Genomic DNA, 57,671 nt, shown 5'->3' on the forward strand with positions numbered 1-57,671 from the left:
GGTGTCTTTATTCCTGTTTACTAAATGTAAAATGCGGTGTATGTCGCTGATATATAGTATATTGAATGAATGGAATAATGCCGCTTCATAATAATATCTGTAATGCCATCCTTTGGATGCTTGCTGAATATATTGTATCTTTGCATAAGCAAAGCTTCACCTCAGCATAGCGTTCAATCAAGCTTGACGCTCTGCATTCGGTTTGCATTATTTTTGCATATTAATCATTAACACAACATCAGATTTTATGAATAGAAATCTTTTATTATTGATAGTCTTGTTCCTGACATTTTCAAATGGTGTCAGATCGCAGAATATTTCTCAAGTAGTTTCAGATTCAATTCTTTTGCATTGTAGCTATGTTGACCAGTCGCACTCTGCAAAACCAGTAAAACGTTCTCCATCAAATAATGTTATTGTTGTATGTTATGAGAATGGAGTGTTGTCGATGCCTTATTGTCCTTGTTCGGGAATAATGACTTTAATGAATATGTCGACAGGTGAAGTTGTCTTGTCTCAGAGTGTTGAATCAGGTGACGTCTGTCTTCAACTACCAATTTTGTATTGCGGTTGCTACAAATTGTCATATTATACGCAGGGATATTGTTATGAAGGGTATTGGGACGTTTAGTAATGCTTTATCCCAAAACGGTCATCAGACCGTTTATAAAATTATTTAATGACTGCTTGCAGCCTTTTGTTTTTTATAAGGCGTCTTTTGTCTGTTTTTAATTCGCAATAGCTCGCTATTACTCATTAAAAGCCAAACAAAATCCACTCTTCTAAAAAAGCAAAATACAAGCAAGCCCTAATGACCGATTTGGGTTTATGAAGAAATTATCTTATTTTATTTTTGCGTTACTTTTGTTGTCTTGTTCTTTTTCCGATAAACCTTTTGTTCTGAAGAAGGCTGAGGCATTGGTAGATAGTTTGCCCGATGCCGCCTTGAAGATTCTTGAAGAGAATAAATCTGCAGCGGATGGTTTTCCCACAAGATACAGGATGGATTATCTGCTTCTTTATGCTATGGCTATGAATAAGTCATACGTGTCTATGGATACGGTTGGCTTTATGCCCCAAGTAATTCGGTATTATGAGGATCATGGCAGTACAGGAGATTTGGTTAAGGCAAATTATATGATGGGATGTGTCTTTCGGGATAAGGGAGACTCTCCAATGGCTTTGCGCTATTTTCTGAATGCCACCAGATTGTCGGATGTCAATAACTCAGATTGTGACGTTAACGAACTTGCTGCCATCTATGGTCAGATAGGGTATGTATTTTATAATCAACGTATTCTCACCAAGGCTATTGAGGCATGGCATAAATGTCAAAAGTATGCCCTATTGGCGGGGGATACCATCAGGGCTATACAGAGCATTGAGTATTGTGGGTATTCTTATCGTGGACTGAATAAATTGGATAGTGCTATTTCCATAGCTAAGAGAGTATATGCTTCTTATAAAAGAATCGGCGATAATGAAAGGGCGGCTTCGTCTTTGGGCTCGCTTATCCTTTATTGTCTTGACACAGATAGTCTTGACGCAGCGAAGAAATATATGGATGATTATATCATGCATTCTGGATACTTTGACAAAGAAGGGAATTTGCAGCCAGGGCATGAGTCTTTCTATTATTATTTGGCTGATTATTATGAACGCTTGGACAGGTTAGACTCAGCAGAATATTTTTATCGCCGGTTATTATGCAATGCCACAAATTATAACAGTTCAGAAAATGGAAGCCGTGGATTGATGCGTATTTATTCTCGTAAGGGTGAAGCGGATTCTGTGATGAAATATTCAAATATGTTTGTCGATTCAAACGATTCTTCCAGTTTTCACCGATCGGCAGCAGAAGTCAGCAAGATGCAAGCCTTATATGATTATTCAGAAAACAAGGCTTTGGCAATAAGGGAGTCAAACAGGGCTGATAGATACCAATATCTGGTAATTGTCTTGCTGTTGTTTCTTCTGTTTTTTTCTTTGGGCATATATTTCTTCCTTACAAAGCTCAGAAAAAGAAAAATGAGGGCATTGCAGGAAATAAATGAGAGATATTCAGATACGTTATTGAAATATTATGATGCTATAGCCGAAAGAGATAAACTGAAAAGTGGCATAGAGAAACAGAAGAATAGTATGGAGGAGGAAATAATGTATTTGAAGAACAAACTTTCTTCGTTCTCAGACGAAACCGACTGGGCGAAATGGGACTCCGAGCAGTCTTTGTTGTCTCATGAGGTCGTGATGAGAATTCATAAGCATGCTTCGAGGGGCAAGATGCCATCGGCAAGCGAGTTGAACAGTCTTATAGAAGTGGTAAAGCAATCGCTTCCTGGCTTTTATGAGTTCTTGAGCAACCCCAAATACGCAGTGTCTGATAATGAGATGCTGGTTTGCATCTTTACACGCCTTCATTTTATACCATCAGAGATTGCTACATTGCTTAACTTGACAAAGCAGAGAATTTCAAATATGAGGTCTGGATTGAACAAGAAATTGTTCAAAACAAAAGGTACGAAATCTTTCACAGCGAATATATACCGATTGTGATGAGTTGTGTACTATGTTTATAATTTTGTCTAATTGCTAGATATAATGTGGCTTAGGATTGTTCTTATTGATGTGGTGTTTACTTTGTTTACTCGCTTCTTGTCATAAGTGATTTATAATATGCGTATCTTTGCCTTCGTCAAATGTATTTGTTTAGACCATACTAATAAAAAGGAGCAGAATCCGAAAAGCTTCAAGAGTAGGATAGTTTTTTAATTCTTATAGAAATGAAGGAAATATGATTAAGTGCGATTTTCGCACTATTGGTTTGTTGCTCTGTCTCAGCACATCCAATCAAGGTGACTTTATCTAATGGACAAGTTGTTATTTTGGAGTCAGATGATTATGAGACGATGGAGGATCTAATGGCTGCTATAAAAGCAATGGAGCGAAAAATTTCCTCCTCTACTGATTCGTCAAATCCTCCAACTACAGCTCCTAAGAACCCTTGATATATGTATATAATAATGGTGGTGACTCTAATTGTATTTTTGAGTCGCCACTATTTCTAATTATTGTCTTTATATGTCAAATTGATACTTTCTTTTGTTCCATTTCATAAATTTTCCCTATTTTTGCAATAATCTTATATTCCCAATCAGAGAAAAATTAGAACTGACAGATATGCAAATCAAGAAGATAACGGCTTTATTCATGATGCTGGCAGCAGTGGCGAGTACGGCATTCTCGCAGTCTGTGCATGGCGGCACATTGCCACCGCTGAAACCGGTGGAGAAAACGGTGTATGACACGGCATACGTGAAGGTGTATTATGAATTCTCATACAGACCAGACTCACTCAGCAAGGGGAGGAAGGACGGTCAGACGATACTGCTCGTGGGCGACAAGGCACAGAGCTTCGTCGACTATTTTGACGACAGGACAGATTTCATCAACGACTCGCTCGCCGCTGCCAAACGCCCACCGATGGAAGCCTTCACGATGAATATGGGAATGATGAAAAGAATGGCATACACATATCCATTGGTGATAGACCGCAGTCGCAATGTGGCAATCATACAAGTGGACAACGTGAACACATACCAGTACACCCAACCAGTTCCGGAAATCAGTTGGCAGACCGTAGAAGGCGACACCACAATATGCGATGTGGCATGCAGGAAAGCCGTGTGCAGTTTCGGCGGTAGAGACTGGACGGCATGGTATGCCCCTACGTTTGATTTGCGTACAGGACCATACCTCTTCGGAGGATTGCCAGGGTTGATATTCAGTATCTGCGACACAAAAGACAACTACCGCTTCACGCTGAATGGACTGGAAAACCTCGGCAAGGGAGTGCCCGTATATCTCAAGTCGAGCAACAAGATCCTGCATACTACGCGTGACAAAGTGCGCAAGGCAGTGGAAAACGAACAGGCAGACATATACAAAGCTTTCCAGTTGCAGAACCCGGGTGCGGTGTTCACTCCGCAGGCAGGTGACACCGGCAGACGCCCCTATAACCCTATAGAACTCGAATAGATGAAAAGAATACCCACTCTGCTGTGTGCTTCACTCTGTGTAATCATCGCTGAAGCCCAGAATGAAGGAGACGGAATACGCCGTACGACGAAACTGCCGGAAGTCACCGTCAGGCTGAAACCTGTGGAGCAGGTTGGCGACACAATTAAATACAACGTGTCTGCCTTTCAGGGCAAGGACGACCATTATCTGGAGGATGTGCTGAAAAAGATGCCCGGGATACAGGTGTCGCCAAACGGTACGATACTCTATAAGGGCGAAACAATAAACCAGTTTAATATAGAAGGACAGAACCTCCTCGGCAACAGATACAGTCAGGCAACGCGCAACCTCCCCGTAGAGGCGATATCACAGGTGCAGGTGATGGAGAACGACCAGCCCATCCGTGCACTGAAGTCTACGGTTCCGTCAGACAGGGCAACGCTCAACATCAAACTGAAAAGCGGCTACAAGATGCGCCCCTTTGGAGAACTGGAAGGTGGAGTGGGATATGGCGAGGATGCCACATGGAACAACCACCTGTCGGTGATAAACATCGCCGCCAAGAACCAGCTGCTCCTCACGGCAAAGATGAACAACACAGGCGAAGACCTCAGTGGCAATGCCGTATCAAACAATATCAATGTGAGCGACCTGGAAGGCTACGTGGCATTGCCGCGCAACAGCGTGAACGCTATGGAAACCATCTTCTCGCCGATACCGCAGCAGCGCTATCTCAAAAACAGAGCGTATTCCGTCGGATTCAACCACATGCATAGGGTGGGGCGGTATGGCGGACTGCGCACTAACATCGACCTCTATTCCACTGCCGACAACCTTGCCGACAGTACCTATTATCTCTATGGCGGAGCACATACCGCCACTCTCTCGCAGAGCAACCGCATAAAGGTGGGCGAGAAGACCATCGCCCCAAAGTTCAGATACGAACTGAACGCCCCCAAAGTGTATCTCCTCGACCAGCTGTCGGCATCCCTCTCTTATCATACGGGTCAGAACGACATCTATAGCAACGGCAGACAGGTGGGGCAGCAGGTGACACGCCATCCGTCATACGTCCAAAACAAGTTGGCGATGACGATAAGTTCCGGTCTGCATACCTACAACATCGGTTCCACGCTCTTCTACTTCCGCCGAAGCGAGACGTTGGCGGCGACTGATGCCGGGGGAGTCTATGACATCCGTGAGCGCATCGGTTTCAACCGCTTCAAGACAGCCAACAGTATTTCCACGTCATTCCCCCTGTTCGGCAATATCCTCGACCTGAGATACGAATTTTCATATCTCTCAGACAGGGTGAGGATAGACGCTGCCGACGACAACGACAACAGCAGTCTGCTCAACACCATTGCCCCTTCATACACCATGCGCTATTCCAAGGACATACTGGTGCTGGATTGTCCCATAAACCATTATGCCGCAAAGATACCATGGCGGTCAGGTGGAAGACATGTCAACCGGACATACCTCTCGCCATCCGTGCGCTGGAACCACAATTTCTCACCCCAATGGCGACTCACCATCGCCGGGGCAATGCTCCAAGGCGCTGACGACGATGTCATAACGCCGCAGGCCTACCGCTCCGACTACCGAACTCTCACCGCTACCCCAGACCGCATGGGGTGGGCACGGTCGTCGAATGCGTCGCTGAAGATAAACTATGGCGATTTCGTGAATATGTTCACATGGAACCTCCTTGCCACAATGTCGTGGCGCCATTCCGACTGGCGTTTTGCCTATGATATCAGCAACGACCTCACCAAGTTGACTCCTCTGTGGCAGTCTGCCACCACACGCTATCTCATGGCGCAGACACGGGTGGAGAAGACTTTCACACAGGTACATGTCGCCATACAAGGCACCGTGAGCTACAGTCGCAATGAGTTGCCGGTGGTACAGAACGGACTGCAGCAGCGTGTGGTGTCGAATGTCGCCACGTCGTGTCTGTTGGTAAGATGGTATGACTTGTCGTGGCTGCAGGTCACCAACGAGTCAACCTTCAACCTCTCCTGGCAAGACCGTTATGCTAACAGCAACAGTCAGACGCTGAAAAGCCTTTTCAACGATTTCAGTCTTGTGCTTTCGCCCCTCAGCCGTCTCTCTCTTACTGTGTCATGCGATTACTCTTTGTTGGAGACATCCAAGGGTGAGTATAACTCCATCCTGTTTGCCGATGCCAAGCTGCTCTATACTCCATCCAAGAGATGGGAACTGGGTCTGCGTATCGACAATGCCCTGAACCGCAAGCAATATGTAGACGCTTCCTTCACCGGTTTCAACTACCGTTATTTCTCACTTCCTTTGCGGGGCAGAGAAGCAATGGTCACGGTGAAGTACAAGTTTTAGAATAGATGGTTGTGGGATTCAACCCCACGACCTTCAGGACTTTTTCTTTCCAGATATCAGCTATTGATGGTGATAATGGCTATTGATGGAATAATGATTATTGATGGGATAATGTCTATTGATGAATAATGTTGAAATTGCTTGTCGCATATATATAAACAAGTGACTCCGGTGGGATTCAAACCCACGACCTTCAGAACTTTTTCTTTCCAGATATCAGCTATTGATGGTGATAATGGCTATTGATGGAATAATGATTATTGATGGGATAATGTCTATTGATGAATAATGTTGAAATTGTTTGTCGCATATATATAAACAAGTGACTCCGGTGGGATTCAAACCCACGACCTTCAGAACCGGAATCTGACGCTCTATTCAGCTAAGCTACGGAGCCATAAAATAATAGTCACAATATATATATATATGCACTGACACTCAATTTCAGGCTGCAAAGATAATGTATTTTTTTGATATGAAGAAATGATTGGCCGATAGTTTTAACCCAAATTGGTTATCAGGGCTGCTTGACACATGCGATGAGGTGATGACAACAACTGCTCCCAGCCAGTGTGTTCCCTCGCTGCAAAAGTAGAGAAAACGGCAGCAGGCAGGATGAATGTTGTTAATATACACCTTGACGAGTAGTATCTCGACTATTTGTAAACTTGATTTTACATTGTTGAATAACGTTCCCCTCCAAGGTCGATAAATTGTATTAAAATGCAGTTGGAAAGCAGTTTTTTCGTTCAGAATTTAGTTTATTCCCAAAAAACGATTACATTTGCAAAATAAAAACACACGCAACAGACTCAGTTCGGTGGGACATGAATAGTAGTTGTGATTTTGAATGTCCGCTAAGAATAGCCTGTTACGCTTTAAATCGAAGACGAAATGAAAAAGAAAATCCAGTTCAGTCTCGTATACCGAGACATGTGGCAATCTTCTGGCAAGTTCCAGCCGCGCAAAGATCAGTTGGAGCGCATCGCTCCTGTGATAATCAAGATGGGATGCTTCTCTCGTGTGGAGACCAACGGAGGAGCTTTTGAACAAGTCAACCTTCTCGCCGGCGAAAATCCTAATGCGGCAGTAAGAGCATTCTGTAAGCCATTCAATGAGGTGGGTATAAAGACTCACATGCTCGACCGCGGTCTTAACGCTCTGCGTATGTATCCGGTGCCTGACGATGTGAGAGCACTTCAATATAAGGTAAAGCACGCCCAGGGCGTTGACATCACCCGTATCTTCTGCGGACTCAACGACGTGAGAAACATCATCCCGAGCATCAAGTGGGCTCTTGAGGCAGGAATGACACCACAGGCCACACTCTGTATCACCACTTCGCCTGTACACACCGTGGAATATTATTCGGCAATCGCCGACAAGCTCATCGCGGCAGGCGCCACCGAAATCTGTCTCAAGGATATGGCTGGTATCGGTCAGCCGGCATTGCTCGGAAAGCTCACCAAGTCTATCAAGGACAAACATCCTGAAATCATCATACAGTATCACGGCCACTCTGGTCCTGGTCTCTCTATGGCATCAATCCTCGAAGTCTGCAACAACGGTTGCGACGTTATCGATACAGCCATCGAGCCATTGTCTTGGGGTAAGGTTCATCCAGACATCATCTCAGTGCAGAGCATGTTGAAGAACGAGGGCTTCGACGTTCCGGAAATCGACATGAACGCATATATGGAGGCACGCCGTCTCACACAGGAGTTTATCGACGACTGGTTGGGATGCTTCATCAACCCAGGCAACAAGATCATGAGCTCACTGCTCCTCGGCTGCGGTCTGCCAGGCGGTATGATGGGAAGTATGATGGCCGACCTCGCAGGTATCCATCGCTCCATCAACTCTATCCTCCGCTCTAAGGGCAAGGAGGAATATTCTACCGACGAGATGCTCGTGAAGCTCTTCGACGAGGTGGCATACGTATGGCCACGTGTCGGCTTCCCGCCACTCGTAACCCCATTCTCACAGTATGTCAAGAACATCGCCCTGATGAACCTGCTCACCATGGCACAGGGCAAGGGCCGCTTCGTGATGATGGACGACGCCATGTGGGGTATGATCCTCGGCAAGAGCGGTACGCTCCCTGGCAAACTCGACGACGAGATTGTGGCTCTGGCAAAGAAGAACGGCAAGGAATTCACCGATGCAGATCCTCACACTCTCATTCCTAATGCTCTCGATGGCTTCAGAAAAGAGATGGACGAGAACGGATGGGAATATGGTCAGGACGACGAAGAGCTCTTCGAGTTGGCTATGCACCCAGAGCAGTATCGCGACTTCAAGAACGGTATGGCAAAGAAGCGTTTCCTCGCCGACCTTCAGAAGGCAAGAGACGCCAAGCTCGGAAGCAACCTCACACCAGAGAAGATTGCAGAGTTCAAGCATGCCAAGGCAGACGCCGTTGTCTCTCCGGTTAAGGGACAGGTGTTCTTCGAGTTCCAGGGCTCAAGCGAGTGCACACCATGCATCGAGCCGTTCATCGGCCAGCACTATGATGAGGGACAGACCTTCTGCTATGTGCAGGCACCATGGGGACAGTTCGTTGAAGTTCCTGCTTGTCTCGGTGGCAAACTCGTGGAGATTGCCACACGCCAGGGCGGCAAGGTGAACCGCGGCGACGTGATAGGATATATAGAGCGCGACCATGATTGATTGGGAAGCGATAATAGACAAATACTGCGGTGAGGATGATGGCGAGCTGCGCCACATCCTCATCGTTCACTCACGATCTGTGGCGCAGAAAGCGCTGCAGATTGTTTCTTTGCACCCCGAACTGAATCTCGACCGCGACTTCATCGAAGAGGCGGCGATGCTCCACGACATCGGCATCATAAAGACCGATGCTCCCGGCATTCACTGTCATGGCACGGAACCATACATCCGCCACGGCATTCTCGGAGCAGAGATGCTGCGCAGCGAGGGACTGCCTCGTCATGCCCGTGTGTGTGAACGCCATACCGGAGCAGGACTCAGCAAGAGGGAGATAGAGACGCAAGACCTGCCTCTGCCCCATAGGGATTTCCTGCCTGAGACCCTCGAAGAGCAGGTGATATGCTATGCCGACAAGTTCTTTTCAAAGACGCATCTCGACAGGGAGAAGACGGTGGAGAAGGCAGAACGCAGCATAGCAAAATTCGGTGACGAAGGTTTGGAACGTTTCAAACATTGGGAAGAGATTTTCGGTTGACAGACACCGGGAATCTTTTTTTATGTATGCTCGGCATGAGCATTGTCTAACGGGTGGAAGTCCCGAGTAAGCCCTAATAGCGGGAATTACATAGCCAAAGGCAAGGGTGTCCATCGTGAGTTGGAGTCTGAAAGAAGCCGGAGGCAAACATCTGACTTAACGAACAGAAACTTCATACAATGCATATTACCATGGGTAAGGTTGCCAAACAAATCAAAGCCCGATAGCTATTCGGAACGGTCGGTGGAGTTTCCTTGAGCTTGCGAAAAAATGAAGTGGGTATAAGATGGAAAGACAATGCCCTTATCCGAGGAGATTTCACGGACGCATGGTGAAGATGAGGTATTCGATGTACCATGACGGAGTAAACTCTATTCACACGATAGGACGGAATCCGACAATAGAATAGAAGTGACGTATCTCGAAGGGATGGCTGAAAACAACTTGCCACACACCGCAAGGCGTAAAAGCACGAAACCGCCGTATGCGGAACCGCACGTACGGTGGTGTGGGAGGTCGGTAAATGTGAAAGTAGGAGGTAAATGCCTTTTATGAATAACATTTACCTCCTACCCGATTGGTTTCTGCGTAAACAATGCGTAAACAAACCATATCTTAATCGTGTCAATTAGTAAGATTCGTGCTCCCAATAGCCTACATCAACCACTTCCAAACCGGCACCACGGGTATTCCATCTTCCGTGCCCTCCTCATCATACGTAATCAGCAGGCACTTCCAATCCTCGTGCGCCTTGGCATATTTCGCCAATGGTGGCACCTCCCTGTTGTATGTGGTCTCATCCTTGATGCTATAGGACACCTGTATGGCCAACTTCTCTTCAGACACTATGAAGTCTATTTCCTTCTCAGCGTTTAGGAAAAACACATTCTCCTTGCCAAATCGTCTGCACAACTCCACCGCTACCATGTTCTCCAGTAATGATGTCTCTGAGTTCATCAGAAACAGGTTCAGCAAGCCGTTATCGATAAAGTAATACTTCTTCTGAGTCTCTTTCTCCGTCAGCTTTCCAACCTCATTCTCCATGGGCAATATAAGCCAACTGTCAGCGGCATACCCCGCATAGTCAATCGCAGTAGGCACACTAATGGGCGACCCCGTTGCCACAATCACATTCTTCAGCCTGTTATACGACAGCGGTTGCTTCACGCTCTCTGCCATCTTCTTAATCAAGATGTTCAGCACCCTGTCGTTCTTAATGTTGTTTCGCGCACAGATGTCACCCAAGTAGATTTTCTGGTAAAGACTTGAAAGCATTGCCCTTTTGTTCTTAAACGACAGGATTTCTGGCAGACCGCCGTAATAGAAGTATTCATTCAAATGCCGCTTCACCTCACTTCTTTGGATAGTGTCATACTCCCAATGCTCCTTCAGTTCTACCTGCTGTGCTGCCAGATACTCTTTGAATGAATATGGGTATACATCATAGATAAAGAACCGTCCGCCCAGCGTAGTTGCCACCTCTTTGCTCAGCATCTTCGCATTGCTGCCCGTCACATACACCCTGTATTTCGCATCAGCCAATCTCCGCACGAACTTATCCCAGTGAGGAATGTTCTGCACCTCGTCCAGAAACACCACCGGCTTCTTACCATACAGTTCCAGGTGGGCTTCCAGCAGACTGTTGAAGTCCTCCGTCTGGAATTCCGCCAGACGCTCATCCTCAAAGTCCACAAACAGAATCTCGTCCCATCCCTTTCCTGCTGCCTGCAACTGACGCACACGCTGATACAGCAGGTACGACTTACCCGCATGTCTCACGCCAACTATCACATAATTGCCATTCTCTTCAAAGTCAGTGGGACGGTTCACAATCACTGCCTCATCCACTTCGCGCTGCTTACTAATTAGGCACTGTTTGATGACATCTTTACTGATACTCATATAAATTATATTTAATAAGAGTTGTATGATTTTATAAAGTTTGGTTTACAAAGTAAGGTATTTTCTATAAAACAGAATTAATAAACTCTGATTTTTTACTATATTTTCACACTTTTTTATCACAATCCATGAGTTTTTGCCATTCTTGGTCAGGGTTTACCTATTGTATTGTGTCAAATATGTCTGTCAGATACGAAACGATTCTTCTTCCACGTTGCCACTTTGAACTCTTGGATGTCTGAAACTCTTTCTCATTATGATAGATGAAGGAGTCAACGCGTTGGGCTGGGTCATATTTTTTTGTGTCTTTAATATGCCTTTTGAGGGATGGACAAGTAATAGGTCTGCCAAGACGTTTGCATCATTCACCACCATCTTTTGCATTTATAAGGTCAAGAAGTTTTGGCTCTACACCTCCGCCAAGCACAACCAGATACCGATGTGCCGTATCGCTGGCAAGATTATTGGAGGAAGGGCAAGAAAAGACTGTATCCGACCAGAAGCGACCAGAAAACGACCAGATAAGCGACCAGATAAAAATGATTTTAGAACTAATCAAGGAAAAACCACATATAAGTAGAAGCGAAATTTCACACAAAATGGGACTTCATGAAAGTAGTGTAAAGCGTCGTCTGAAGATGATGGTTGATAAAGGTATTATTCAACGCATAGGTTCCGACAAAGGTGTTGTTGGCAAATTAAATAATTCTATTCTGATTATGAAATGTAAAATTGAAACATCAAATGGTATCATGTTTTTGAAAGGAATAGATGGAGATAAACGATTGGAAATTGCTGATTTCATATTAATGGAACATGTCGCAAAGTTACAGGAAATACGGGATTACGACAACTTTGAGCAAGAAATCTGTCGTAATCTCACTTTTTTATTGAGATTACGACAGATTATTTAAATCCAGGTTTTACTGCCTTACCATTACGATACCAAGTATTTCCTCGTTTTGTTAATTTTGGTTTTGCCATGTTCTTATATCCATTGGTGTTTGAAATTTATATCCATTAATCTGTATAATTGTTTTCCCTATTATAGGAATATAATTATCTATAGTTTCCCCTCCTGTACTTGTTCCCGTAACTATTTCTATATCTTGTGCAGGAATCCAACTATTAGCAAAAAGATAATAATCTACACCGTTTTTTTTCTTTTTATCGATTATTATCACTACATGCCCAGGATAACCACCAAGCACAAGCAAATCACCTATCTTAGGGTAATTACTGTGAGGCAAATCTCTTGATAATGAAGCAGAACCTGCATAAGTCATAATCACCTTCAGATATTCTTCAAAGTTACTTCTGCTGTAATCATTTGTGGTTTGTGTTTTAGCAAGAATTGCTTTATTACCATTAATTTTTACTCTATAACCTAAAGCCCATTTAGAAAATGGAACTTCCAAGCCACATGTAAGTTTAAACTTTATTTTATCATATTCTTTTCTATAATAGAAAAACTCAGCTCTTAAGCGTATTGCAGCATCTGCACATTGCTGTACTGATGTTACTTTTGTATTTAAAACTCCAAGTGATTGCTCTTTTATTACATTACCTGCATAATCTTTTACCACGGTGGATTTTTTTCTTGGAAAATGCTTTATAAACAATTCCCAATCTGATAATCCTTCATCTGATATTGTGTCAAGAGATTCTGTTACGACTATATTTGCAACAGTTTTGGTATCTGTATTACAGCTTATAACTATAGAAGCCATTATAAAAATTACTAATTTTTTCATTGTTTACCCGTTGGCGGAATTAATTTAAGTCGATAAATATGAGTAAAAAGTTGTACATATCGCTGATTTTTAAGTAACTTAGTGGTGATCAAAAAATTAAGTTCAAACCATCGTATGTACAACCTTTATACAAAATTCGTCAAAATACTTGAGATATACAAGCAATTCTCTGGAAATCTCGTCAATGAATCTGGTAATGGCTCGCTGTATCCCTGAAGCGACTGACAAGATGGAAACCATGCTCTTTGATTCCGTTCACAAACGGACGGATAGAGAAGAAAGGTTTAAAGGTTTCTTATCCCGAATTGAGATATCTTTTGAGAAGCACGGAAAGTTAAATCCTCGATAAAACAAGAAAGGAGGCCAACATTAAAGGCATCCTTTCTCGTTTTATCAAGATTATTTCTTCAAGAAGCCATAGTCGTACACTTTAGGCTCTATGTGAGCAGCAAGTAGTTTCATGGACTGTTTGAGGTCGGCAAGCAAGGCATTATAGGTTGCATCCTCGCTGGTGGAGTTCATCTGCACCTTTCCATTCTTCGTGGTCTTTGTACCTTGGAAGTGCATTTTTATGTCATAGTAAGAAGCATTAGGGTTGGCTCCTGCTTGTTTGTGATAGTAACGCCATAGCTCTCTTCCGGCATCCAATACAGCTTGTGCTTCTTCTGAAAACTCCAGAGGTTCTGTTGGAGTGAATGAATTGCCATCTGACGTCTGAGCTTTTTGCTCTGTAAATAGGTCTTGTATTGTTCCTTCTTGATGAGGCTTTTCCTCTTTCACTTTGCCCATGATGAAGTCGTGCATAAAATGACTCTCGAAGTTGTCTTGTGCACCTACCTCTTCCTCGCTGAATGGAATCCAATGGTTAGTGCCATGCAGGCTTTGGATGTTGTTTTTCTCATTGAATAACGTGAAGACTAAGCAGTCGGATAAAAAATGATCGTTGCCATTCCATTCCTTATTTGGATATAGAAATTGGTCTCGGTCATTTACCCATGTTGCTTCGGTACAAAGTCTGACACTGAAATAAACACATGATGGTATGACATTCTTTCTTGTTATCCAAGTACCTTTTACCTGTTTTAGGTCATTGGTAGATGGTGCTAAAGTCAAGAACACACCTCTGTTATTTTGAAAGTCAGTTCCTAAGAATCGCAGGTATCCAAGATGGTCTCCTTGTTTGTCGTAAAACTTTCTGAACCAGTCTATGATTAGTTCGCCTCCCTTACAAGAATAGATGTTCTTGCTGCCAATCGGATTGCCTTTGCTGTCGTAAACATCAGCAATGCAAGATACGAACTCTTCCTTCTCTGCCAGGTGAAATATTTGGAAACCATATGGGAAATGCCCTGTTACATTATCGAATGTATTTGCAGGAACGATAAACATCCTACTGAGCTTTGCTAGGTATTTAGCTCGAAATCCAGAAAAGTTTGGACCTTGTAGTGCTTTCAGTGTAGAGAACAAGGCAAGTGTGCAATCAGGAATATCATTTGCTATTCTTGCAAAGAATTGTGCGAATATCTCATTGCCTGCTCTTCCAAGTTCTTTCTTGTACTTGTCTTTTATAGAGGTGTAGGCTAATCCCTTTCGGTTGCTACCTGTTCCTGTAACTGTTCTTGCATTGCTGGCTTCTGCACAAGGTGGATTGATATAAATAATAAGTTTCTTGCGTCTTTCTTCATTTGTTATGATGTCTTTTAGACCAGGAGGTAATTTGTCGAAAGAGTCATTGAGAAAGTCAAATTGAAATACATGACTATCCAAAAGGTTGGCAGTACCGACCTTTTCCATATTAGCAATTCTGTCGTGTATAACATCAACGTCTGCTTGGTCTAATGTGCTTGCCCAAATTTGATATTTGTTAGTAAGGCCAGCAAGAAGATTCCCTGTGCCAGCACAACAATCCCAAATGTAATATTCATCTTGCCAGTCTTCTCCCAAATCTTTAGCGATGTATTCTTGTGAGAGTTCTACCCAGCATTGAGGTGTGAAGAATGAACCTTTGCGCTCTCTGATGTCTTGCGGAACAAGTAAGTCTCTACGATTAGCAATATATTCCCAGTATTCTTTACGTGGAGGGCGGACGTAGAGATTCCAAAATTGGTTGTGTGCAATCTGGTTGTCGTTGAACTGTGCTTTCTTAGAATCGAAAAGCCCTGCGGAGTCTATCTTACGCTCAAGTTCATAATGATTCTTCTTCAGCAATACATATAGCCTATCTCTAAGGGTTGTGTTTTCCTTAGAGAAGATGTCTGCAAGAAAGAAATCTGCATCAATAATGCCACTTTGTTTAGCTTTTTCCCAATCAAGTGTGATAGAAGGTTTGACCTTTTCCACCCATTTTCTGTAGATATAAGTGAAATTATTCTTTGTTATATTGATACCGTTAGTACGCTGCTTCCCCAACTTGAAATTAGAGCGAATGAACTTTCTTAGCTCCTTTTCATCTTTATGTAGGTAGAAGAGCCTAATCTCCTTTTTGAGTTTCTCTTTCAGCAAGTCGGAGAGCATGTGAAACTCTTTGGTGCTATGGTTGGAGGGAGTGACATTCCAGTTGAAGTCATTCTGATAGAATACACTTACAATGTGGTGATATTCGATAAAGGCAATCTTTTCTTCATCGAAGGCTCCAAGATAGCGAGGTGGTAAGTATGATTCATGTGTATGGGCTTTACCTATGGTAATGATGAGTTGCACGAAAGATGCATAGATATCTTCTGTGTTTCCTGCTTTAGCTTCTGCCCATAAAAAATATTCTTGGTCGGATAGCTCGTCCTCACTTGATTTTTTTGTTGTTACAGCAAAGTCTATGTCGCCCAAGATAGGTGTCGCATCATAGTCTTGAAAGAATTCTTGGCGAATTTTATTCTTTACTTCCTCTTCACGTATTTTATTTGTTGCCATAATTATTTGTCCTTAAGTTATTCGAATAGTTTTCTTAGATCCATGTTCAAGAAAACTTCTGGGGAGATACCTTTCTCGCCTACGATAAATATTGCCGACGGATGTAATAGATTGCGGAAACGCTCTAAGCCCGTGGTATAAGCCTCTCCATTACTTTTTGCTTCTATAGCTATGAATTTCTGATTCTTCTTGAGGATGAAGTCAACCTCGTCGTTGCCTTCTCGCCAGTAGAACACTTCAAAACGATGGATAAAAGCTTCGCTTAATATGTAGGCTCCTATGGCGGATTCAAAGAATTGTCCCCATTGTTTACTATCAGAAACGGCTTCTTGAAATGTTAAACCTAATTGAGAACTCAATAAGGCATTGTTGTACACTTGGTATTTAGGAATGCTGGCACGTTTGCGGGCTACATCTATAGAGAATTTCTGTAGTCCTGTGACAAGTCCGCTATCGCTCAAAAGATTTAGATAGCCTGCCAATGTAACTGTGTTGCCAGCATCTTGCAATATTCCCAGCATTTTTGTTAGTGAAAGTATCTTACCCGAATAAGCTACGCTCAATTCGAAAGTTTGACGAAGCAGAGCAGGCTTTCCTATTGGAGAATCCATCAAGATGTCCTTGTTTATAGTAGCATCAATGATGGCTCCGCTAACATAGTTCTTCCAACGTTCTTCGTCACCAATAAGCATGGCAGCTCCCGGGTAGCCTCCAAAATAGATGTATTGTTCAATAGTCATTCCAAAGGCTTCTTTCATTTCTGGATAGCTCCAATGGCTCATTCTGATTTCCTCATATCGTCCCATGAGAGATTCTGCCAATCCTTTTTCTAATAACACCCTTGACGAGCCTAATAATGCCACTTTGATGTTGATGTGATTTATACTATCAGCGTCCCATTCTTTCTTTACATATTCACTCCAGTTTTTAAGTTTTTGTATCTCGTCAATAACCAAGATCATTTCTTCAAGTCCTTGTGTGCGCATTTGAAGACGCGCATTATTCCAGCAATCGCTAATCCAAGTGGAAGATGTTGAAGGAATGGTGTCGGCAGAATAGAAAAGAAACGGTTTACTTAAATCATCCAATACTTGCTTGATAACGGTAGATTTTCCAATCTGTCGTGGTCCCATGATTACTTGGATGAACATTCTTTGTTCACCTAATCTCTTGATGATGGTATCATATATCTTTCTTTTGTACATGGTCTGTTGTTTATAGATGATGATGTGATATGTATAGTCTTGCTATATTTAATGGGGGCTTTCAAGTTGTTTTACTCAGCAAAATGAATAATTTTACTCAGTCGACTGAGTAATTTTACTCAACGGACTGAGTAAAATCCCATCTTCCGATGGCAAATATAGGACTTTTATCTGAAATAACCGCATCTGGTATGTATATTTTACCTGTTGGCGGAATTAATTTAGTGCATACTTAATTCTGCCAATGGGCTTGTCGTTAATGAAGTTTACGTATTAGTTCTCTTATTACAAATATTGCAGAAGAGTATTGTAACTTTCGCCATCATCTATAAGTTTGGTGGCTACAAAGAAAAAGGAAGTAAAAGAGGTAGAAACCTCAAGAATGGGACACTAAGAATAAGTCGTTTCCTATTACTTGCCTATTTATCTTTCTTGCATACATATTATTATATAGCCCATATGGCGTAATGAAGGTTGGAATGAGAGTTTTGGTCGTCTTCGTCACCTTCTTAAACACATTTAAACGGTGTGCCAGGTGGGTATCGTATGCCTTGCTGATTTCATATTCCCCATTACAATACTTCATTTCGCAGACAGAAATCGATCTGTCAGAACGGTCTATCAGTAAGTCTATTTGCGTTCCATGTTTCAAATCTTCGTCAGTCTCCTCATCTGCCATGACTTTTGCAGTAGGACGATAAGACCATGAACAAGGAGTGTTGATGCTACCGTCTATGCCCAAAGCCTTGACTATTTCGTTGATGTGGTGAAGACATACGATTTCAAAGGCATGACCACACCATGACTCATACTCAGCAGTGGTCTGCATCTTGACCCAATAGTTATCGAGGAATGAACCCTTGTTGTGCATGAATTTGAAATAAAACAGGCAGAATGGGTCTGTCAGCTGATACATCATATCTTTCTTCGACTTGCCGAATGGGGTATAGCTTCGGATGAAATCACATTGCTCTAACTCCTTAAGTATCAGACTAAACCTTCCATTGTTAGCCAATCCTGTAGCATCTAACAAGTCAAGTCGAGTCATACCCTTTCCCTTATTTTTTAGGGCAGTAACTATGGCAAGATGATTGTTGGCTTTCTTAAAAAGCGAATTGAACAGACGGTCAAACTCTTCGGAGAGTTCTCCGCCACGTGTGAAACAAAGTTGCTGAATATTTTGCGCTACGCTTTTGTTGTTCTCGAAAAGAGACAGGTAATAAGCCACACCGCCCATCGCCATATAACACTCTATGATTTCAGGTCGCTCATAATAGAAACCTTGCGATTTAAAATACTCTTCAACCTCATGCAGTTTGAATGGCGAGAGCAGAATATTGTGAGTAATGCGATTGTGTAGTCCTCCTCGTGAATTGATAACATGATTAAGCATCCAGGTGGTAGCACTTCCGCAAGCTATCAGTTTGATATCGCTACGGTAGGAAGCCCAATCGTTCCAAAAATGTTCTAAGGCGCTGATAAAGTTGGATGCATAAGTGTCGAACCAAGGGAGTTCATCGAAGAAGATGATTTTAGTTCCGTTAGGCATCTTTTCCAATGCTTTCTGAAGAAGTCGAAAGGCTTCCGACCAATTGGTAGCATCTGTATCTATGCCTAACTGGTCGTTAAGTGCGAAGCTGAAACTTGCAAGCTGTTCCTTGGTAGTTACATTGTCTTTGCCAGTTACACGGAATGCAAACTGATTTTCAAACAGTTCTTTCACAAGAAAAGTCTTGCCTACACGTCGTCTACCATAGATAGCAATAAATTCAGATTTACGACTTGAAATATAGTTTTCAAGCTTTTCTATCTCAAGTTCTCTGCCTATAATATTCTCCTTCATATCTATTTCATATTAATGGAATATGTCGCAAAGTTACAGAAAACACGAGATTACGACAACTTTTAAGTAAGAAATCTGTCGTAATCTCACTTTTTCATTGAGATTACGACAGATTTTGATGATAAAAGCCCAAATTAAAGACTTAAAAATAGGGAACAAGGCATTAGTGTCCAATTTTAAATTGGACACTAATGTTCTCTGACTTGGAAGTAGTGGCATTATCCCTGTCGGCATTAAGGGCAGAATTGATGCCAGGCGGCTGCCTAATAAGTTCATGTCGCAATAACCATATTTCAGTTTTAACCTAAATCGGCCATTAGGGCTTGCTTGGATTTTGGTATTTTAGAAGAGTGGATTTAGTTTGTCTTACCCGTTGGCGGAATTAATTTAAGTTGGTCGACATGAGCAAAAGTTGCCCATATCGCTGATTCTTAGTAAAAACGAGAATTTCTGAAAAACTGTCAGATTGTCTGGTTTTTTGTCGTAATATTCTGTCAATCAGATAGTTGACCGCCAGGCAATTGTCAGCCTATTGTCTGGATGGTTTGCTGATGAAAAGAGAAGGTTCGTTGGAATGTCATTTGGCAGGAGCCAGAAATGACAGACGTATGGAGACGAGTGGAAGCACGTAAGGAGAAATTTTCACATCCATATTTTCTCCCCTATTTTTGAATTTCCAAATTTAGGGAAATAAAAGAGTGAATAAGTTGCGTATCTGATACTATCAAATCGTGAGAGTGTTAAAGATGAGGTCTGATTTGATGAAAAACCGAATTTCTGTATCGTAGTTTGGAAACAAAGCGTTATCTTTGTACTATAATTCAAAACAAAATGGGCATCAACAAACTAAAAGTGGTGTTGACAGAAGAAGCACAAGCCTTTTTGGATGCGCAACCATTCAAAGCTCAGCAGAAGATATACTACAACATCTTCAAGGTTGAGGAAGGAGTGATGAAAGTTGACATCTTCAAGAAACTGGAGAATACCGAGATATGGGAGTTTCGCACTCTCTACAATGGTATCTGCTACAGGCTTTTCTCCTTTTGGGATACTGAGGAAGAGACTTTGGTTATTGCCACACATGGCATAGTCAAGAAAACTCAGTAGACACCACTAAAGGAAATTGCCAAAGCAGAAGAGATAAGAAAAGAGTACTTTAATAATAAAAAGAAAAAGCATTATGGCACAGATGAAATTGATACCAGCAGACAATATGAAAGATAAACTTTGGGGTAAAAGAGGTACACCAGAGCGTGAAGCCATGGAAGCCAAGCTCAAAGAAGATGTGAACGCCTATATTGTAGGCGAAGCCATACGCAAGGCTCGGTTGGCACAAAACCTCACGCAAGAACAGCTTGGTGAACGTATCGGTGTGCAGCGTGCTCAAATTTCAAAGTTGGAGAAAGGTACAAGTGTTATTACTTTGCCAACCATGAGTCGTGTATTCCAAGCATTGGGCATTGCAACGGCAACCCTTGATTTGGGTGTTGCAGGAAAGATTGCATTGTGGTAAAATGGAAAAGATAAAGAAACTTCGGTTATGTAACCTTTTGCTTATGCCAATTGCCTTGTTGGTATTGCTGACAAGTATACAAATGGAAGCGTGTGGAAGTAAATTCAATTGTTTTGGGCAAGCAGCGTGCCCAACATGGGCAAGGTGCTTGCCCTTGGTGAGTAAGCTGCTTGCCCCTGATGGGCAGAATTGATGCCAGGCGGCTGCCCAAATAAGTGCATGTCGCAATAACCATATTCCAGTTTAACCTAAATCGGTCTGTAGGCTTGTTTGGATTTGCTTTTACAACAGAATGTGGATTTAGTTTGTTTTATATATATAACGATGTAATCATGGATGAAGCATAGACTTGTAATGGATGAAGCATACATATGTATTTAGAAGCGTAGAACAACCAAAAACAATCAGAAATATCCAAACATAAACATTTAATTATCAGTACATTCTAAAAATTAACACTTTTCGGCTGCTTTTTGATGCTTCCCAAATTTCCACATATTTTTGAGACGTATTTCTGACGTGGAGAATTTGCGGGGCTTGTTTTTTGTCACACCGTGCAGACAGTTGACAAGGGTTTACAACCGTTTACGACAAGCGACAATATCCGCCCCGACATTCAGTGACGGTCACATCGTGTAGAAAGGCGACAACCGTTGACTGCCGTTTACATCCGTTCACCACTTCAGGAATATAGGATTGAAGAAATGAACCAGTAAACGATAAAGCAGTATGAAAGCAACCCGAAAATGCAGTTTTTGCGGCAAGTCCTTTGTAACCTGCAGCGGAATGCAAAGGTATTGCAGCGAGGCTTGTCAGGCGGAAGCCCGGCGAGCCAGAATGACACAGAAGAACAACCTCTTCAAAGCCGTCCGGCCAATCATGGAGATACAGCATCAGGAGTATCTCACCTTTTCCAAAGCAGCCATACTCATGGGCTGTTCCCGACAGTACATCTATAAACTTGTAGCCATGGGCAAGCTGAAAGCCTCACGCATCAGCAACCGCATGGCATTCATCCGCAGAGCCGACATCGAGCGGATGCTGGAGAGCAATCCCTACCACCGCATCCTGCCCGGCAGCACTTCCACACCGAAAAAATCCGCTTCATCTTCCTTCCCGGCGAAAAAAGAAAAAAGGGAAAAGGTAACCGATGAAGTGCCGGACTTCTATTCCGGTGAAGAGGTGATGTCCCTTTATAAGGTCAAACAGTCATGGCTCTATACCACCGCCAAACGCAATCGCATTTCCATCTGCCGTATCGCTGGAAAGAACTATTACAGCAAGAAGCATGTTGACGAGTTCTTCGGTACGGCTGTTGATATGGACAGTATCACCGACTGGCTCCTGACCGAAGAAGCGGAAGAGCAGTTCGGCATGAAGCCTGCCGCACTCCGGGCATACGCCTACCGGCACAGGATACCGACCAAAAGAGAATACGGCCGCACCTATTACTCCAAGTCCCATCTGGACGAACTCCGCAGAACCGACCTTGTGAACGACGAGCGTTATTACACCGTGGAACAGGTCCGGCAGATTTACGGACTTTCCTCAGCCAACATCTGCCATATCGTCAAGGTTAGGCACATCGAAAAGATAAAGGTCGGCGTGAAGAACCTGCTTCTACGCTCCGACGTGGAGCGTGTCATGGCTGAAAGGAACAAATAACCGCAAGCAACCGCCATTACTCGAAAATTATTTTAGATTTTTATCGGTTTGACTTAACCGATTGAAGAATAAACTTTTAGCGAATTATTTGAGAAATAGAGGTAACGATTTAGCAACTGTGCGAATTTCAGCGTTTTGCGTTGCTATGCTGTCAAATAACTCTCTTATGTGCAAAGATACGAATTTTCTCAAAAATAGAAAATGTGTATGAATGTTTTTCTTGTTTATATAGTCTCTAATTTATAATGTTAGTATTTACAACTGATTATTAATCAATAATTTACGAGCAGTAAATCGGAAATATGGCCGTAATCTTTAATCGTGTATTCTAAAGGGAGAAGATTTTAAAACAGTAAACATCAAATCTTCCTGCGACTATATACCACCTCTATTATGCCGTTGTATTTCTTGGTACGAATCATTTCCAAGTCAATTTTCTTATCGGTAGCACCAAACAGCCTTGTGCCGTTACCGAGAAGAACCGGTATAATCGCCAGATGATAAATGTCTATTTGATTGTTTGCGATGAGTTGTTGCGCCACTTCTGCACCTCCGCAAATCCACACATCTTTACCCGATTCCTGTTTCAACTCCTCTACCAGTTGGCATACATCCATATTCCTGAAACGGATATTTTCTGTGCCCTCTTCTTCACTGTGATGAGTCAATACATAGGTCATCGCTTCCCCGTAGGGCCATTGGTCGGGAGAAAGTTCGGTCACAATTTGGTCGTAGGTTCTCTTTCCCATAATGACCGTGTCCACACCACTGAAGAATGGAGTAAAGGTGTCTTCCATCTCCACGTTTTTATCTTGTCCGCTTATCCATTCAACGGAACCTTCGCTGTCAGCGATATAGCCATCCAGACTGACGGCAATATAAAGGATTACTTTTCTCATAGGTGTATTATTGTAAAAGAGGCAGCACCATTTCAAACGGTTTATTTATTGTAGGGATATTCTTGCTTTTGCTTGCTTTACCCTTTGGCTTTAAGCAATTCTTCAATCCGACCTTTCATAAACCCGGTAAGCGCGAGCGTTTCATTTTCCATTGTTTCCCATTCGTCAGACAGGTTTCCCAAATAGGCTTCCTTTGCCGTTTTCAACAGGGAAGAAAAGGTTTCCGGCAATTGGGGAATCACCCACTCCGCAGCAACATCTTTCGTTGTCACGTCTTCGGTTTCTAATGTAAACCACATGCGGGATAGCGTCAATAGCACATTTCTTTCATCTCCCTTAACATTGGAAATCAAACCGGGTAGAGAAAATTGAATAGCCTTTTGTATTTCGCGGAACGGAATCGGGAGAATAAGTTGTTTGCAATCTGCGCCCTTCAGCGTCATACTACTTTTTCTCGCCTGCCATAATAGAATCGCTATATCAGGGTCGAAACACGCCTGCGGAATCATTCCGGCTTCCATCTCTTTCCGAAGCCACTCCCCATACATATACTCGCATTTGGGCGGAAACTGCCACGGAATAATGTCTTTTTGATGGATGACAGTTATCTCCAATGGTCTTTTTTCGGCGCAACCTACGAAGCCGGAAATTTCCAATAATTGCTTGGTCAACTCCTTTTTCGTTGACAGATTCAATTCTTGTCTGGTTATTATCAATATATCTATGTCACTGTCCGGACGCAATTTATTCATTGTCGCAGAGCCATATAAATACATTCCCAATATCTGCCCCTGCAATAGGGTTTCTGCTATGGAAACGACTTGCTTCACTTGTTGTGGGATTTCATTCCGATTGTTCATTGTATTTTCCATATAGATTTGTTTCCTTTATTCTTTGATTAATACAACAGCGTCAAATGCCAGTTCCAAGGCGGTGGATACACTTGCTTTTCCCCACTTCCGTTCTTGGTATTTATGAGGATTCGAGAGCGTGTCGGCTGTAAAAAGCAACATAGCCCATATTACTTCTCTAAATTCTGCACATGCAGCCAGTGCAGAACATTCCATTTCCACTACTTGACAGCCTTCCTCTTTGCGGTATTGCACCATTTCCAGTGTTTCTCGATAAAAACCGTCTGTTGTCCATGTCTTGACTTCCAAATATGGGATTTTCTTTTGATTTAAAGCAAATTTGATTGCACTTATTCCTGCTGTTGAAATCTTTATGTCTCTGGATGGCGGAAGATAATGGTAAGAAGTTCCCTCATCTCTCAATGCAGAAACGGGTATTAAGAATCTGTTCTCCGGAATATCTTCCAATACACCGCAGGAACCGACAGAAATAATTTCTGTCACACCTCCTGCTATTAAATACTCTAAAATCTGGACAGCAGCAGCACTCCCAACCGGAGCCGGACATAAACATATCCTTTCCTGATTATGAAAGCATTCATAGATGGGATATAATTTTGTTGCACTCTCAAATTCATCTATCTGTATTCCACTGTGGGCATGTGCATACTTTTCCACTTCATCCCCCAAAAATGCAAATACGGCTTTTTTAGGGAAGTGCTTTTTCCCATTTCCCGGCTGAAAGATTGCTTTTGATGCGGTATCGTATTCCAAAATAGGATAATCGTGCTTTACTAATGCCATACTATCATCTCCAATAAAAATTTTCTTTCTCACATTTTCTGCATCTATTTTTTGCAAAGTTACTTTTTTCATTTGGCTATACATCAATAAACTCTTAGTATTTTGAGTATATCCTTAATTCCGCAACACTTTGATTTAACTTTATTTATAAGTTCCTGAGCAACAAAAAGTTGCTCAGGATTTTGCCATGTCAGATTTTTCACCTATCTTAGTGTTGCAAATCAAAATATGTATCAAACCCGACAGACATGGCAAAGGTAGCAATTAAATCTGAGAAACTCTCTCCTTTTGGAGGAATTTTTTCAATAATGGAGCAATAGTACTGATGCGATAAAATCGCATGGTTATTAAAATTCATCAAATAAAGTGAGTTCTTTGACATCTTGTTTTTGAATGATTGAGTTCTTTGGCTTAGTTATGAGGTCTCTCAAATCCACCCTTTCGAGTGCGGAGATTCTTATTAACGTAGCCACCTCGGTGATTGAATACGGACTTTTGTAGTCAGCCTTGATTTTGGCGATTATCAGATATGCAATTATTGCAACCCATAAATGAGTACGTACTGCATTCTCTGAATATCCCCACAAGTTCTTCACTACGATATTCTGCTTTATCCACTTGAAGAAAACCTCAACATCCCATCTATGACGGTATAGATTGGCGACCCCAAGGGCACTGATCTCAAAGTTGTTGGTAATAAATTCCACATCATTACCTGTTACCGAGTCATGATAAGTAACCATCCTGATAGGTTCTGGATAGAGTTTCTTCGACTTATGGGTAGTCAGTTTTATGATAAAATCGCCACAGATTCCTGTACTTGGATCAAAGTCTAGACTATGGTTAACGACCTCGTATCTCATATTGTCTTTGGGACGACTTATCCAATATGCACCGGCTTTGTGAAAGCGAAACAAAGCGAGGAAATCAACGTATGCTTTGTCCATCATATAGAACGCAAATGGCTCAGGCACAATATCATCCAGTTCATTGCTGTCATGCCATTTTCCATCTGTAATATGGATATTTGCCGGAATGCTTCCACGAAGATCCAGCAGTGTGTGCATTTTGACTGCGCCTTTGCTATACTTGCCCAATGCCCATGCAGCCAGGACAATGCTTGTTGAGATAGTTGTGGAGTCAAGCGCATAGAGGACATTGTCTATCGTTATCTCAGCAACCTTTGTGTTTGAATACATTGGTCGGACGATACCGATTAGATACATGCCAAGTCCTTCGTAGATGCGATAGGCTCTTTTCTCATTAGCACGACATAAATTGGATTGATTAACGGACTTGCGAATTCCCAAGTGGTATATGCTACTTCCATGAGCCTCTAGGCACAGACAAATATCACGGATGGATACACAACCAGTAATCTGACCAAATAGCAGATGGAGCAACTGGTTATAGCAGGATAAATCTTTTGCATGCCAGTCACCTTTATACTTCTTCACCAACTTGTCAAATTGGTAGCGAGGTATGAAGTCGATGACTTGAGCAAAGATATACTTGCCGATGTTCATAATCTTGCAGTTTTGGCTGCAAAATTACTCAATCAATTTCAAATCAAAAAAACAAAGAACGCTTGTAAATGATTAAATATCAAATATATAACTATAGTTAAGCGATTAATATCGCATCACTAGTAATTACTAATCATTAATTATCAAAGCAAGTGCAGTTTAAGATTTTACTGAAGTTTGCATTAATAAAGAATATACTACAGCTGATATATGCGCAACATATTGTGACGCTTGTGATTCATTTCCCTTGAAATCCTTAACAAATACCGCTAAGGTATAACTGATATTATTAGGCAGACATATATAGGCAACATCATTGTGAGCTGCAAGAACACCATTTTCATTAACATCACCTGAACCTGTCTTATGCGCTATAACAACCCCTTCTTTATCAAGAAGTGGAGCTGCTATCCTATCTACACCTGTTTTGCATTCTTTTAACGTATTCTTAATGAAACTTTGTTTCTCATCATCGATAAGACCTTCAGTAAACAAACGATTCATCAACATTGCAGCACCAAGAGGAGATGTATAGTTAGAGTAAGCCTTGTTATGGTCAGCCGACATTTCCTCTTCCGTATAAGCTATCTGAAAACTTGAACGAGGAATGAGTGTGGCTATAAAACTATCTGTTTGAGCGACATTAACCATATCCTTAAACATAAGGTTGCTTGCATTGTTGTCACTCTGAGTAAGAGTATAACGCAGCAAATCTCTCACTGTCAATGATATGACTGGCCCTGAATAATCTTTCAGCATAGGACTCCAAGTCTTTGGGTCAAGTTTATCCCTATTTATATTTACTAAGGTATCAAGTGAAATTCCTTTATTGTCAAAGTCATTACAAAGAGCTAATGCCTGATGAACCTTAAACACACTCATCATAGGATAAACACTCTTATTATTGACCTTAACCGTATCTCTGTTATAAAAAATAACCGCCACACCAATTTCGCCAGGACAAGCTGAGACAATTTGAGAAATGCTATCAGTCAAAACATTTGTTAAAGGAGGATTTGCGCTATCTTTTGTCGCTGATTTATGGAACAATGAAAATACCAAGATGAAAATGCAAACTAAAGCTATACACAAAACTACGATTTGTTTTTTTCTGTTTTTTCCCATGTTTATATTATTTATATTTGTTTGACGAGAATATCTTTATTTGCCGACAAAGGTACATAACTTTACGGAAAAATATGTTTCTAAAATATATAAATAGACAGCTGTGGGGAAAAATTAGATAATTAAAAAGGCTAAATGACTGAAAATAATCACTTAGCCTTTTAATCCGTACCCAGACCCGTACTTCGTAATTGCTGCGCCCATCATTCAAGACTGTCAAATCGGGTCTTTCCTGTCAAGCCAATGATGCCTATGCGTATGCCAAACACATGGATTACGGATTTCTCGTTCCGTGAACAAACACTTTATCCGCAACTCTGCTATGTGGTGTATTGGCTTAACTCCATTTCTATGGGCAACACTTTTGTTGCAGATTTCAAGCAGCTTTTATCGAAATACCCATCAGTAAGAACCCGTTTATTAGGCTTTCCTCATAATTGGGAACAAGAGCCTTTGTGGAGATAAAATAATTGCCCTGTTTCTTAAAAAGCACTGGGGCAAACCAGCTCCGTCTTTAATTGTTTCCAATAAATGGATTGTTTCAAGCCCCTATAGAAAGAGAACAAAAATTCCTGTGTGAAAATTAATCTACGACAAGGAGCAAGCAAGGAGCAATATCAAACAAAAATCAATACCTTTGCAGTACATATGAGATAGACCAAAACAAAAGTGGAATATCGGAAACGAATAGCAAGGAAAAGAGAAGAAACGACCCAAGTTGATGTCCTTTTTGAGTTAATAATCAATAAAAGCGTTAAATCTTCACCTTTTAGAATGTGCAATTAAAAATAACAACCATATTTCTGACTTATTATCTATAAAATATTGAGTAATAATCGGTTGTAAATACTAGACTTGTAATTCATGAAATATTGACCTCTGATTTCCCCCACGCCGTGGGGAACGGAACCCCCTAATGTGGGGATGTCTTCCCCCTGGCGTGGGGGAAATATGGGATGCCGAAAGGCATGATACTTCTATGATACTTTTATGATACTTTTCTGTAAAATATCCAGAAAAGTATCATCGGGTTAAGTCTTTAGTCTATAGCATTTTAGGAGCTTGGCGGCGGCGGAGAATGATACTATGTAGGCGCATCCGCAATTCTTTGTGTATACGGCTCAAAAAATCGTCCAAGTTATTATTTTACCGTCTCCAAACGTTAAATAAAGCATAAAAGGTCAGGCGGATAAGCGATATTATGCGTAAAAAGAGTAATTTTGCATTCTGTATTCGTTCCTGTGGGAATTACGACAACCGGTTTATTAACTAAGACGACATCGCATAATACGATAAGGTGAGAAAGAAATCCACTATATTCTTATTGCTTTTCGCCTTTCTCTTTATATTGGCAGGCGCCGAGACGCCGCTGATGAGAAAAGACAAAAAGCATGCTGAAACAAAAGACTCTACAGTCCTTGCCGACACGCTGGGACCCGACACACTATTGTCTGACTCCGCATCCGGCGAGCCGGACACTACGCTCATGGACTCCATGCAGCTCGCAATCTACAAACACAACAAGATGGTGGACGACTCCATCCGTCTCGACAGCATGAACAGGGCAAAGTCTACAGGCGTAGACGCGCCAGTGAAATTCTCTGCCCAAGACTCCATGGTCTACAGAGCATCCGACAAACTCGCCTTCCTCTATGGCAGTTCAAACGTGGTGTATCAGAACATGGACCTCTCGAGTGCCGACATCACGATGAACATGGACAGCAGTCTCGTGCGAGCCACAGGAGTGAAAGACACTATCGGAGATCTGCAGGGACGACCAGTGTTCAAGATGGGCGACACACAGTATGACAGCGACACTATAGCCTTCAACTTCAAGACGAAGAAAGGCTTTATCAATAATGTATACACCGCCCAGGAAGACGGATTCCTCACCAGTCAGCGCTCCAAGCGCAACGAGAAAGGCGAGCTTTTCCTGGAGCACGGCCGCTATACCACCTGCGACGCCGAGCATCCCGACTTCTATATAGCCCTGTCGAGAGCCAAGGTGCGCCCCGGCAAGGACGTGGTGTTCGGTCCGGCATACCTCGTGGTGGCAGATGTGCCGCTGCCTCTCGCCATCCCCTATGGCTTCTTTCCCTTCACCAAGAGCTATTCCAGCGGATTCATAATGCCGTCGTATGGTGATGAGAGCGCCCGCGGATTCTATCTGAAAGACGGAGGATACTATTTCGCCATGAGCGACAAATGGGATCTGAAGCTCCTCGGCGAGATATATACCAAGGGCTCATGGGGAGTGTCGGCGGCAAGCAACTACCGCAAGAGATACAAATACAGCGGCAGCTTCTATTTCAGCTATCAGGACACCAAGAACGGCGACAAGGGCATGCCCGACTTCACAGAGCAGGAGAGTTTCAAGATACAGTGGAACCACCGTCAGGACCCCAAGGCAAACCCCTTCAGCACACTCTCGGCGAGTGTCAACTTCGCCACGTCGAGCTATGAGCGCAACAACCTGAACAGCATGTATAACCCGCAGTCGATGACCCAGAGCACGAGAACATCATCCGTGAGCTGGAGCACCACATTCTCAAGTCTGGGCATGACGATAAGCGGAACCACTAACCTCAGCCAGAACATGAGAGACTCCACCGTGGCAATCACGCTGCCAGACCTCAACATCTCGGTGAGCCGCTTCTATCCGTTCAAGCGCAAGCGCATGGTGGGCAAGGAGCGCTGGTATGAGAAGATCTCGATGAGCTATACCGGTAGTCTCAGAAACTCCATCGACACGAAGGAGGACATGATAATGAAGTCGAATCTCGTGAAAGACTGGCGCAACGGTATGCAGCACAGTATTCCTATCAATGCCAACTTCACGCTCTTCAACTATATCAACATCAACCCGTCGATAAACTTCACCGACCGCATGTATACCAACAAGGTGATGCAGAGCTGGGACGAGCAGAGCCAGACCGCCGTGAGGGATACCACCTACGGATTCTACAACGTCTACAACTGGTCGATGAGCGTGAGCGCATCAACGAAGCTCTATGGATTCTGGGTGCCGAACAAGAAAATCTTCGGCGACAAGATACAGGCCATACGCCACGTCATCACGCCACAGGTGTCATACAACTACGCTCCAGACTTCAGTTCAAGCCGATATGGATATTACGAAACCTATCAGAAGACCGACGCTCAGGGCAACGTGACGCTCGAACAGTATTCGCCATTCTCAGGTTCGCTCTTCGGAGTGCCGGGAAAGGGCAGGACGGGAAGCATCGCCATGTCGCTCTCAAACAACATCGAGATGAAGGTGAAGTCAGACAAAGACTCCACGGGATTCAAGAAACTGAGCATCATAGACGAGCTGGGAGCCAACATGTCGTATAATATGGCGGCGAAAGAGAAGAAGTGGAGCGACCTGACGATGAACATCCGACTGAAGTGGTGGAAGAACTATACGTTCAACATGACCGCCGTGTTTGCCACCTATGCCTATGAGCTTGATGCCAACGGCCGGCCGTACGTGGGCAACCACACGGAGTGGGGCAAGGGACGCTTCGGACGCTTCCAGGGAATGTCGCAGAACATCTCATACACCCTGAATCCCGAAAAGATAAGGAAACTCTTCGGCGGAGGCAAGGATGAGGACAAAAACAAGAAGACAACGGGCGACGATGACGACGACACGGGAGTGGAGACCAATGTGGACGACGACATGATGAAGGCGCAGAACGGTGCCAAGAAGCAGACCAGCCGAGCCGAGACCGACGAGAACGGATATATGAAGTTCTCCATGCCGTGGTCGATAACCTTCGGCTATGGCATCACGATGAGGGAGAACACCGCCGGCAAGTTCAACACCAAGACGATGCGCTATCCGTACAAGTTCACCCAGAACCTGAACTTCAGCGGAAACATACGCATCAGCGACGGATGGAACATCAGCTTCTCTTCCGGCTACGACTTCGAGGAGCACGATATGTCAATGACCACCGCTTCGCTGCAGCGCGACCTCCACTGCTTCAGCATGAGCTGCTCCGTGGTGCTGGCGCCATACACGTCATACAACTTCTCCTTCCGTTGCAATGCCGCAACGCTGACCGACGCTCTGAAATATGACAAGCGCAGCGGTTACAGCAACGCTGTGGAGTGGTATTAACCCCAAAATATCAGATCGTCAAATTTATTTTCAGACAAGCCCTGATAACCGATTGGGTATTAAACCCAAATCGGTCATTAGGCCGTTTAATGTATAATTTTAATAACTGCTTGCAGTCTTTTGCTTTTTATAAGGCGTCTTTTGCTCGTTTTTAATTCGCAATAGCCCGCTATTACTCATTAAAAGCCAAACAAAATCCACTCTTCTAAAAAACAAAATCCATGCAAGCCCTAATGACCGATTTGGGTTAAACACCAAGCCCTGACCACCGCATATTGAGACACTTTCTCAATCATCCCGGTAGTCAGGGCTTGTTCTGTTTCTCTTTCGTATTACTCAAAGTAATACAAGAATGTGGCAACGCCTTCGAGAGCCTTCTTGCCAGTCTCCTTGATTTCGATACGGAATTTGATTTCAGCCTTTGTCACACCGCGCAGGTTGGCGATAGACTGCAGGTCGGTTACGAGGCGGATGCTCTCGCCAGACTTCACTGCCTGTCCGAATTTCATCTTGTCCATACCGTAGTTCACCATCATCTTCAGGTTGTTAACCTCGATGATCTGGTTCCAGAGATATGGAAGCATGGATAGAGTGAGATAGCCGTGGGCGATGGTAGTCTTGTATGGACTCTCCTCCTTGGCCTTCGCCGTGTCCACATGAATCCACTGGTGGTCGAGCGTAGCGTCGGCAAACATGTTGATGCGCTCCTGAGAGAGCTCCACATAGTCAGAAGTTCCGAGGTTCTTGCCCAGATAGGCAGCGAACTCGTCGTAGTTGTTGATGATCAGTTTTGCCATTTTCTTGATGTATTTATTGTTTATATGTGTGTTATTTCCTTACGGATGCTGTCTCCGCGTTCCTATTGTTTGTAGTCGTTTTTCGTGATGTTTATCTCGAAGAGTTTCTTTCCCGGATGCTTTGTTGAGTGGAATGTATACATGAAGTTGTAGCCCGCCTCTTTGTATGGCCTCACCGAAGTGGTGCCACGCAGTGCCTTAACCATATCCTCCTTGATTTCAGAGTTTGCTATTGCCGTGGTGTCGGCAGGTCCCTTCACCGAGAGATAGTAGTGTAGCGTGAGCGTCTGTTTGTCAAACGTCATGCTGTCGGTCACTATCGCCTCGTTGATCTGCACGGGGCAGTTCTTCTCCGTGTATTCCTTCGCCTCCCTTGCCGCACGGTCTTCCAGACTCTCCTGACATGCCGACAGAGCCAATGCCGCAGCGGCAAGCATCATTGTTTTTCTTGTTGTCATATATATATGCGCTGTTATAAGTCGTATTGTTTCGTTGCAGTACGGTTGGATGCCACACCTTATTATAAATTATATATATGGTTTCATTATATAAGTATATATAGCTTCGTGGCGATGTTCCTGCATCATCCGGCTGCGATGCAAAGGTACAAATAATATCTGAATAACAGGCATTTGTCAACAAACTCTTCAAACTCACACATCAGAAGAAAGACCCGAAGGAGATTCTCGTGAGCGAGATAAAGTACACCACATACTTTCTGGCTGCTTGCCCTTAGTCTTTCAGACTATTTCTTTTCGAAATGCTGGTAATCCTGCGACCGTTTCCATCCGCCTCCCCATGTGAAGCCACGCTTTCTGAATTCCTTGTAGGCAAGGTCGTTGCGGTCAATCTTATATTTGAAGTCCTTTGAGCGGTCGGCATATCGCCGTGCGCTCAGAGGACTTACCGTTATCTTCCCGTTCGCCCCCTTCCTCACGTATGGATTATACAGAGGGTTCAGGTCGATAGCCTTGCCGTAGCTGTGGTTTGAAGGCACCTTCGTGCCGGCCACATATCTGAAATTGAAACACGACGTGTTGTTTGCCTCCATCGACTTCAGGTCGTCAGCGTCATAGTTGTCTATGAGCACCATCCTCTCTATGGGATATTTCTTGGCGAAGAGTGTCTCGAAGATTTCCACCAAGTCGTTGGCGATGCTCTTGTGGCACACCAGCTCTCCCAGACAAATCTTGCCCTTGTCGTTCCAATGCAGCACCTTCACGTAGCGCAGCGACTCACGGCTCACCGTGCAGCCTTTCTTATATGATTTGCCCTGCATCCTTTCGAAAACGCGGTCTGGAATGGGCTCGCTCATGAAACATTTATTCAGGTCGTAGCCTCGCAGCGTCAGACTGCTTATCGTCTTGCCAGCCTCCCAGTTCTTCAGAACTGTTCTCTCTCCTCCGGGTCTTTGGTCTTTTCCCGTTATGGATGCCGTCTGTTGGCTGTCGTCAGTCAGGTTTGTCGTTTCTACGGATGTAGCCTGTCGTGCGTCGTCCGTCAGGTTTGTTGTCTGCTTTGCATAGGCAAATCCAGTGGCGAGGCAAATGGCAACAAACGTTGCTGCCGTAGTGATGGTGGATGGTCTTCTGTTGGGAAAACTGTGATTGTCTTTCATATTGTCGTGAAGTTCTTTTATCCTAAATCGGTCATTAGGGACTGCAAGCAGTTATTAAAAATATACCTTAACGGCCTAATGACCGTTTGGTGGTTGTCTTGCTGCCGTAGTGAAAGCTCCTGTCTGGCGTTTCCTTTCGCTCTTCGGAGTCGGCAGCTTACTGTGTGTAATACCATATTTATGCCTTGTCTTACGGCATGGAATACTGCAAATATATGTTTTTTTTCGCTAACAGAGGCATTTTTGTTCTTTAAACGATATTGTTTGGATAATTTTTCTTACCTTTACACCCCGAATGACTTAGTATCTTAATTTAGTATATAAAAAATAGATATAACTTTAATTCTAGTAAACTTTAAATCTATGGCATTAGAAAAAACCTTAATTTTGCTAAGACCGAGTGCTTTGTCGCGAGGTTTAGCAGGAGAAATTCTCAGTGTCTTCTATAAGAAGGTGCTGTGGATCTGCGGTTTGAAGATGATGCTGCCCGACGAAAAGATTTCTGACGGCCATTATTCCCATCTCGCAGGCAAGAGTTTCTTCAGGCGCGCCAGGGACCCCGCCTGTCGTGGCAGTATGTCTGAAGAGTGTAGAAGCAGCGTTGGCTGTGGACATTCTTTCAGAGTCAAATGGATGCAAAGCAGCTCCGTTGTCTGTTCGGAACATTTGTCGCATGAGTTGGCTGGAGTGTATCGTGCTTGCGCATGATTCTCTTGAGGACGCAGCGACAAAGTGGAATACGGTTCTTCCGCATCGACAAGTTCTTCGATAGGAAACCGGGTCTGCTATCCAAATTATATGCTTCTGACGATATTTAATTTTTTAATTATTTTTTATTGTTACGTTTTACTGACGGTGGAGTTTACGCTCCCTGTTGGGCCCCTTTCGTCAGACAGGCAAAAATAATGACGGAACCAGATGCTTCTCCTTTCCCTGGAGACATCCGGTTCCGTCAGTTTTTTGATGCAGTTGATGAGTTAGACATTTTCTAATTACTGACTGGAAAATCTCCAATCCGTCTGTCACTACTGTCCTATTTTCAATGGTCTATCTATATTATAATCCGAACGAATGCTTGCCGCTGCCCACCTTCTTCTTGAATCCGTTGGCGAGCTGTATGGTGGCGTCGCAGCCTACGGGGATTTCTACGGTGATGGTGTCGGCAGAGCAGTATACGGAAACCTTGCCGTAGAGCGTCGTGGTGTGAGCCTTCACGTATGTCAGGTCGCCGGGCAGGGTGGGGGAGATGAGAAGGTGGCGCATGCCATTGGTGCCAGGCATGTTGCGTATGCCGGCAATCTCCTTGAACAGCCATTCGTCAATCTGCCCCATCATGAAGTGGTTCCACGATGATCCCTGGCGAGGGTCCCATTGTTCTGTGAGCGTCGTGGCTCCCTGTTTTATCTGGAAACCATAGCCCGGAGTGTCGTAGTGGTTGAGCATCTTGTATAGCAGTTCGTCCTTGCCGTTGGCAGCCAGTGTCATAAACAGGTATCTGTTGCCCACATCGCCGGTCGTCAACCTGTTGCCGTGCTTCTCAATGTCAGAAATCAGCGACTGTAGCACCGCCGCCTTGTTCTTTCCCGTTATGCCGAGGAAGAGCGGCAGGGCGTTTGATGTCTGGCTGCCGGAACCATAATAGCAGGAGTCAGCCTTATAGAATTCCCGGTTGAATGCTTCCACGGCATAGTCGCGTATCCTGGAGTATTTCTCCACGTCAGCCTTGTTTCCGGTCATCTTGGCAGCCTTTGTCAGCAGCTGCAGGTCGAGGATATAGTGAGCCGAGGCAACGAGTGGTATCGGTGTGTTATGGCAGAATCCGGCTTTGCCCTCCACCACGTCGTACCAGTCGCCCAGTCCGTGGCTCACGATACCGTCTTTTGCGCGCCCCGTGAGATAGTCCACATAGCGGCGCATGGCCTCGTAGTTGCGGGTGATGATGGAGTTGTCGCCATACTGCTCATAATACATGAACGGCATTATCAGCAGAGTGCTTCCCCATTCAGGTGAGTCGTCGAAGAGGTTTCCGAACGACACATATTGCGGTGCCGTGGTAGGCACCATTCCGTCAGTCTTCTGCGTATCCGTGATGTCGCGTATTATCTTCGGGGTCAGCGTCGTCATGTCGTAGTTGTAGAAGAGACTCGGTCCCACGAGGTGGTCCTGCTCCAGCCATCCCAGTTTTTCGCGGTGCGGACAGTCCGTCAGCACACCCTGCATATTGCTCCTTTCGGCACGCTCTATCAGACGGTGGGTCTGTGTGAACAGCGGGTTGGAACATTCGAATTCTGAACCCTCTTCGGCAGAGTTGTATATGAAGCAACTCTTGAGGTCGGCAATCACCGGCAGGTTGTCAGGATTTGGTTCGCCCTCGAGCACAGCATCCTCCACCTGTATGTATCTGAAACCATAATAAGAGAAGTGCGGATGCCATGTCTCTGTGGTGTCGCTGCCGATGGTATATTCGTAGTAATGCTGGCGGCCCGTCTGTCGCTGGTCGCATACACCCTGCCTGTTCAGATTCTCCGACACGAGCATCGTCACTTTCTGTCCAGGTCTTCCCTTCACTCTGATTTCAGGAAATCCCGCCAGGTTCTGTCCCATGTCAGCAATGAAGGTGTGAGGAGAGACGCTGCGCTTGGTCTTTGCCGATGCCGGTGCTACGGAGTCTAGAGGCAGATAATGCCACTCCTTGATGGCGAAGCGCTCCATAATCTTCACAGGCGGTGCCGTCTGGGGAATGAGTTTTCCGTCCGTTCCCTCCGTCAGCACGGCATCTTTCCATTCCGTGTCGTCGAAGTGGGCGAGGTCGAACCCACTCTGTGTCAGTCTGGCGTCGAACGATTCTCCGCCGTAGATACTGTTGAAGGTAATGGGGCTGAGGGCATATTTCCACGACCCGTCGCTGACAATCGTCTGACTCGTGCCGTCGCTGTAGTTTATCTCCAGTCGCAGTATCATCTGCGGCGCACCGAAGCTGGTCATCAGCTTGCTGTATCTGTTGCCACGCTGCACGTTGAAGAATCCGTTGCCGAGCAGAAGGCTTATGGCATTGTGACCTCCAGTGAGCAGTGAAGTCACGTCGTAGGTATTGTAGTATACGGTCTTGGAGTATTCGCTCCATAGCGGTGCAAATTCGCTGTCGCCCACCTTCTTGCCGTTGATGCGCATCTCGTAGTGGCCCATGCCGCTGACGTATGCCACGGCATCCGTCACCGTCCTGCCGTCGTTGGAGAATCCCTTCCTCATGATTATGCTCCTTGCCGAAAGAGAGTCTACGGCGTTCCATTTCTCCTTGAAATAGTCTTTCTTGAATTCCGCGTTAGAGAATCTGCCCTCCGGCAGACGGGCGTCGGCTTTGGTTATGGCGCCAATCCATCTTGGAGAGATACCGCCGGCAGACAGGTCGGCAGAAGCTGGTACGATGCGTATCTTCTGTCTTGCGCTCCATTCCGAAGGCTTCCCGTCTTTGTCCCATACCCTCACCTGCCATTCGTATCCGTGTCTGTTTGCCGGCAGGTCAGGTGTGGTGATGTTCTGGCTTTCGGCAGATTTCCTTTTGCCGGAGTCATATACAGTCTTGCCCGTAACGCTCTCGGTGATGATTATCTGATAGGCTTTCTGACGGTCGTTGACGGCATCTGACGTCATCTTCCAACCGAATCTTACATCGCCCTGGCTGACAGCCAGTTCCCTCTGATAGTTGCATGATGTTCCGGTTATCGTTATCTTGGCTTCTGCCGAAAGGGCTGCCAATGCCAGAAGTGTTGATATAGTGGTCTTTCTCATTTACCTTGGATTATTCAATCTTTCCATACTTTTTTGTTCTCAATCTTCCCGTTTCTGATTTCAGCCTCTACGGTGCGTCCACCAGTGGCTTTCAGTCTGAATCTGGCGTTTATGTCTCGTGGCCATGCCGGGAAGAACAGCAGTTCGCCGTCCGGCTTCTCCTGTAGCAGCATTTCCTGCAGACCAATCATCGATGCTCCGCCCTTGTTGCAGTCGGGAGCCCAGTCGTAGCCGGGATCCCAGAAGGCAGGAAAACGGTAAGGTCCGTCGGCGAGCTTCTCACTGTTCAGGCGCATCGCCTCGTCAGTCAGTCCCAGACAGGCAGCCCAGATATTGTCCTGTTTCCATCCCTTGGTGGCTCTCATTTCCACAGCGTGAGGATCTTTCATATATGTGTTACGGCCGATATTCAGATTGTCTCTGCCCATGCAGTATATCCTCCATGGAAATACGGGATATAGCTGAGGTGTCTCAATGTTCTGTATCCTTGCCCATACTATAGCCGGGGCGATGCAGGTGTCGCCGCTGATGGTGTGTAGCGGTATTTCGGGAATGCGTTTCATTATGCCGTTGAGGCTGTCGCCATTGTATTCAGTCCATTGTCGGGCGACTGTCTGCAGGGCGGCCACGACGCTCGACGGGTTGTATGCCATCTTGTAGGTCTCGCAGCCCGAAGATGGGTATAACATCAGTTTGCCGTCGCCAGTGAGAGGTTTCACCCCGAGCTTCTTGGCAATATACTGGTAGTGCTCGTCGAAGAAAGTGAGTGTCTGTCGTATTATTGGTTCATATTTCGTGATGTCCATGCCGCTGTATTCATGCGCCAGCATTATCATCGAGCAGAACTCCAATGCCGTGTCCCACTGGTATTCTAGCCATGCGTTGCGCTCCATTCCCGGGTCGTCGCCGGGTTTGTGTTTGCCGTATTCTGTGGGGTTGGGCAGTCCGCAGTTCTCTATCTGTTCGGCGAACGAAGCTCCGTCGTGTCCCCAATAGAAACGGGTGCGTCGTGTGGCGTTTGGCAGCATCCGCAGATATGTGTCAAACTGTGCCGCCATCATGTCCGTGTCGCCGCTCTTGAGCATGGGCCAGTATACGAGGCGTTGGTTCTGTGCCGTCATGGTGCCTCCGCCCCATTTGCGGAAGTCGGGAGTGAAGGGGCATTTCGGATCAGCGAAGACGGGGTCGAAGGTGAATAGCGAACCGTTGAATTTCGTGGGATATTCGCTGTAGGCATTGCAGCCCAGCATGTAGCGGAAGAGTTCGTAGTTGCGAGCCATGCGTGCAGCTTCGCCTTCGGCAATGATATGGCTGCGCTGCCAGAACTGGTGCCACCACTTTGCGCTCTGTGTCTTTGATTTCGTTGCCGACAGGGGCTTGACTGTCATATCTCCGGTATAAAGGTCGATGCTGACGGTGGCTTGTCTGATATCTGTGGCGGTATAGTTCCATGCCTTGAAATCTGTGGAGGCATAGGTGCCGGTAGACGTGCCGGTGAACTTGAAGCCGGGCATCGTGATGTTTCCGCCGAATTTCAGTCCGCCGATAGGATTATATAGTTCATCCTTTATTTCCGACAGTCCTTCCCTCTCCACGGTATAGTCGAATACGGTGTTGTTGCGGTTTGTGTGCCAGAAGTCCAGAGTATTATAGCCGGCTTTTATGGAGTCGGCAAAGGTGGTGCAGTCTTTCGGTATGTTCCATTTGTATGATCCCTGCTGGCATTCCGCCTTGGTGACCAGTCTGTCTTTGTATCTCCACGACTCATAGCTAAGTGTGGCGTTTCGCTTTTGTGCGGAAATGATTTCCACGAACACTTTCGGCTGATACACATCCGCCCAGATTCTTATCTTTGTACCGTTGCCTTTGATATATATGGCGCCGTCGTCGAGCGATAGCCTTTGTTCGAAACTGTTGCCGCTGAACGGCTGTCCGTCGATTTTCAAGCGGAAGCGACCTGCTTTGAGCAGGGTGTTGTTTTCGTCGAGCATCCCGCTCTTCGAAAGATAGAACAGCACATCACCGTTCTCCACCCACACGTTCATCCCCACATCGTGTCCGCCGCAAGGCATCGACCCTGCGGAGTTCTCGCTCTGTGAGGTCCACACATAGTCCTGGGGCTTGTAGTCTGTCTTTGTCTTGTTTGCAGCATTGCCCTGTGCGGTGGAAATCAGAGCGCAAAGCATCGCAATCGCCGCTGCCAATCTCTTTTTCGATATGATGATCATCATTAGAGTAGTTTCCTCGTTTTAGTTATATAATGAGGACGCGTGACATAGGCTTTTGTAATGTATAGCTTTACAACAGCTTGCGGTCTTTTGGTTTCTTATCTCTCGTTTCTGCCATATACCCGTGCCATTATCGCTCCGCTGATATTGTGCCATACGCTGAATACGGCGCCTGGGATAGTGGCGAGAGGGTAGGCGGCGAAATGGAGGGTGGCGAGAGAACTGGCGAGACCGGAGTTCTGCATACCCACCTCTATGGAGATGGCTACACACTTCTTGTGCTCCAGTCGGAGCAGTCTGCCGATGCCGTAGCCCAAGGTCAGTCCGCAGATGTTGTGGAGCATCACTACGAGCATCACGAGAAGTCCGCAGGTGAGCAGTTTCCCGGCGTTGTGTGCAACGATGATACCAACGAGCAACACTATTGTCAACGACGAGAATGCCGGCAGGTAAGCCACCGCCCGCCTTGTAAACTCTGGCATATAACGTTGTATCATGAAGCCCACAAGTATGGGCAGGATGACAACCTGTAGAATGGAGAAAAACATGCTCACGGCATCCACATGAACGAAGGTGCCGGCAAGAAGCCATGTTATTATCGGAGTGAGGAAAGGGGCGAGCACGGTAGACGTCGCCGTCATTCCAACAGACAGGGCGAGGTCGCCTTTCGCCAGATATGTTATCACGTTAGATGCCGTGCCGCCGGGACAGCAGCCGACGAGGATCACCCCCAGCGCCAAGTCCTCAGGCATTTGGAACAGACGAGTGAGGAGCCATGCCGTTATCGGCATGATGGTGAACTGAGCCAGACATCCGATGATGACATCCTTAGGTCGGCTGAACACAATCCTGAAGTCGGTAGGGTTCAGCGTCAGTCCCATGCCGAACATCACCACCCCCAACAGCGGATTTATCCATATCGTGTCGATGCTGCCGAGCGGGGTTGGGAAAACAACCGAGAGCACTCCGATGGCGAGTACTATCAGTCCCATATTCTTTGCGATGAAGTCGCAAATGCGTTTCGTCATTGTTGTATGTGTATTTAAGTTTGTCATGTCTGTTTCCTTGAACCCAAAACGGTCATTAGACCGTTCAACCCAAAACGGTCATTAGGCCGTTCAATGTAATATTTTATAACTGCTTGCAGTCTTTTGCTTTTTATAAGGCGTCTTTTGCTTGTTTTTAATGAGTAATAGCTCGCTATTACTCATTAAAAGCCAAACAAAATCCATCCTTCTAAAAAATCAAAATCCAAGCAAGCCCTAATGACCGATTTGGGTTCAATGGTAGTATTTTATAACTGCTTGCAGTCCCTGATGACTGATTTGAGTTGAAATTCAGGAGCAGTACCCGTCGACAGATTTGCGGCAAAAGGAAATAGGAGGAAAACCATTTCTTTTTTCCTCCTATTCTAATGATTAACCCCTATTTTTATCACGGCCTGATTGCCGTTGGGGATATAGTCTTATTTCTTTTCGCCGATCTGCTTCATCATTTCCTCTATGGCTGCTTTCAGCTGTCGGTCATTGCCGTTGAGGAAATCCTCCGGTGTGTTATATACGGTGATGTCAGGGTTCAGCTGAGTGTTCTCTGCATATTTTCCGTCGAGAGTCATACATCCCACCTGCGGAATTCCGAATACCATGGTGTTGTCGATCATCGTCTCCCACCATACGGCAGTCATTGTGCCTGCCACTGGAGTACCGATGAGCTTGCCGATGCCGAGAGTCTTGTATACCATAGGGAATCCGTGACCGTTGCTGTAGTCGTCTTCGCAGATGAGCACACACGAAGGTTTTGTCCACTTGTTGAACGGGTCGCGGCCGATATAGTTGCCTCGTGGCATGAAATTCTGGTATTCCTTGCCGTTGAGCAGAGTACACAGGTCGTCGTGCAGCCATCCTCCACCATTGTGACGGTCGTCAACGATGACAGCCTCACGGTTGCGGTTCTTGTCGCTCAGGAGCTCGCGGTATACGGTGCGGAAGCTCTCGCTGTTCATCGCTCTTACGTGTACGTAGGCGAGGCGACCACCCGACAGGCTGTCTACCAGCTGGCGGTTGCGGTCAACCCAACGCTTGTAGAGCAGGTCGTCAACGGCGTTCATCGACATTCCCTTTGTCGTTACATCGAATGAGCGTCCGCTCTTCGGGCGTATTGTCAGGCGTACTGGTTTGCCGATTTTGCCGTCGAGTAGCGGGAAGTAGTCCATGCCGGCCTTGATTTCCGTGCCGTCAATCTTCTCTATGATGCATCCGGACTTCACGTCAGTCTGCTTGCAGGCTATTTCGCTGCCCTTTATCACTTCGGCAATCTTCAGTCCGTCGCCGGTGTAGTCCTCGTCGAAGAAGAGACCGAGACTTGCAGTCTGCAATGAAGCCCATGAGCCGGAGTATCTTGCACCGGTATGCGAGGCGTTCAGCTCACCGAGCATTTCGCTCAGCATCTCCTGGAAGTCGTGATTGTTGTTGATATAAGGCAGGAAGCGTTCGTAAGTCTTGCGGTAGCCCTCCCAGTCAACTCCATGAATGTTCTTGTCATAGAACTTGTCTTTCACCTGTCGCCAAACGTGGTCGAACATATATGCGCGCTCCTTGTATGGCTGGTAGTTGAACTGAGCCTCAAACTCTATGTTCTTCACGGCTTTGCTCTGTGGCGTCACCTTCTTGATGCCTCCGTCGGCAGCGAGATAGATTTCCTTATAAGACTTGTCGAACATCATTTCTCCATTGCCCACGTTCTTTATCAGCAGCTCCGTGTTTCCGGTCATCAGGTCGCGGTGCCATAGGTCCATGCCTTTCTCAAACGCCACATTGTAGTAGATGTTCTCGCCATCCTTGTCGAGCAGGATGTCGCCGAGGAACGAAGGAGTGACGGTGAGTCGTACGATGCGGTCACGACAGTTTTCGAGGTCGAATTTCAGAGGCTCCATTTCCTTTGCCTCCGGTTTCTCCATTTCCTTCTTTTCCTTTTCTTCCTTCTTCTCCTCTTTCTTCTTCTCCTTTTCGGTCATGTTTTCCTTTGCCAGCGCACGCTCTTCCTTATTCATGCGGTAGCGTTCGTAGGCTTCAAGGTCGAAGAACATGAGATAGGCATCGTATTCTGCGCCCCAGCTGCCATGGCTGCGGTAGCCGGCACGGTCGCTGCAGAACAGCATCGCCTTTCCGTCGAGCACCCATTTGGCATTGCTTTCGTTGTATCCGCTCTCGGTGAGGTTGTGAATCTCGCCGTTGCCGGAAGCATTTACCAAAGCGATGTCTGAATTGTTCCATCCGCCCACACCGATGTATGAAGAGAGCAGCCATTTGCTGTCGGGGCTCCATGTGAAGTCGATGTCGCCGTCGCTGTAAGAATAAACGAACTTGCCGTCCATCGCCGTCTTCACATTCTTGCCTTTGGCATCCATGACGCGCAGGGTTCCACGGTTTTCCCAGAAGGCAATCTGCTTGCCGTCGGGACTGAATTTAGGTTGGAATGAAGTCTGGTCGGATTGTGTCAGACGTTCTTCCACGAGTTCAGTAGCGTAAGCGAACTGCTTCTCATCCTTGTTCTTCATTGTAGTGGCATAGATCTGCCACACACCATTGCGCTCCGAATCATAGATGATGGTGCGGCCGTCGGGCGAGAAGTCGATGTAGCGTTCCTGCTCAGGAGTGTTCGTAATCTGCTTTGTGGTGCGGTATTCTATAGATGTCACATAAACGTCGCCATGCATGACGAAACCGATTTCCTTTCCGTTTGGCGACAGTTTGATGTTGTATGCTCCAGAGTTTCTGATTTGGCGTATAAGTTCCTTCCCCTCGGTGTCGGCGGCAATCCTGATGGCAGTCTTTTGTGGCTGTCCGCCGTTGCGCACGGTATAAATCTCACCGTCGTAGCCATAACACAAAGTGCCGTCGGTGGCTGCCGAAAGGAATCGCACTGGGTTCTTCTCATGATTGGTTATCTGTGTCTCCTTGCCGTCGAGAGTGCGGTGGTAAACATTAAGGGTGCCGCTTTGTTCGCTCAGATAGTAGAACGACTTGCCGTCGGAAGCCCATACCGGGTCGCGGTCTTCACCGTCGAATGTAGTCAGCTTCCTGAACGAGTCGCCGCTCTTGAGCCATACGTCGCGAGTGATAGGCGAGCGGTGGTGCTTGCGCCATTCGTCCTCATAGCCTTTGCGGTCGATGTAGATCACATCTCCAGAGGCGTTGATGTCGAGGGCATCCATGGTGATGTCGGAAAACAGTTTCGGACGTCCGCCATCCATTCCTACAGTGTATACCTGAGGGTAGGAGCCTGCGAAGATGATAGACTTGGCTGTTGGCATGATAGAAGCCTTGAACATGATGGTATAGTTGTCTTTCCATCTCAGAGGATATTCGCTGCCACTGTTGGTAGTGACGCGTTTGGGAATACCGCCGTTGGCATCCATTACCCACACGTCAATGCTTCCTTCTCGATTAGAGGCGAAGGCGATGTGGTTGCCGTCGGGACTCCACACTGGGTAGGAGTCGAAAGCCGCATTGGAGGTAATCTGTTTCGCCGTGCCACCGCTTGACGGAACGGTGAAGATATCGCCTTGGTATGAGAAGGCGATAGTCTTGCCGTCGGGCGAGATTGCCGGGTGGCGCATCCATAGCGGGTTGTCCTGAGCCTGTGCTGCAAGGCCGTAGGCGCCAAGGAGAGTCGCTAAAATAAGTTTGTTCATGGTTGTATTGATTTAGTTAATATGGATAATTCATGAAAAAATCCCAGCCGAAGTCGTTTGTGCTTGGCTGGGATGTTTTATTTAGCTTGTATTCTTCTCTTTTATTTCTCTTCAGAGTCGATGGCCTTGATCTTCTGCTTGATGAGTTCCAGATCGTCCTTCAGCTTCTGCACCTTGCGGTTCATCTCGTCGATGAGGCTGTTGCCCTTCTTGCTTGAAGCGTTGAGGAAACCGAGGTTGTTCTCATAGGTCTGTATCTCCTGCTTCATCTGTTCGGCACGGCGCTGCAGTCTTGTGCGCTCATTGTCGAGAGCATCCTCGCCACGCTTAGCCACATTCTTCAGGTTTGTCTTGAAGTTGTTCAGGCGGCGACGGGCTGTAGAGATGTTCAGTTCCTTGAAAATCTTGTCGAGCACCTCGTGGTATTCGTTGAAGATCTTGTCCTTCTCCTTGTATGGCACGTGACCGATGCTGTTATACTCTTCAGTCAGTTTGCGAACCTCAGCCTGTGTGTCGTCGACAGGGTTCTCGAGCAGAGCCTTCAGCTTCTCCACCACGGCTTTCTTCTTGTCCAGGTTTGCGTGCTCCTCGTTGCGTGCTCCGGCATTGGCGGCGTTGCGTGCTTCAAAGAAGTGGTTGCATGCTGCGAGGAAGTCATTCCATAACTGGTCGCCGTATTTCTTCGGTACCATTCCGATAGTTTTCCATTCCTTCTGCAGAGCGATGAGTTTGTCGCTTGTAGCCTTCCATTCAGTGCTGTCTTTCAGAGCCTGTGCCTTCTCCACGAGAGCCTTCTTCTTCTCGGCGTTCTCGGTGAATTCCTTCTTCATCTGTGTGAAGTAAGCCGACTTGCGTCCGAAGAAATCATCGCAAGCAGCACGGAAGCGCTCAAAGATCTTCACGTTCATCTTCTGAGGTGCAAATCCGATGGTCTTCCATTCTGTCTGTATCTCGATAATCTGCTTGGTGTGGTTCTCCCAGTCGGCAGAAGTCTTGTTCTCCTCCTTGGCAATAGCCTCCACCTTCTCGCAGAGTTCAGTCTTCTTGTTGAGGTTGTCTTCCTCTTTGGCGCGTATGTCCTCAAAGTGCTGCTGGTGCTTCTTGTTTATCACTGTAGATGCAGCCTTGAAGCGAGCCCAGATGCCCTCTCTCAGCTCCTTTGCCACAGGTCCGCTCTCGCGGTATTCCTGGTGCAGCTCCTGCAGCTGGTGGAATGCGCTTATCACGTCGTCTTCGTCGGCAAGCTTTTCAGCAGCCTCACAGAGTTTTGTCTTTATCTCCAGGTTCTTCTTGAAGTCATATTCGCGGGCTTCGCTGTTGAGCTTCAGCAGGTCGTAGAACTGTTCCACGTAGAGCTGATAGTTTCTCCAAAGCTCGTTGGCGTTTTCAGCAGGCACCATCTTGATTTCCTTCCATTCCTGCTGGAGCTGTTTGAATTCCTGGTATGACTTGTTGGCTTCCTCCGGCGAGGTTGCCATATTCTTGATTTTCTCTATGATGTCGAGCTTCTTCTTGAGGTTGTCCTGCTTGAGCTTTTCCTGTTCCTCAAACTGTTTAGCTCTTCTTTCCTTGATGATAGTCATTTCGGCCTTGAACGCGTTTTCGTTCTCGTCGGGTTTCACCTGATAAGCTGCCGGGTCACCGCCAGCGTCCAAATATGCCTTCATGTCAGCTTCTCTCTCAGCGAAATGAAGCTTGTAGAATACGGTTTTGAGATAATCCACCTCATCCTTCTGCGGAATTTCCTCCGCATGAGCTATCTCTTTGATTCTTTCCACAACCTCCGCTTTGGTCTTGTAGACTTTTCTCTGTCCGCTGGCATTTTCTGCCTCGGCAGCGTTGTCGGTTGTTTCCACCTGCTCCTTCTGGGCTGTTGCCTCATTTGGAGTTACTTCTACATTCTTCTCGTTTTCCATTGTCTGTTCGAGAGATTTTTCTTGAGAGTCCATTACTTCACGTTTTAAATTTGTGATTGGGGTTCCATATAAATACACTTGCGGCAGGAAAGTGCTTCATGTAGCCTTTTTCCTTAGTCCATGCTTCGGCTCTTATAATATATAATAAGGTATTATAATACTAATTGTTATAGCCGTTGATATGCAATTACCGCTCTAAAATGAATTGCAAACTTACTTAAAAAGATTGTAACTTCCTAATTTATGTAATGATTTTTAATATTTCGTTGTTAAATAAGACGTTTATGGCGGAATATCCACCATGAAACTCCTGATATCATGACAGATGCGACGAGGGCTATGAGGAATCCGTATTTGTTGTTTTCCATTCCGTTTATGAGGTTCATACCCAGCAAACTGGCGATGAGCGTCGGGAACATCAGGATGATGCTGACCGAGGTGAGCGTACGCATCACGGTGTTCATGTTGTTGTTGATGATGCTCGAATATGTGTCCATCGTTGATTCCAGAATGTCGGAATATATGCTCGTCGTTTCCCGCGCCTGGCTCATCTCGATGTTCACGTCCTCGATGAGGTCGGCGTCCAGCTCGTCCACCTGCAGTTTGAACTTCAGTTTGGCGAGCAGGTTCTCGTTTCCGCGGATTGATGTCTGGAAGTATGTCAGCGAGTCCTGCAGTCTCGACAGTCCGATCAGCGACTCGTTGTTCACCTCTCTGTCGAGGTTTCTCTTGGCTTTCTCAATAAGGCTGTTTATCTGCTTCAGTCGTTTCAGATACCACACCGCCGATGACAGAAAGAGACGGAAAATCATGTCAACATAGTCGGTGAATCCCTCGCTTCTCTTCTGCTGATAGCTCACGAAGTCTATCATCATGTTCGTTTCGTAGAAGCACACGGTTATAGTGACATCGCGCTTGTGTATGATACCCAACGGCACTGTGGTGTATGGCGTGCGCGAACGTATCTCCTTTACGTATGGAATACGCAGGATGATAAGCATCCATCCGTCGTCGTACTCATAGCGGGCACGCTCGTCGGTATCGCTGATGTCTGATATGAAATAGTCGGGAATGTTGAAACGGTCGATCAGCATCTGCTGATCTTCCTCGCTTGGACATGTTACTTGTATCCAGCAGTTTGGCTCCCATTCTTTGATGGCCTTCAGGCCTTCGGTATAGTTCCAGTATGTTCTCATCGATAAATCCTCCACTTGGTAAACAATCAAGCGCAGGAGTCTCTGCTGAGAGAGCCGTTGCCGTCCCTGCGCCTACAAGTCTTTATTTTCCGCGTGATAATCGTCCATAATTAATAGAATTGATAAAAATCGTGTGCAAATTTACATTATTATTTTTAAAAAGCAAGGAGTTGTAGCGGCGAATTAGTATCTTTGCAACCGTTTTTTAATAATTTACTTTATATTTTTATGTACAACAGACCAATGGCATCGTGCGAGCCAATGAAGTTCAAACGCTTCTCCCACAAGGGCTACGCACTTTTTGCATGCCTGGGCAAGGTGGTGCTCATCGGCACTCTGAGCGTTGCTACAGTCTCTCATGCCAAGGCAGAGGGAGTGAGCACCAAGGAGCTTCGTCCTGACACCCTTTCCACCCAGAGCGATGTGATGCTGAACGAAGTGAGCGTAACGGGCTCACGTGCGCCGCTGACCAGAAGTCAGGCGGCGAGAATGGTAACTGTACTGGACAGCAAGGAAATTCAATGTGCGCCAGTGCAAAGTGTTAACGATTTGCTGAAATACATCGCCAGCGTGGATGTGAGGCAGCGCGGTCCGATTGGAGCGCAGACCGACATCAGTATCCGCGGCGGAAACTACGAGCAAATCACAGTCCTCCTCAATGGCATAAACATCTGCGACCCGCAGACGGGACACAACGCCTTCGATTTCCCGGTGGATGTGGCAGACATAGAGCGCATTGAAGTGCTCGAGGGACCTGCCGGAAGAGTGTTCGGCACCTCGTCGCTGCTCGGAGCCATCAACATCGTGACGAAGAAAGAGAAGACGAGCAACGTTTCCGCCCACATCGACGGCGGAAGCTACGGCTACCTCAGTGGCGGAGCCTCTCTCAACCTCTCGTCGGGCAAGTGGACCAACCGCGTTTCAGGAAGCTACACCCGTTCCGACGGCTACAGCCGCAGCAAGGCTGGAAAGCTCAACGGCGATTTCTATGGCGGAAAGGCTTTCTATCAGGGCGGCTATGAGGACAGCGACATCAAGGTGGACTGGCATGCAGGACTGAGTTCCCGCGATTTTGGTTCTAACACCTTCTATGGCACTGGCTCCGACAATCAGTTTGAGCATACCTTCAAGACGTATACCGCCGTGCAGGCGGAGACGAAGCGAGGCAAGTTCCACCTCAAACCTTCTATATATTGGAACAGAAACATGGACCGCTTTGAATGGTTCCGCGGTCACGACGGCAAAAAACCAGAGGGACTGTCATACGGAGTTCCCTACAATTATCACCGCACCGACGTCTATGGTGTGAATCTCAACTCATATTTCGACTGGGCATTCGGCCGCACCGCCATCTCGGCAGAGCTGCGCAACGAAGACCTCGTGAGTACCACGCTCGGCGAACCGCTCGACAAGCCCAAGCATGTGCACAAGACCGACCGCGACTATACCAACGGTCTGAACCGTACGAACATCAGTTTCGCCCTGGAGCACAACATCCTGCTCGAAAGGTTTACCCTCTCGGCTGGACTGGTGGCAGTGAAAAACTCATGGAGCAACATGAACATGCGCCTCTATCCAGGCGTTGACGCCAGCTATCGCATCGGCGACCACGTGAAGTTCTATGCTTCATACAACACGTCGCTGCGCATGCCGGCGGCAACGGAGCTATATTATTCCGTAGGCGGCCACAAGGCAGACAAACATTTGAAACCGGAGGAACTGCAAGCCTTTGAGGGCGGAGTGAAATATCTCAGCGCCGGCATCACGGCAAGCGCAAGCGTGTTCCACAACCGCTGCAAGAACATGATAGACTGGATCTGGGACAGCAGCGAAGGCGACGAGGCAGTGTGGAAGTCAGTGAACTTCACCAAGGTAAACACCATAGGCACCGAGGCACAAGTCGGTCTCAACTTCCTGCGTCTCATCCCGGCGCAGCATGTGGTGAAGAACCTCACGCTGCAGTACACCTACCTCTCACAAGACAAGGACGAGCCTGCCAATATCCAGAGCCGTTCCACACTGGAGTATCTGCGTCATAAGTTCATCGCAAACCTCGACCTCAACCTTTGGCGCAACCTCGACCTGACGGTGAAATACCGTTTCCAGAAGCGCGACGGCAAGTTCACCGCCACCGATGCTTCAGGCAATGCCGTAGTGAAGCACTACCAGCCGTATGCCGTCACCGACGTGCGTCTGGCATGGAATGACAAATGGTATAAGGCTTATGTAGAGGCAAACAACGTGTTTGCCAAGAAATACTACGACTTCGGATCTATTCCCCAGCCAGGTGCATGGGTGATGGCCGGCGTAGCGGTGAACGTCAATCTGTAGTATAACGACCCTATTTCCGAAGTTCGCCCAGAATGACGATCTTGTCGCTTCTCGACAAGTCTCCGGGATTGCTTCCCGGTTCGCCTTCTGGCACCTTCAATCCCTGACGGGCATAATAATCCCTCCAATAGGCGGTTATTGTGCCCGTCTTGTCATGAAACGACATCGGAATCGGTTTGAACACCAGTTCGCCATCCCTGCTCCTGTAGCATTTCTGCACCAGTTCGCTGCAATACATCGCACTGTCCGACGGCATGAAATTGAAGTCGTATGGTGTACCGATAAACTGTATTGCCCTCTCCACCGAGCGAGCCACGCCGACTGTGTCTTTCAGTTGTCCCACCACCACATGACGTCTCGCCATGAAGCTGTCGATAGGAGTGAGACACACTCCCTTGTGTATGGCTTCAAGGGCAAATCCCTTTCCTCCGGCATTATGATAAATCGCCACATGGTCGATCTGTCTGCCGTCAAGTCCCGTAGTTACGTCAGTTATGTTGTTGCCGCTTTCAGCCACACAGAAGAGCAGGTCGCCCTCGGCAAGTCTGCTTGCGGTTATTCCCTTGTTTCCCTGTGCCCACAGACATATAGAAAGACACATGACCGTTGCGGTGATAATTATCTTCTTCATCGTCTTGAATGTTATTTTTATTTCAGGATATGAATCCTTTTATATCAGTTGTTTTTTTGATATCTGCTAATGTTGAAATTAAAGATCTGGGTTAACCCCAGGCAGTCATAAAAACACATAAAACTGCCTAATGACCGATTAGACCTTAAATCTCAGACAGTTTCTTGTTCTCTGCCAGACACCATATTGCTACGACCATTGTGGCAACAAGTGGCAGTGTGAAAACCAATGGGTTGATATGTTCAGGATCAAACTGCTGCATGATGTCTGTCATCCATCTTATGCAGTTCCAAAAGACGTGTGTGGCAGACTCGTGGATGTTTGATATCAGGTCGATGTATATCAGGATGACGATGCCCGCTGTCCAGCATACCGCCGTCCATATCCTGGAGATTCTCCTCAGCCTCTTGTCAGCCGCAGGTTCGATGGCTTCCATCACCCTGTCAGAGAATCCCTCGTCGGCAATCACCGTCTGGTTTGCCGTTGAGAAAAAGCGTTTCAGCAATTCGTCTTTATCTTCTTTCATATCCATTGTCTTTTAAGTATGTGGTGAGTTTCTCCTTGCCTCTGTGCAGGTGGGATTTCACTGTGCCCTGCGGTATGCCGGTTATGGCGGCAATCTTGTCAATCGGCTGTCCGTCGATGAGCTGTAGCGTTATGCATGTGCGTTCGTCAGGTTTCAGTGTGGCGAGAGCCTTCAGTATGTCCATCCCCAAAGTGCAGTCGTCATTGTCGGCATGGCGAGCCGCAACAGAGGGTGTGTCCATGTCCTCCGTCTGGTGGTGGCTGCGGCGATAGTCGTAATGGGTGTTGTAGGCTATTCTCATCAGCCATGTGGAGAATGATGACAGTCCTCTGAACTTCCCTATGTTGGCATACGCCTTGATGAACGTCTCCTGTGCCAGGTCGTCGGCGAGCTGCCGGTCGCCCAGCGTGAGGCTGAGCAGGAAGCGGCGCACTTGCGACTGGTATTTGCGCAACAGCGAGTCGAAAGCCCGCTTGTTGCCAAATACCGCCACCTGGGTGACGAGCTTTATGTCATTCATCAATTCAGGCATGATGTCAGAGTCCTTTCCTTTGGGTTGTTGTATCTTTATCCTATGTTCTCGTCGTTGGCATTCTGAGTAGTGCCGTTGTCATATCCTTGCCGGTTGTCGTTGTTTTGCCGGTTGTATCCGTTTTGTGGATTGTTATAGCCATTGTCGGCATAAGGTGCGTTCTGTCTCTGGTCGTTGAAGTTTTGCTGGGAGAAGTTTCCATTGATGTTTCCTCCGCCGGTTGTCTTGGCTATTATCGCCTGCCCCACTCCGTATATGGCGATGAGCAATCCGATGCCACACGCCAAATTGATGTTGAGGATGAAGTACATCACGGTGAGTCCGATGCCGAGGAAGATGTTCTTTATGCCCTTCGACCACAGGTAGTCGTTGCGTGAAGCTTGGTTCTTTGCCGCGAAGTCGGGTATCGGCTGTCCGCTTTTTATCGCCATCTCCGCGAGTTTCAGTTTCTGGTTGCGCGATTTCACTATGAGATAGATGACGAGGCCTATTATTGCCACCGGAGCGAGGAAGCATACGATGAACACTATCGTTATAGGTATCATCGCTTCTTTGAACATCTGTTTCGCCACATCCGACATGTTCGAGTGTATCTTTGTGTAATTCATCACGGAATCGGGAGCTGCATCCTGGTCGTCCGTGTCGGTAGTGTCGCTGAATGCCACAATTGCTGTAGCGGAATCTTTCTTTGCGCCGGCGTCAGCATTCTTGTGTCTTACTACGGAGCTCGTTGCCGATGTCCTGTTGCCGTGTCTTGCCATCGTAGGGAGGGCAGCCGACAATGTCATGCCGATAATCAGTGTTGCTATAATTCTTTTCATATCCGTTATGTTTTTTGTTTCGTTGATATTTTGTCTTGTTTCAGCAGTTAGACGGAGTGGGGTGGGGAATAGTTGCAAAATTATGAAAAAAAATGCTTTGACCCAAATCGCTGATTGTGATTTACCCCACAATGGTCATTAGGACTTGCCAGAATTTTGTTTTGTAGAAGAGTGGATTTTGTTTGTCTTTTTAAAGAGCAATAGCGGCTATTGCGAATTATGGGTTTAAGGTATATAAAATCCGATTCTTCGTCGTTTTTTTATGTCTCGTGTCACAATATAATAAGTTGGCAAACGTTTATCTGTCATAGATAGACCAATGTGGATAGATGGGTCTCGTCCAGACTTTCTTGTAAGACAACTTCCTTTGTCAACTCGATTTCTCGTCAACTCGTCAACTTAATAAAATATGAATAAGATAAAACAGATTCTGAGTCTTGTCACTTGTCTGATGATTCTCCTTTCGGTAGCTGTGTTGCGCAGCAACAAGATTTGGGGCAATCAGCTTGGCGGTGAAAAGACAGAAGTTGCCGACAGTCTGTCGGCAGGACCCGTCGTCACGAACGACGATGGAAGTATGGTGGTAAACACCGCATCCCTTGGCAAAGACATCCAGGGCTTTGCCGGCACCGTGCCCCTTGAAATCACCGTCCGCGACGGTGTGGTGGAGAACATCAGAGCTCTCGACAATCAGGAGACACCCTCTTTCTTTGCCAATGCCGCCACATTATTTGATAAGTGGAAGGGTAAGACCATAGGTGAAGCCCTGGCGATGAAGGTGGATGCCGTTTCGGGAGCCACCTATTCGTCGCAAGCCATAATAGCGAATATGCAGCGCGGACTGCAGCTTGTGGCTAAGAAGCAGGAGGCAGACCGTGGTCCAGCCCTTGCTGATGTGTTGTCGCTGAAGAATGTGGCTGCTCTCATCGTGGTGCTCCTCGCCGCTATCCTGCCGCTCTTTGTCAAGAACCGCCGTTACCAGCTTGTTCAGATGGTACTCAATGTTGTGGTCCTCGGTTTCTGGTGTGGCAGCTTCCTGTCGTATGCCTCGCTGATGGGATTCCTTGCCAATGGCATGAACCTATGGCTGACTCTCGTTCCGGTGGTGATGATCGTCACGGCGTTCGTATATCCTCTTTTCGGCAAGAAGAGCTACTATTGCGCCCATGTCTGTCCGTTCGGTTCGCTGCAACAGGTTGCCGGTCAGCTAATCCCTCATAAATTGAAGATTGGCGCTGCCACGTTGCGCTTCCTCGACACGTTCAGACAACTGCTGTGGGCAGTCCTCATGTTGCTCTTGTGGAGTGGCGCATGGGGAGGCTGGACCGACTACGAACCCTTCTCTGCCTTCATCATGGATCAGGCTTCCCTGCCGGTAATTATCATTGCCGGTGTCTTTGTAGTGCTGTCGCTGTTCGTGCAGCGTCCGTATTGTCGTTTCGTGTGTCCGATGGGTACATTGCTGAAATTGGCGCAGAAAGGAGAATAATCCACTTGTCAACAAAAACAGATATGAAAATGAAATCATCATTCTTCCTCAACGTAGTGCTTGCCGCCGCTCTCCTTTGTGTCAGTGTGCGTCTTGCCACGGTGTCGGAAGAGAAAGCAGTAGAGAAGACCGGCGGCATCTCCGCCGAAGTATATCAGAACATCATGACGCGGTCGTCGGTGAGGGAATATCTCGACACCAGCATCTCCGACTCACAGATAGACACGCTGCTTCATGCCGGAATGGCTGCCCCAACGGCAATGAACCGTCAGCCGTGGCATCTCGTGGTGGTGAGAGACCGCAGTTTGCTGCAGCAGATTGCCGGGCTGTGTCCCAATGCCTCTATGGCGAAAGACGCACCGCTCGCCATCGTGCCGTGCGGTGACATGAGCAAATATGAAGAAGGCGAAGACGGGCTACGCGGCTTCTGGCCACAAGACCTCTCTGCCGTGACGGAGAATATCCTGCTGCAGGCACATGCCATGGGACTGGGTGCTGTCTGGACCGGCACCTATCCGTCGGAAGAGCGCTGCAAGGCGATGAGCCAGCTCCTCCGTCTTCCTTCCAATCTTGTTCCTTTCTGCACCATCGTTATAGGTTATCCCAAGGGCGACCAGCAGCCGAAAGACAAGTGGGACGAGAGTAAGGTGACTTATGACATGGGTAAATGAACCCCGTCTTAAGGCGATGTGCCAAGACATTTGCCTCATCCTGACTTTGACAGTGACATAATTCCAGATTCTATATTCTGAAACAAATGGGGCAAAACCTTGCCCATAACGCTGATTTTTAGTAAAATCAAGAATTTTCAAAAAACTGTCAGACCATCTGGTTTTTCGTGGTAATATTCTGATAAACAGATAGTTGACTACCTGGCAACTGTCAGCCAATTGTCTGGATGGTTTGAATACGAGATAAAAATTGTCAGGCGACAGAAAATCAGACGAATGGTATTCGGATGACAAGAATATGGATATAGCAACATCAACTTTTTGGGGCAACCGCTTTGCATAAATTCTGCCCAATTGGGGCAACGTGCTTGCCCATGTTGGGCAACGTGCTTGCCCCACTTGGGCACGCTGCTTGCCCCAGTTGGGCAGAACTGCTGTCAGACAAGTTCCCAATAAGTTAATGTTGTAATACCCATATTCCTGTTTTACAGGATTCTGCCAACGTATGCAATTCCTCACATCTGACAAATCCTTTCATCAGCAAACCATCCAGACAATTGACTGACAGTTGCCAGGTAGTCAACTATCTGTTTGTCAGAGTGTTATGTAGAAAAACCAGACAGTCTGACAGTTTTTTGGAAATTCTCGTTTTTACTAAGAATCAGCGATATGGGCAACTTTTACTTATGTCGACCAACTTAAACCCAAAACGGTCATTAGGCCGTTCAATGGTAGTATTTTATAACTGCTTGCAGCCTTTTGTTTTTTATAAGGCGTCTTTTGCTTGTTTTTAATTCGCAATAGCTTGCTATTACTCATTAAAAGCCAAACAAAATCCATCCTTCTAAAAAGACAAAATCCAGGCAAGCCCTAATGACCGATTTGGGTTAAATTAATTCTGCCAACGGGCATTGTCTATTTTTTACTCCTCTGCTTGTCTTCTTATCTTTCCAATCCCTACATCGCAACCTTAGTAGAGACAACATTGCCGTTGTCTGCCGTTGCATTCCAAATTCAAGAATCTGAAACAAATGGGGTAGAAAGGCAATACTTTTGGAACTTCTATCCCTATTTTTCGGTATTTTTGTCTTTGAATGAAAAAAAACTGCCAATAGATTTTGTATGTATTATAAAACGTTATAAATTTGCAGTTAATTAGTGATAAATGTGCATTAAAAGTTGGGATATGCAGACGTAATGATAGTCTGCATGTTGAATATGCAGAAAAACTGTTATATATGTAATCGTTAAAAGGTTATTTCCGCAATGCCAATAACAGTCTATTGGCGAACCTTCGACTTACAATATATATAAAAGAAAACAACATATATCTATATGAAAAGAATCCTTATTTCAGCCGTACTATCCTTATGTGCGGCAATGACATTCGCTATTCCTGCAAAGAAAAGCTGGAAGGTAGTTTCGCAGAGCGACGGCACCACAATCAAGGTGAGCCAGGCTGGCGATGAACACCTGCACTACTATATCACCGAAGACAACGTGCCCCTCTATGAAGCCGCCGACAACAGATACTGCTATCTGACCATAGAAAACGGCAAGCTCCATAACTCTGGTGTGCTCGCACATGAGTCAGCGGCACGGTCGGCAAAGGAGCTTCAGGTGATGAATACCATCCACGACCTTGCTCCCATAGCCCGCCAGATGGCGGCAAAAAAGAGAAGCGCCGCCAAGCGGTGTGTCAGACCGGACCGCTTGCCGAGCAAAGACGACATAAGTGTGTTCAAAGGCAGCAAGAAGGCACTCGTTATCCTTGCGGCATTTTCAGACAAGTCTTTTTCGAAAGGCGACGATGCCATAGTGAAATTCTATGACGAAGTGCTCAATCAGGAAGGCTATTCGCAGAATGGAGCGGCAGGCAGCGTGCATGATTATTTCAAGGACATGAGCCGCGGAGAGTTTGATTTGACGTTCGACATCGTAGGTCCGGTGAAAGTCAGCAAGTCGGCTACATATTATGGTGGTCCGTCGCCCATCATGGGAGGCACCGACCACATCGGCGAGTTCATCACCGAGGCGATTAAGAAAGCCGACGAGAAATGCGACATCGACTGGAAGAAATACGACTGGGACGACGATGGCGAGGTGGAACAGGTGTTCGTGCTCTATGCCGGATACGGACAGGCCACGGGGGGACCTACGGGAACGATATGGCCCAACGCCTGGACTCTGGATGAGGCTCTGCAGAACAGCGACGGCAACGGCGGATTCTCCATCGACGGAGTGTTTATCAACCAGTATGCATGCAGCAATGAGCTATACCTCGATTCGGGCACAGTGCCGATGGGACTCGGAGTGTTCTGCCATGAGTTCTCACACTGCATGGGACTGCCCGACATGTATGACACCAACTATGGGTCAACACCGACCATGGGCGATTGGGATCTGCTGGCTGGCGGAAGCTATAACGGACCGCAGGGCATCGGATGGTGTCCGGCAGGATGGACCAGTTATGAGCGCGCCTATGCCGGTTGGCTCGAACTGACAGAACTCAAAGCCGGCGACATTATAAAAGGCATGACGAGTCTGGAGGAGGCCGACGGCAAGGCATACGTAATCTACAACGACAACCACAAAGACGAATATTATCTCCTGGAGAACCACAAGGGCATGGGATGGGACAAGTATACACCGGAGAACGGACTCCTCATCATCCATGTGGACTACGACAAGGATCTCTTCGACAACAATATCGTAAACTCAAAAGGA

General features: G+C 46.1%; 37 protein-coding genes, 1 tRNA gene and 2 pseudogenes (1 of these 40 running past the window's edge). 16 read left to right on the forward strand and 24 right to left on the reverse strand.

Annotated features, from left to right (window positions below; translation table 11 throughout):
- Window positions 1-828 precede the first annotated feature (828 nt).
- From ST42_RS05010 to ST42_RS05020, 3 genes are all read left to right on the forward strand, one after another.
- Window positions 829-2,556, forward strand: a complete 1,728-nt coding sequence (locus ST42_RS05010) for a tetratricopeptide repeat protein (protein ID WP_044072634.1) — start codon at window positions 829-831, stop codon at window positions 2,554-2,556.
- A 624-nt stretch (window positions 2,557-3,180) separates the two neighbouring features.
- On the forward strand, window positions 3,181-4,038 hold the full coding sequence (locus ST42_RS05015) for a GLPGLI family protein (RefSeq protein WP_052488236.1): 858 nt from the start codon (window positions 3,181-3,183) through the stop codon (window positions 4,036-4,038).
- Window positions 4,039-6,381, forward strand: coding sequence for a TonB-dependent receptor (locus tag ST42_RS05020; protein WP_052488237.1), 2,343 nt, complete (start codon window positions 4,039-4,041; stop codon window positions 6,379-6,381).
- A gap of 323 nt (window positions 6,382-6,704) precedes the next feature.
- Here the strand turns inward: ST42_RS05020 and ST42_RS05025 are convergent.
- Window positions 6,705-6,778, reverse strand: a tRNA-Arg gene (locus tag ST42_RS05025).
- A gap of 497 nt (window positions 6,779-7,275) precedes the next feature.
- On the opposite strand from ST42_RS05025, the gene ST42_RS05030 reads away from it, so the two are divergent.
- Window positions 7,276-9,051 carry a pyruvate carboxylase gene (locus ST42_RS05030; RefSeq protein ID WP_022315552.1) on the forward strand — a complete coding sequence of 592 codons (1,776 nt, stop codon included), beginning with the start codon at window positions 7,276-7,278 and terminating at the stop codon, window positions 9,049-9,051.
- Window positions 9,044-9,586, forward strand: a complete 543-nt coding sequence (locus ST42_RS05035) for an HDIG domain-containing metalloprotein (protein WP_082028581.1) — start codon at window positions 9,044-9,046, stop codon at window positions 9,584-9,586. The genes ST42_RS05030 and ST42_RS05035 overlap by 8 nt, the downstream gene beginning before the upstream one ends.
- A 654-nt stretch (window positions 9,587-10,240) precedes the next feature.
- Here the strand turns inward: ST42_RS05035 and ST42_RS05040 are convergent.
- The gene (locus tag ST42_RS05040; RefSeq protein WP_044072636.1) at window positions 10,241-11,488 is read right to left on the reverse strand and encodes an ATP-binding protein; all 1,248 of its coding nucleotides are present in this window, start codon (window positions 11,486-11,488) and stop codon (window positions 10,241-10,243) included.
- Between the two features lie 263 nt (window positions 11,489-11,751).
- Between ST42_RS05040 and ST42_RS14250 the strand changes: the two genes are divergently transcribed.
- Window positions 11,752-12,402, forward strand: a complete 651-nt coding sequence (locus ST42_RS14250; RefSeq protein ID WP_231556922.1) for a winged helix-turn-helix transcriptional regulator — start codon at window positions 11,752-11,754, stop codon at window positions 12,400-12,402.
- Window positions 12,403-12,453: 51 nt separating this feature from the next.
- On the opposite strand, the gene ST42_RS13125 is transcribed toward ST42_RS14250, so the two are convergent.
- Window positions 12,454-13,242 (reverse strand): DUF4846 domain-containing protein, encoded by a 789-nt coding sequence (locus ST42_RS13125; protein ID WP_052488238.1) that lies wholly within the window; start codon window positions 13,240-13,242, stop codon window positions 12,454-12,456.
- A 38-nt stretch (window positions 13,243-13,280) separates the two neighbouring features.
- Here ST42_RS13125 and ST42_RS13790 point away from each other — a divergent pair.
- Window positions 13,281-13,440, forward strand: a pseudogene (locus ST42_RS13790) (IS982 family transposase); the annotation flags it as partial.
- Window positions 13,441-13,641: 201 nt separating this feature from the next.
- Here ST42_RS13790 and ST42_RS05060 read toward each other — a convergent pair.
- The 3 genes from ST42_RS05060 to ST42_RS05070 form a co-directional block, all read right to left on the reverse strand.
- On the reverse strand, window positions 13,642-16,149 hold the full coding sequence (locus ST42_RS05060) for a hypothetical protein (RefSeq protein ID WP_044072641.1): 2,508 nt from the start codon (window positions 16,147-16,149) through the stop codon (window positions 13,642-13,644).
- A 17-nt stretch (window positions 16,150-16,166) separates the two neighbouring features.
- Complete coding sequence (locus tag ST42_RS05065) at window positions 16,167-17,354, reverse strand: ATP-binding protein (RefSeq protein WP_044072643.1); 1,188 nt, start codon at window positions 17,352-17,354, stop codon at window positions 16,167-16,169.
- Window positions 17,355-17,730: 376 nt separating this feature from the next.
- Window positions 17,731-19,197 (reverse strand): AAA family ATPase, encoded by a 1,467-nt coding sequence (locus ST42_RS05070; RefSeq protein ID WP_022315536.1) that lies wholly within the window; start codon window positions 19,195-19,197, stop codon window positions 17,731-17,733.
- Between the two features lie 831 nt (window positions 19,198-20,028).
- Here ST42_RS05070 and ST42_RS05075 point away from each other — a divergent pair.
- The 3 genes and pseudogenes from ST42_RS05075 (at window position 20,029) to ST42_RS05090 (ending at window position 22,375) form a co-directional block, all read left to right on the forward strand.
- Window positions 20,029-20,421 (forward strand): annotated as a pseudogene (locus ST42_RS05075) (type II toxin-antitoxin system RelE/ParE family toxin).
- The gene (locus ST42_RS05080) at window positions 20,378-20,710 is read left to right on the forward strand and encodes a helix-turn-helix domain-containing protein (RefSeq protein ID WP_042519342.1); all 333 of its coding nucleotides are present in this window, start codon (window positions 20,378-20,380) and stop codon (window positions 20,708-20,710) included. Before ST42_RS05075 ends, ST42_RS05080 begins: the two are co-directional and overlap by 44 nt.
- A 729-nt stretch (window positions 20,711-21,439) precedes the next feature.
- Window positions 21,440-22,375, forward strand: a complete 936-nt coding sequence (locus ST42_RS05090) for a helix-turn-helix domain-containing protein (RefSeq protein WP_044072647.1) — start codon at window positions 21,440-21,442, stop codon at window positions 22,373-22,375.
- A 359-nt stretch (window positions 22,376-22,734) separates the two neighbouring features.
- Here ST42_RS05090 and ST42_RS05095 read toward each other — a convergent pair whose 3' ends face one another.
- From ST42_RS05095 to ST42_RS05115, 5 genes are all read right to left on the reverse strand, one after another.
- Entirely contained in the window at window positions 22,735-23,274 is a 540-nt protein-coding gene (locus tag ST42_RS05095; protein WP_042519993.1) for a dihydrofolate reductase family protein, read from the reverse strand.
- Window positions 23,275-23,351: 77 nt separating this feature from the next.
- Entirely contained in the window at window positions 23,352-24,134 is a 783-nt protein-coding gene (ant(9), locus tag ST42_RS05100) for an aminoglycoside nucleotidyltransferase ANT(9) (RefSeq protein WP_197065809.1), read from the reverse strand.
- Window positions 24,135-24,161: 27 nt separating this feature from the next.
- The gene (locus ST42_RS05105; protein ID WP_229032463.1) at window positions 24,162-25,001 is read right to left on the reverse strand and encodes a nucleoside phosphorylase; all 840 of its coding nucleotides are present in this window, start codon (window positions 24,999-25,001) and stop codon (window positions 24,162-24,164) included.
- A gap of 275 nt (window positions 25,002-25,276) precedes the next feature.
- Complete coding sequence (locus ST42_RS05110; RefSeq protein ID WP_042519991.1) at window positions 25,277-26,455, reverse strand: IS4 family transposase; 1,179 nt, start codon at window positions 26,453-26,455, stop codon at window positions 25,277-25,279.
- Window positions 26,456-26,614: 159 nt separating this feature from the next.
- Window positions 26,615-27,580 carry a CfxA family broad-spectrum class A beta-lactamase gene (locus ST42_RS05115; protein ID WP_044072649.1) on the reverse strand — a complete coding sequence of 322 codons (966 nt, stop codon included), beginning with the start codon at window positions 27,578-27,580 and terminating at the stop codon, window positions 26,615-26,617.
- 1,372 nt (window positions 27,581-28,952) lie between these two features.
- Here ST42_RS05115 and ST42_RS05120 point away from each other — a divergent pair.
- The gene (locus ST42_RS05120; protein ID WP_394364922.1) at window positions 28,953-31,706 is read left to right on the forward strand and encodes a putative LPS assembly protein LptD; all 2,754 of its coding nucleotides are present in this window, start codon (window positions 28,953-28,955) and stop codon (window positions 31,704-31,706) included.
- Between the two features lie 332 nt (window positions 31,707-32,038).
- On the opposite strand, the gene ST42_RS05125 is transcribed toward ST42_RS05120, so the two are convergent.
- The 3 genes from ST42_RS05125 to ST42_RS05135 all read right to left on the reverse strand — a co-directional run bounded on the left by ST42_RS05125 (window position 32,039) and on the right by ST42_RS05135 (window position 34,121).
- A complete protein-coding gene (locus ST42_RS05125; protein WP_022317584.1) occupies window positions 32,039-32,503 on the reverse strand; it encodes a MaoC family dehydratase in 465 nt (154 codons plus the stop codon).
- A 62-nt stretch (window positions 32,504-32,565) separates the two neighbouring features.
- A complete protein-coding gene (locus tag ST42_RS05130) occupies window positions 32,566-32,961 on the reverse strand; it encodes a hypothetical protein (RefSeq protein WP_044072651.1) in 396 nt (131 codons plus the stop codon).
- A 287-nt stretch (window positions 32,962-33,248) separates the two neighbouring features.
- The gene (locus ST42_RS05135) at window positions 33,249-34,121 is read right to left on the reverse strand and encodes a M15 family metallopeptidase (RefSeq protein WP_082028582.1); all 873 of its coding nucleotides are present in this window, start codon (window positions 34,119-34,121) and stop codon (window positions 33,249-33,251) included.
- 363 nt (window positions 34,122-34,484) lie between these two features.
- On the opposite strand from ST42_RS05135, the gene ST42_RS13475 reads away from it, so the two are divergent.
- Window positions 34,485-34,829 carry a nucleoside-diphosphate kinase gene (locus ST42_RS13475; RefSeq protein ID WP_082028583.1) on the forward strand — a complete coding sequence of 115 codons (345 nt, stop codon included), beginning with the start codon at window positions 34,485-34,487 and terminating at the stop codon, window positions 34,827-34,829.
- Between the two features lie 348 nt (window positions 34,830-35,177).
- Here ST42_RS13475 and ST42_RS05145 read toward each other — a convergent pair whose 3' ends face one another.
- The 6 genes from ST42_RS05145 to ST42_RS05170 form a co-directional block, all read right to left on the reverse strand.
- Entirely contained in the window at window positions 35,178-37,910 is a 2,733-nt protein-coding gene (locus ST42_RS05145; RefSeq protein WP_044072653.1) for an alpha-L-rhamnosidase, read from the reverse strand.
- 14 nt (window positions 37,911-37,924) lie between these two features.
- Entirely contained in the window at window positions 37,925-40,141 is a 2,217-nt protein-coding gene (locus tag ST42_RS05150; protein WP_231556923.1) for a DUF5703 domain-containing protein, read from the reverse strand.
- Window positions 40,142-40,236: 95 nt separating this feature from the next.
- A complete protein-coding gene (locus ST42_RS05155; protein ID WP_044072655.1) occupies window positions 40,237-41,166 on the reverse strand; it encodes a bile acid:sodium symporter family protein in 930 nt (309 codons plus the stop codon).
- Between the two features lie 437 nt (window positions 41,167-41,603).
- Window positions 41,604-44,831: a S41 family peptidase gene (locus tag ST42_RS05160; RefSeq protein ID WP_044072657.1), complete on the reverse strand. Its 3,228-nt coding sequence runs from the start codon at window positions 44,829-44,831 to the stop codon at window positions 41,604-41,606.
- Window positions 44,832-44,932: 101 nt separating this feature from the next.
- Entirely contained in the window at window positions 44,933-46,780 is a 1,848-nt protein-coding gene (locus ST42_RS05165) for a DUF349 domain-containing protein (RefSeq protein ID WP_044072659.1), read from the reverse strand.
- 236 nt (window positions 46,781-47,016) lie between these two features.
- Window positions 47,017-47,943 (reverse strand): magnesium transporter CorA family protein, encoded by a 927-nt coding sequence (locus ST42_RS05170; RefSeq protein ID WP_022317594.1) that lies wholly within the window; start codon window positions 47,941-47,943, stop codon window positions 47,017-47,019.
- A 228-nt stretch (window positions 47,944-48,171) separates the two neighbouring features.
- Here ST42_RS05170 and ST42_RS05175 point away from each other — a divergent pair, with 228 nt between their 5' ends.
- Complete coding sequence (locus tag ST42_RS05175) at window positions 48,172-50,274, forward strand: TonB-dependent receptor plug domain-containing protein (protein WP_044072661.1); 2,103 nt, start codon at window positions 48,172-48,174, stop codon at window positions 50,272-50,274.
- Between the two features lie 10 nt (window positions 50,275-50,284).
- On the opposite strand, the gene ST42_RS05180 is transcribed toward ST42_RS05175, so the two are convergent.
- From ST42_RS05180 to ST42_RS13130, 4 genes are all read right to left on the reverse strand, one after another.
- A complete protein-coding gene (locus ST42_RS05180) occupies window positions 50,285-50,905 on the reverse strand; it encodes a YiiX/YebB-like N1pC/P60 family cysteine hydrolase (protein WP_044072664.1) in 621 nt (206 codons plus the stop codon).
- 145 nt (window positions 50,906-51,050) lie between these two features.
- Window positions 51,051-51,431, reverse strand: coding sequence for a DUF5056 domain-containing protein (locus tag ST42_RS05185; protein ID WP_197068911.1), 381 nt, complete (start codon window positions 51,429-51,431; stop codon window positions 51,051-51,053).
- Complete coding sequence (locus tag ST42_RS05190) at window positions 51,418-51,951, reverse strand: RNA polymerase sigma factor (RefSeq protein WP_374119371.1); 534 nt, start codon at window positions 51,949-51,951, stop codon at window positions 51,418-51,420. Before ST42_RS05190 ends, ST42_RS05185 begins: the two co-directional genes overlap by 14 nt.
- Window positions 51,952-51,998: 47 nt before the next feature.
- Window positions 51,999-52,784 (reverse strand): DUF6249 domain-containing protein, encoded by a 786-nt coding sequence (locus ST42_RS13130; RefSeq protein ID WP_052488240.1) that lies wholly within the window; start codon window positions 52,782-52,784, stop codon window positions 51,999-52,001.
- Window positions 52,785-53,193: 409 nt separating this feature from the next.
- Between ST42_RS13130 and ST42_RS05200 the strand changes: the two genes are divergently transcribed.
- From ST42_RS05200 to ST42_RS05210, 3 genes are all read left to right on the forward strand, one after another.
- Window positions 53,194-54,273, forward strand: coding sequence for an FMN-binding protein (locus tag ST42_RS05200; RefSeq protein WP_044072669.1), 1,080 nt, complete (start codon window positions 53,194-53,196; stop codon window positions 54,271-54,273).
- Window positions 54,274-54,302: 29 nt separating this feature from the next.
- Entirely contained in the window at window positions 54,303-54,944 is a 642-nt protein-coding gene (locus tag ST42_RS05205; RefSeq protein WP_052488248.1) for a nitroreductase family protein, read from the forward strand.
- A gap of 1,335 nt (window positions 54,945-56,279) precedes the next feature.
- Window positions 56,280-57,671, forward strand: partial view of a M6 family metalloprotease domain-containing protein gene (locus ST42_RS05210; protein ID WP_082028585.1) — the 5' portion only. Its footprint extends 459 nt past the window's final position; 1,392 of the gene's 1,851 nt are visible here — the first part of the coding sequence; the start codon lies at window positions 56,280-56,282; its stop codon lies beyond the right edge, outside the window.

The sequence above is a fragment of the Prevotella pectinovora genome, from assembly GCF_000834015.1.
Taxonomy (GTDB): domain Bacteria; phylum Bacteroidota; class Bacteroidia; order Bacteroidales; family Bacteroidaceae; genus Prevotella; species Prevotella pectinovora.

Bases quoted from the DNA above. Each gene is read 5' to 3' on its own strand.
- ST42_RS05105 (WP_229032463.1), bottom strand. From the start codon at position 25,001: ATGAAAAAAGTAACTTTGCAAAAAATAGATGCAGAAAATGTGAGAAAG.
- ST42_RS05130 (WP_044072651.1), bottom strand. From the start codon at position 32,961: ATGACAACAAGAAAAACAATGATGCTTGCCGCTGCGGCATTGGCTCTG.
- ST42_RS05035 (WP_082028581.1), top strand. From the start codon at position 9,044: ATGATTGATTGGGAAGCGATAATAGACAAATACTGCGGTGAGGATGAT.
- ST42_RS05135 (WP_082028582.1), bottom strand. From the start codon at position 34,121: ATGAAAGACAATCACAGTTTTCCCAACAGAAGACCATCCACCATCACT.
- ST42_RS05120 (WP_394364922.1), top strand. From the start codon at position 28,953: ATGAGAAAAGACAAAAAGCATGCTGAAACAAAAGACTCTACAGTCCTT.
- ST42_RS05060 (WP_044072641.1), bottom strand. From the start codon at position 16,149: ATGGCAACAAATAAAATACGTGAAGAGGAAGTAAAGAATAAAATTCGC.
- ST42_RS13125 (WP_052488238.1), bottom strand. From the start codon at position 13,242: ATGAAAAAATTAGTAATTTTTATAATGGCTTCTATAGTTATAAGCTGT.
- ST42_RS05155 (WP_044072655.1), bottom strand. From the start codon at position 41,166: ATGACGAAACGCATTTGCGACTTCATCGCAAAGAATATGGGACTGATA.
- ST42_RS05015 (WP_052488236.1), top strand. From the start codon at position 3,181: ATGCAAATCAAGAAGATAACGGCTTTATTCATGATGCTGGCAGCAGTG.
- ST42_RS05095 (WP_042519993.1), bottom strand. From the start codon at position 23,274: ATGAGAAAAGTAATCCTTTATATTGCCGTCAGTCTGGATGGCTATATC.
- ST42_RS05090 (WP_044072647.1), top strand. From the start codon at position 21,440: ATGAAAGCAACCCGAAAATGCAGTTTTTGCGGCAAGTCCTTTGTAACC.
- ST42_RS05180 (WP_044072664.1), bottom strand. From the start codon at position 50,905: ATGAAGAAGATAATTATCACCGCAACGGTCATGTGTCTTTCTATATGT.
- ST42_RS05125 (WP_022317584.1), bottom strand. From the start codon at position 32,503: ATGGCAAAACTGATCATCAACAACTACGACGAGTTCGCTGCCTATCTG.
- ST42_RS05170 (WP_022317594.1), bottom strand. From the start codon at position 47,943: ATGAGAACATACTGGAACTATACCGAAGGCCTGAAGGCCATCAAAGAA.
- ST42_RS05070 (WP_022315536.1), bottom strand. From the start codon at position 19,197: ATGAAGGAGAATATTATAGGCAGAGAACTTGAGATAGAAAAGCTTGAA.
- ST42_RS13475 (WP_082028583.1), top strand. From the start codon at position 34,485: ATGGCATTAGAAAAAACCTTAATTTTGCTAAGACCGAGTGCTTTGTCG.
- ST42_RS05080 (WP_042519342.1), top strand. From the start codon at position 20,378: ATGGCACAGATGAAATTGATACCAGCAGACAATATGAAAGATAAACTT.
- ST42_RS05160 (WP_044072657.1), bottom strand. From the start codon at position 44,831: ATGAACAAACTTATTTTAGCGACTCTCCTTGGCGCCTACGGCCTTGCA.
- ST42_RS05110 (WP_042519991.1), bottom strand. From the start codon at position 26,455: ATGAACATCGGCAAGTATATCTTTGCTCAAGTCATCGACTTCATACCT.
- ST42_RS05165 (WP_044072659.1), bottom strand. From the start codon at position 46,780: ATGGACTCTCAAGAAAAATCTCTCGAACAGACAATGGAAAACGAGAAG.
- ST42_RS05030 (WP_022315552.1), top strand. From the start codon at position 7,276: ATGAAAAAGAAAATCCAGTTCAGTCTCGTATACCGAGACATGTGGCAA.
- ST42_RS05190 (WP_374119371.1), bottom strand. From the start codon at position 51,951: ATGAATGACATAAAGCTCGTCACCCAGGTGGCGGTATTTGGCAACAAG.
- ST42_RS14250 (WP_231556922.1), top strand. From the start codon at position 11,752: ATGAAGGAGTCAACGCGTTGGGCTGGGTCATATTTTTTTGTGTCTTTA.
- ST42_RS13130 (WP_052488240.1), bottom strand. From the start codon at position 52,784: ATGAAAAGAATTATAGCAACACTGATTATCGGCATGACATTGTCGGCT.
- ST42_RS05205 (WP_052488248.1), top strand. From the start codon at position 54,303: ATGAAATCATCATTCTTCCTCAACGTAGTGCTTGCCGCCGCTCTCCTT.
- ST42_RS05175 (WP_044072661.1), top strand. From the start codon at position 48,172: ATGTACAACAGACCAATGGCATCGTGCGAGCCAATGAAGTTCAAACGC.
- ST42_RS05115 (WP_044072649.1), bottom strand. From the start codon at position 27,580: ATGGGAAAAAACAGAAAAAAACAAATCGTAGTTTTGTGTATAGCTTTA.
- ST42_RS05145 (WP_044072653.1), bottom strand. From the start codon at position 37,910: ATGAGAAAGACCACTATATCAACACTTCTGGCATTGGCAGCCCTTTCG.
- ST42_RS05020 (WP_052488237.1), top strand. From the start codon at position 4,039: ATGAAAAGAATACCCACTCTGCTGTGTGCTTCACTCTGTGTAATCATC.
- ST42_RS05040 (WP_044072636.1), bottom strand. From the start codon at position 11,488: ATGAGTATCAGTAAAGATGTCATCAAACAGTGCCTAATTAGTAAGCAG.
- ST42_RS05065 (WP_044072643.1), bottom strand. From the start codon at position 17,354: ATGTACAAAAGAAAGATATATGATACCATCATCAAGAGATTAGGTGAA.
- ST42_RS05150 (WP_231556923.1), bottom strand. From the start codon at position 40,141: ATGATGATCATCATATCGAAAAAGAGATTGGCAGCGGCGATTGCGATG.
- ST42_RS05185 (WP_197068911.1), bottom strand. From the start codon at position 51,431: ATGAAAGAAGATAAAGACGAATTGCTGAAACGCTTTTTCTCAACGGCA.
- ST42_RS05010 (WP_044072634.1), top strand. From the start codon at position 829: ATGAAGAAATTATCTTATTTTATTTTTGCGTTACTTTTGTTGTCTTGT.
- ST42_RS05200 (WP_044072669.1), top strand. From the start codon at position 53,194: ATGAATAAGATAAAACAGATTCTGAGTCTTGTCACTTGTCTGATGATT.